General features: G+C 73.2%; 54 protein-coding genes (2 of these 54 cut by a window edge). 21 read left to right on the forward strand and 33 right to left on the reverse strand.

The window, feature by feature from the left end; genetic code table 11:
- Nucleotides 1–3,439 carry the 5' portion of a multifunctional oxoglutarate decarboxylase/oxoglutarate dehydrogenase thiamine pyrophosphate-binding subunit/dihydrolipoyllysine-residue succinyltransferase subunit gene (locus M3677_RS02410; protein WP_251159707.1) on the reverse strand. The gene continues 308 nt to the left of window position 1, outside the view, so the window shows 3,439 of its 3,747 coding nt (coding positions 1–3,439); it begins with the start codon at nt 3,437–3,439; its stop codon lies beyond the left edge, outside the window.
- A 289-nt stretch (nt 3,440–3,728) separates the two neighbouring features.
- Here M3677_RS02410 and M3677_RS02415 point away from each other — a divergent pair, with 289 nt between their 5' ends.
- Nucleotides 3,729–5,168 (forward strand): GuaB1 family IMP dehydrogenase-related protein, encoded by a 1,440-nt coding sequence (locus M3677_RS02415; RefSeq protein WP_251159708.1) that lies wholly within the window; start codon nt 3,729–3,731, stop codon nt 5,166–5,168.
- A 241-nt stretch (nt 5,169–5,409) separates the two neighbouring features.
- On the opposite strand, the gene M3677_RS02420 is transcribed toward M3677_RS02415, so the two are convergent.
- The 4 genes from M3677_RS02420 to M3677_RS02435 form a co-directional block, all read right to left on the reverse strand.
- Nucleotides 5,410–6,480 (reverse strand): hemolysin family protein, encoded by a 1,071-nt coding sequence (locus tag M3677_RS02420; RefSeq protein ID WP_066658342.1) that lies wholly within the window; start codon nt 6,478–6,480, stop codon nt 5,410–5,412.
- A gap of 23 nt (nt 6,481–6,503) precedes the next feature.
- On the reverse strand, nt 6,504–7,892 hold the full coding sequence (locus M3677_RS02425; protein ID WP_066654758.1) for a hemolysin family protein: 1,389 nt from the start codon (nt 7,890–7,892) through the stop codon (nt 6,504–6,506).
- Between the two features lie 237 nt (nt 7,893–8,129).
- The gene (locus tag M3677_RS02430; RefSeq protein WP_066654756.1) at nt 8,130–9,212 is read right to left on the reverse strand and encodes an NADH:flavin oxidoreductase/NADH oxidase; all 1,083 of its coding nucleotides are present in this window, start codon (nt 9,210–9,212) and stop codon (nt 8,130–8,132) included.
- A complete protein-coding gene (locus tag M3677_RS02435) occupies nt 9,209–9,847 on the reverse strand; it encodes an HAD family phosphatase (RefSeq protein WP_066654754.1) in 639 nt (212 codons plus the stop codon). The genes M3677_RS02430 and M3677_RS02435 overlap by 4 nt, the downstream gene beginning before the upstream one ends.
- A 24-nt stretch (nt 9,848–9,871) precedes the next feature.
- On the opposite strand from M3677_RS02435, the gene M3677_RS02440 reads away from it, so the two are divergent.
- Nucleotides 9,872–10,732: an ADP/ATP-dependent (S)-NAD(P)H-hydrate dehydratase gene (locus M3677_RS02440; protein WP_251155092.1), complete on the forward strand. Its 861-nt coding sequence runs from the start codon at nt 9,872–9,874 to the stop codon at nt 10,730–10,732.
- Nucleotides 10,733–10,951: 219 nt separating this feature from the next.
- On the opposite strand, the gene M3677_RS02445 is transcribed toward M3677_RS02440, so the two are convergent.
- Entirely contained in the window at nt 10,952–11,668 is a 717-nt protein-coding gene (locus M3677_RS02445; RefSeq protein ID WP_251159709.1) for a YceI family protein, read from the reverse strand.
- A gap of 61 nt (nt 11,669–11,729) precedes the next feature.
- On the opposite strand from M3677_RS02445, the gene M3677_RS02450 reads away from it, so the two are divergent.
- Both M3677_RS02450 and M3677_RS02455 read left to right on the forward strand, forming a co-directional pair.
- Nucleotides 11,730–13,010, forward strand: a complete 1,281-nt coding sequence (locus tag M3677_RS02450; protein WP_251159710.1) for a DUF2029 domain-containing protein — start codon at nt 11,730–11,732, stop codon at nt 13,008–13,010.
- On the forward strand, nt 13,007–13,315 hold the full coding sequence (locus tag M3677_RS02455; protein WP_251159711.1) for a thiamine-binding protein: 309 nt from the start codon (nt 13,007–13,009) through the stop codon (nt 13,313–13,315). Before M3677_RS02450 ends, M3677_RS02455 begins: the two co-directional genes overlap by 4 nt.
- 45 nt (nt 13,316–13,360) lie before the next feature.
- Here M3677_RS02455 and M3677_RS02460 read toward each other — a convergent pair whose 3' ends face one another.
- The gene (locus M3677_RS02460) at nt 13,361–13,801 is read right to left on the reverse strand and encodes a hypothetical protein (protein WP_251159712.1); all 441 of its coding nucleotides are present in this window, start codon (nt 13,799–13,801) and stop codon (nt 13,361–13,363) included.
- A 2-nt stretch (nt 13,802–13,803) separates the two neighbouring features.
- Nucleotides 13,804–13,983, reverse strand: coding sequence for a hypothetical protein (locus M3677_RS02465; protein WP_066654730.1), 180 nt, complete (start codon nt 13,981–13,983; stop codon nt 13,804–13,806).
- Nucleotides 13,984–14,081: 98 nt separating this feature from the next.
- Here M3677_RS02465 and M3677_RS02470 point away from each other — a divergent pair, with 98 nt between their 5' ends.
- Both M3677_RS02470 and M3677_RS02475 read left to right on the forward strand, forming a co-directional pair.
- Entirely contained in the window at nt 14,082–14,297 is a 216-nt protein-coding gene (locus tag M3677_RS02470) for a hypothetical protein (protein ID WP_251159713.1), read from the forward strand.
- Nucleotides 14,298–14,654: 357 nt separating this feature from the next.
- Nucleotides 14,655–15,920, forward strand: a complete 1,266-nt coding sequence (locus tag M3677_RS02475) for an MFS transporter (protein ID WP_251159714.1) — start codon at nt 14,655–14,657, stop codon at nt 15,918–15,920.
- 80 nt (nt 15,921–16,000) lie between these two features.
- On the opposite strand, the gene M3677_RS02480 is transcribed toward M3677_RS02475, so the two are convergent.
- From M3677_RS02480 to M3677_RS02500, 5 genes are all read right to left on the reverse strand, one after another.
- Nucleotides 16,001–16,672 (reverse strand): response regulator transcription factor, encoded by a 672-nt coding sequence (locus tag M3677_RS02480; RefSeq protein ID WP_066654724.1) that lies wholly within the window; start codon nt 16,670–16,672, stop codon nt 16,001–16,003.
- Between the two features lie 96 nt (nt 16,673–16,768).
- Nucleotides 16,769–18,091, reverse strand: a complete 1,323-nt coding sequence (locus M3677_RS02485) for a hypothetical protein (protein WP_066654722.1) — start codon at nt 18,089–18,091, stop codon at nt 16,769–16,771.
- Nucleotides 18,088–19,245, reverse strand: coding sequence for a sensor histidine kinase (locus tag M3677_RS02490; RefSeq protein ID WP_251159715.1), 1,158 nt, complete (start codon nt 19,243–19,245; stop codon nt 18,088–18,090). Before M3677_RS02490 ends, M3677_RS02485 begins: the two co-directional genes overlap by 4 nt.
- A gap of 175 nt (nt 19,246–19,420) precedes the next feature.
- Nucleotides 19,421–20,620 (reverse strand): homoserine O-acetyltransferase, encoded by a 1,200-nt coding sequence (locus M3677_RS02495; protein WP_251159716.1) that lies wholly within the window; start codon nt 20,618–20,620, stop codon nt 19,421–19,423.
- Between the two features lie 93 nt (nt 20,621–20,713).
- Nucleotides 20,714–22,045 carry a bifunctional o-acetylhomoserine/o-acetylserine sulfhydrylase gene (locus M3677_RS02500; RefSeq protein ID WP_251159717.1) on the reverse strand — a complete coding sequence of 444 codons (1,332 nt, stop codon included), beginning with the start codon at nt 22,043–22,045 and terminating at the stop codon, nt 20,714–20,716.
- A gap of 269 nt (nt 22,046–22,314) precedes the next feature.
- On the opposite strand from M3677_RS02500, the gene M3677_RS18295 reads away from it, so the two are divergent.
- Nucleotides 22,315–22,605, forward strand: coding sequence for a DivIVA domain-containing protein (locus M3677_RS18295; RefSeq protein WP_308201958.1), 291 nt, complete (start codon nt 22,315–22,317; stop codon nt 22,603–22,605).
- A gap of 4 nt (nt 22,606–22,609) precedes the next feature.
- Here M3677_RS18295 and M3677_RS02510 read toward each other — a convergent pair whose 3' ends face one another.
- Entirely contained in the window at nt 22,610–23,707 is a 1,098-nt protein-coding gene (locus M3677_RS02510; RefSeq protein WP_251159718.1) for an acyltransferase family protein, read from the reverse strand.
- Nucleotides 23,708–23,778: 71 nt separating this feature from the next.
- Here M3677_RS02510 and M3677_RS02515 point away from each other — a divergent pair, with 71 nt between their 5' ends.
- The 5 genes from M3677_RS02515 to M3677_RS02535 all read left to right on the forward strand — a co-directional run bounded on the left by M3677_RS02515 (nt 23,779) and on the right by M3677_RS02535 (nt 27,303).
- On the forward strand, nt 23,779–24,588 hold the full coding sequence (locus tag M3677_RS02515) for an SDR family oxidoreductase (protein WP_251159719.1): 810 nt from the start codon (nt 23,779–23,781) through the stop codon (nt 24,586–24,588).
- Between the two features lie 117 nt (nt 24,589–24,705).
- Nucleotides 24,706–25,239 carry a phosphoribosyltransferase gene (locus tag M3677_RS02520; protein ID WP_235426338.1) on the forward strand — a complete coding sequence of 178 codons (534 nt, stop codon included), beginning with the start codon at nt 24,706–24,708 and terminating at the stop codon, nt 25,237–25,239.
- Nucleotides 25,236–25,955: a Type 1 glutamine amidotransferase-like domain-containing protein gene (locus M3677_RS02525; protein WP_251159720.1), complete on the forward strand. Its 720-nt coding sequence runs from the start codon at nt 25,236–25,238 to the stop codon at nt 25,953–25,955. Before M3677_RS02520 ends, M3677_RS02525 begins: the two co-directional genes overlap by 4 nt.
- Before the next feature lie 5 nt (nt 25,956–25,960).
- Entirely contained in the window at nt 25,961–26,641 is a 681-nt protein-coding gene (locus M3677_RS02530; RefSeq protein WP_251159721.1) for a uracil-DNA glycosylase, read from the forward strand.
- A gap of 53 nt (nt 26,642–26,694) precedes the next feature.
- Nucleotides 26,695–27,303 (forward strand): GNAT family N-acetyltransferase, encoded by a 609-nt coding sequence (locus tag M3677_RS02535; protein WP_251159722.1) that lies wholly within the window; start codon nt 26,695–26,697, stop codon nt 27,301–27,303.
- Between the two features lie 375 nt (nt 27,304–27,678).
- Here the strand turns inward: M3677_RS02535 and M3677_RS02540 are convergent, their stop codons facing one another.
- Nucleotides 27,679–28,437 carry a FadR/GntR family transcriptional regulator gene (locus M3677_RS02540; protein ID WP_251159723.1) on the reverse strand — a complete coding sequence of 253 codons (759 nt, stop codon included), beginning with the start codon at nt 28,435–28,437 and terminating at the stop codon, nt 27,679–27,681.
- A 255-nt stretch (nt 28,438–28,692) separates the two neighbouring features.
- On the opposite strand from M3677_RS02540, the gene M3677_RS02545 reads away from it, so the two are divergent.
- Nucleotides 28,693–30,258: a GntP family permease gene (locus tag M3677_RS02545; RefSeq protein ID WP_251159724.1), complete on the forward strand. Its 1,566-nt coding sequence runs from the start codon at nt 28,693–28,695 to the stop codon at nt 30,256–30,258.
- Nucleotides 30,258–30,806, forward strand: a complete 549-nt coding sequence (locus M3677_RS02550; RefSeq protein WP_066654701.1) for a gluconokinase — start codon at nt 30,258–30,260, stop codon at nt 30,804–30,806. Before M3677_RS02545 ends, M3677_RS02550 begins: the two co-directional genes overlap by 1 nt.
- A gap of 6 nt (nt 30,807–30,812) precedes the next feature.
- Here M3677_RS02550 and M3677_RS02555 read toward each other — a convergent pair whose 3' ends face one another.
- The 4 genes from M3677_RS02555 to M3677_RS02570 form a co-directional block, all read right to left on the reverse strand.
- Entirely contained in the window at nt 30,813–31,736 is a 924-nt protein-coding gene (locus M3677_RS02555) for a L,D-transpeptidase (RefSeq protein ID WP_251159725.1), read from the reverse strand.
- A gap of 94 nt (nt 31,737–31,830) precedes the next feature.
- A complete protein-coding gene (locus tag M3677_RS02560; RefSeq protein ID WP_251159726.1) occupies nt 31,831–33,495 on the reverse strand; it encodes an ABC-F family ATP-binding cassette domain-containing protein in 1,665 nt (554 codons plus the stop codon).
- A gap of 30 nt (nt 33,496–33,525) precedes the next feature.
- On the reverse strand, nt 33,526–34,137 hold the full coding sequence (locus M3677_RS18300; protein ID WP_066654698.1) for a TetR/AcrR family transcriptional regulator: 612 nt from the start codon (nt 34,135–34,137) through the stop codon (nt 33,526–33,528).
- A gap of 9 nt (nt 34,138–34,146) precedes the next feature.
- Nucleotides 34,147–34,899 (reverse strand): acetoacetate decarboxylase, encoded by a 753-nt coding sequence (locus M3677_RS02570; protein WP_251155077.1) that lies wholly within the window; start codon nt 34,897–34,899, stop codon nt 34,147–34,149.
- A gap of 76 nt (nt 34,900–34,975) precedes the next feature.
- On the opposite strand from M3677_RS02570, the gene M3677_RS02575 reads away from it, so the two are divergent.
- From M3677_RS02575 to M3677_RS02585, 3 genes are all read left to right on the forward strand, one after another.
- Nucleotides 34,976–35,839 (forward strand): 3-hydroxyacyl-CoA dehydrogenase family protein, encoded by an 864-nt coding sequence (locus tag M3677_RS02575; RefSeq protein ID WP_251159727.1) that lies wholly within the window; start codon nt 34,976–34,978, stop codon nt 35,837–35,839.
- A gap of 99 nt (nt 35,840–35,938) precedes the next feature.
- Entirely contained in the window at nt 35,939–36,535 is a 597-nt protein-coding gene (locus tag M3677_RS02580; protein ID WP_209682324.1) for an NAD(P)H-dependent oxidoreductase, read from the forward strand.
- A complete protein-coding gene (locus M3677_RS02585) occupies nt 36,532–37,233 on the forward strand; it encodes an HAD family hydrolase (RefSeq protein ID WP_209682327.1) in 702 nt (233 codons plus the stop codon). Before M3677_RS02580 ends, M3677_RS02585 begins: the two co-directional genes overlap by 4 nt.
- Before the next feature lie 7 nt (nt 37,234–37,240).
- On the opposite strand, the gene M3677_RS02590 is transcribed toward M3677_RS02585, so the two are convergent.
- From M3677_RS02590 to M3677_RS02600, 3 genes are read right to left on the reverse strand one after another with little or no spacing between them, the layout of a single operon-like run.
- Entirely contained in the window at nt 37,241–37,909 is a 669-nt protein-coding gene (locus tag M3677_RS02590) for a response regulator transcription factor (protein WP_251159728.1), read from the reverse strand.
- Nucleotides 37,906–39,297 (reverse strand): sensor histidine kinase, encoded by a 1,392-nt coding sequence (locus tag M3677_RS02595; protein WP_251159729.1) that lies wholly within the window; start codon nt 39,295–39,297, stop codon nt 37,906–37,908. The genes M3677_RS02590 and M3677_RS02595 overlap by 4 nt, the downstream gene beginning before the upstream one ends.
- Nucleotides 39,284–40,255 carry a CPBP family intramembrane glutamic endopeptidase gene (locus M3677_RS02600; RefSeq protein ID WP_251159730.1) on the reverse strand — a complete coding sequence of 324 codons (972 nt, stop codon included), beginning with the start codon at nt 40,253–40,255 and terminating at the stop codon, nt 39,284–39,286. The genes M3677_RS02595 and M3677_RS02600 overlap by 14 nt, the downstream gene beginning before the upstream one ends.
- A 121-nt stretch (nt 40,256–40,376) precedes the next feature.
- Between M3677_RS02600 and M3677_RS02605 the strand changes: the two genes are divergently transcribed.
- Both M3677_RS02605 and M3677_RS02610 read left to right on the forward strand, forming a co-directional pair.
- Complete coding sequence (locus tag M3677_RS02605; RefSeq protein ID WP_251159731.1) at nt 40,377–41,291, forward strand: NmrA family NAD(P)-binding protein; 915 nt, start codon at nt 40,377–40,379, stop codon at nt 41,289–41,291.
- A gap of 11 nt (nt 41,292–41,302) precedes the next feature.
- Nucleotides 41,303–42,742, forward strand: coding sequence for an amidase (locus M3677_RS02610; protein WP_251159732.1), 1,440 nt, complete (start codon nt 41,303–41,305; stop codon nt 42,740–42,742).
- A 324-nt stretch (nt 42,743–43,066) separates the two neighbouring features.
- On the opposite strand, the gene M3677_RS02615 is transcribed toward M3677_RS02610, so the two are convergent.
- The 6 genes from M3677_RS02615 to M3677_RS02640 all read right to left on the reverse strand — a co-directional run bounded on the left by M3677_RS02615 (nt 43,067) and on the right by M3677_RS02640 (nt 49,226).
- On the reverse strand, nt 43,067–43,849 hold the full coding sequence (locus M3677_RS02615; RefSeq protein ID WP_209682341.1) for an ABC transporter ATP-binding protein: 783 nt from the start codon (nt 43,847–43,849) through the stop codon (nt 43,067–43,069).
- The gene (locus M3677_RS02620; RefSeq protein ID WP_209682344.1) at nt 43,846–44,658 is read right to left on the reverse strand and encodes an ABC transporter ATP-binding protein; all 813 of its coding nucleotides are present in this window, start codon (nt 44,656–44,658) and stop codon (nt 43,846–43,848) included. Before M3677_RS02620 ends, M3677_RS02615 begins: the two co-directional genes overlap by 4 nt.
- A complete protein-coding gene (locus M3677_RS02625) occupies nt 44,655–45,635 on the reverse strand; it encodes an ABC transporter permease (protein ID WP_251159733.1) in 981 nt (326 codons plus the stop codon). Before M3677_RS02625 ends, M3677_RS02620 begins: the two co-directional genes overlap by 4 nt.
- Nucleotides 45,632–46,585 (reverse strand): ABC transporter permease, encoded by a 954-nt coding sequence (locus M3677_RS02630; RefSeq protein WP_066654670.1) that lies wholly within the window; start codon nt 46,583–46,585, stop codon nt 45,632–45,634. Before M3677_RS02630 ends, M3677_RS02625 begins: the two co-directional genes overlap by 4 nt.
- A gap of 115 nt (nt 46,586–46,700) precedes the next feature.
- Nucleotides 46,701–48,221, reverse strand: coding sequence for an ABC transporter substrate-binding protein (locus tag M3677_RS02635; RefSeq protein WP_209682347.1), 1,521 nt, complete (start codon nt 48,219–48,221; stop codon nt 46,701–46,703).
- A 60-nt stretch (nt 48,222–48,281) separates the two neighbouring features.
- Nucleotides 48,282–49,226, reverse strand: a complete 945-nt coding sequence (locus tag M3677_RS02640) for an alpha/beta fold hydrolase (protein ID WP_066654666.1) — start codon at nt 49,224–49,226, stop codon at nt 48,282–48,284.
- Nucleotides 49,227–49,286: 60 nt separating this feature from the next.
- On the opposite strand from M3677_RS02640, the gene M3677_RS02645 reads away from it, so the two are divergent.
- Together M3677_RS02645 and M3677_RS02650 are read left to right on the forward strand one after the other, a co-directional pair.
- On the forward strand, nt 49,287–50,216 hold the full coding sequence (locus tag M3677_RS02645) for a siderophore-interacting protein (protein WP_066654664.1): 930 nt from the start codon (nt 49,287–49,289) through the stop codon (nt 50,214–50,216).
- Between the two features lie 62 nt (nt 50,217–50,278).
- Nucleotides 50,279–51,052 carry an ABC transporter ATP-binding protein gene (locus tag M3677_RS02650; protein WP_066658332.1) on the forward strand — a complete coding sequence of 258 codons (774 nt, stop codon included), beginning with the start codon at nt 50,279–50,281 and terminating at the stop codon, nt 51,050–51,052.
- A gap of 204 nt (nt 51,053–51,256) precedes the next feature.
- On the opposite strand, the gene M3677_RS02655 is transcribed toward M3677_RS02650, so the two are convergent.
- The 5 genes from M3677_RS02655 to M3677_RS02675 all read right to left on the reverse strand — a co-directional run.
- The gene (locus tag M3677_RS02655; RefSeq protein ID WP_066654662.1) at nt 51,257–51,613 is read right to left on the reverse strand and encodes a Fe-S oxidoreductase; all 357 of its coding nucleotides are present in this window, start codon (nt 51,611–51,613) and stop codon (nt 51,257–51,259) included.
- Between the two features lie 2 nt (nt 51,614–51,615).
- On the reverse strand, nt 51,616–53,019 hold the full coding sequence (locus M3677_RS02660) for an NAD(P)/FAD-dependent oxidoreductase (protein WP_251159734.1): 1,404 nt from the start codon (nt 53,017–53,019) through the stop codon (nt 51,616–51,618).
- 68 nt (nt 53,020–53,087) lie between these two features.
- Nucleotides 53,088–53,918, reverse strand: a complete 831-nt coding sequence (locus M3677_RS02665) for an arginase family protein (protein ID WP_251159735.1) — start codon at nt 53,916–53,918, stop codon at nt 53,088–53,090.
- Nucleotides 53,919–53,963: 45 nt separating this feature from the next.
- On the reverse strand, nt 53,964–54,689 hold the full coding sequence (locus tag M3677_RS02670; protein WP_066654658.1) for a PspA/IM30 family protein: 726 nt from the start codon (nt 54,687–54,689) through the stop codon (nt 53,964–53,966).
- A 79-nt stretch (nt 54,690–54,768) separates the two neighbouring features.
- Nucleotides 54,769–56,369, reverse strand: partial view of a TPM domain-containing protein gene (locus tag M3677_RS02675; RefSeq protein WP_251159736.1) — the 3' portion only. Its footprint extends 343 nt past the window's final position; only the last 1,601 of its 1,944 coding nucleotides appear in the window; the start codon falls outside the window, past its right edge; the stop codon is at nt 54,769–54,771.

A 56,369-nucleotide genomic window follows, 5' to 3' on the forward strand; every position in this document is an offset into this window, starting at 1 on the left:
GGTCGTGGTGCACCTTGCCCGAGTGCAGCACGACGCGGCGCACCCCGGCCTTGTCGGTCACGCGGTCGTCGTCGAGCACCTCGTGGAAGGAGCCGTTCGTGAAGGCCTCGACCGGGCTCGTCGCCTGGCGGAGGCGGAGCATGGCCTTCGGCGTGAAGACGACGAGCGGCTTCTGCGGGCGCTCCCACGCCTGGCGACGGAGCAGGTGGAACCACGACGCCGGCGTCGAGGGACGCGCGACGATCATGTTGTCCTCGGCGCAGAGCTGCAGGTACCGCTCGATGCGCGCCGAGGAGTGGTCCGGCCCCTGACCCTCGTAGCCGTGGGGGAGCAGGAGCACCAGCCCGGAGCGCTGTCCCCACTTCTGCTCGGCGGACGAGATGAACTCGTCGATGACGGTCTGCGCGCCGTTCGCGAAGTCGCCGAACTGCGCCTCCCACAGCACGAGGGCCTCGGGACGTTCGACCGAGTAGCCGTACTCGAACGCCATCGCCGCGTACTCGCTGAGCAGCGAGTCGTAGATGTACAGGCGGGCCTGGTCCTCGGCGACGTTGGCGAGCGGCAGCCACTCCTGCCCGTTCACCCGGTCGTGGAAGACCGCCTGGCGCTGCACGAAGGTGCCGCGTCGGGCGTCCTGGCCGGCCAGCCGGACGGGCTTGCCCTCGACCAGCACCGAGCCGATCGCCATGAGCTCCGCCATCGCCCAGTCGATGCCGCCGGAGCGGGTCATCTCGGTGCGCTTGGTGAGGAGCTGCTGCAGCTTCGGGTGGATCGAGAAGCCGGCGGGCGGGTTGCTGTGCGCGTCGCCGATGGCCCGGACGAGTTCCTCGGAGATCGCCGTCTCGTGCACCTCGACCTCGGCGTCGTCACGCTGGGCCGTCGGACGCTCGAGACCGTCCACGGCGCCGTCGTCGTCCGTCGTGATGACGGGCATCGTGCCGGTCTGCGCCTCGTGGGTCTCGGCGAAGGCGCGCTCGAGGCGGTCCTGGAAGTCGCGGTGCGCCTCGTCGTACTCCTCCTGCGTGATGTCGCCGCGACCGACGAGGGCCTCGGTGTACAGGGTGCGGACGGAGCGCTTCGCCTCGATGAGGTTGTACATGAGCGGCTGGGTCATCGAGGGGTCGTCGCCCTCGTTGTGGCCGCGGCGGCGGTAGCAGACCAGGTCGATCACGACGTCGCGGTGGAACTCCTCGCGGTACGCGAAGGCGAGCTCGGCGACGCGGGCCACGGCCTCGGGGTCGTCCCCGTTGACGTGGAAGATCGGCGCCTGGATCGTCTTCGCCACGTCGGTGGAGTACACCGAGCTGCGCGCGGACTCCGGAGGCGTGGTGAACCCGACCTGGTTGTTGATGACGAGGTGCACCGTGCCACCCGTGCGGTAGCCGCGGAGCTGCGACATCTGCAGGGTCTCGACGACGACGCCCTGGCCGGCCATGGCCGCGTCGCCGTGCACGAGCACCGGCAGCACGCCGAAGGTGCCGGGCGGGGTGCGGTCCTGCTTGGCGCGCACGATGCCCTCGAGCACGCCGTCGACGGCCTCGAGGTGTGACGGGTTCGCGGCGATCGTGACGGGGATGCTCGAGCCGTCCGACGCGCGGAAGACGCCCTCGGTGCCGACGTGGTACTTCACGTCGCCGGAGCCCTGACCGGACACGGAACCCGGGAGCGACGACCCCTCGAACTCGCGGAAGATCTGCCCGTAGGTCTTGCCGGCGATGTTCGTCAGCACGTTGAGGCGGCCGCGGTGGGCCATGCCGATGGCGACCTCGTCGAGGCCGGCGCCCGCCGCGTGCTGGATGAGGGTGTCGAGGAACGCGATGGTCGACTCGCCGCCCTCGAGCGAGAAGCGCTTCTGGCCGACGTACTTCGTCTGCAGGAAGGTCTCGAACGCCTCGGCCTCGTTGAGCTTGCCGAGGACACGGAGCTGCTCGTCCTTCGACGGCTTCGAGTACGGCACCTCGATGTGGCCCTGCACCCAGCGGCGCTGTTCCGGGTCCTGGACGTGCATGTACTCGACACCGACGGTGCGGCAGTAGGCGTCGCGCAGGATGCCGAGCACGTCGCGCAGGGGTGCCGTCGTGGTGCCGGCGAGGCCGCCCGTGACGAACTCGCGGTCGAGGTCCCAGAACGTCAGCCCGTGGTTCTCGAGCTCGAGGTCGGGGTGGGTGCGCTGCCGGTACTCGAGCGGGTCGATGTCGGCCATCAGGTGCCCGCGCACGCGGAAGCTGTTGATGAGCTCCTGCACGCGCGACGTCTTGTTGACGCGGTGGGCCAGGTCGACGTTGATGTCGTTCGCCCACTGGATGGGCTTGTAGGGGATGCGCAGCGCCGAGAAGATGCCCTCGTAGAACCCGTGCTCGCCGATGAGTCGCTCGTGCACCTTCTTGAGGTACTCGCCCGAGCCGGCGCCCTGGATGACCCGGTGGTCGTAGGTGCTCGTCAGCGTGATCGTCTTGCCGACGCCGAGCTCGACCAGGGTCTTCGTCGCGGAGCCCTGGAACTGCGCCGGGTACTCGAGCGCACCGGCGCCGATGATCGAGCCCTGGCCCTTCGTCAGGCGCGGGACCGAGTGCACGGTGCCGATGCCGCCCGGGTTGGTGAGCGAGATCGTCGTGCCCTGGAAGTCGGCCGGCGTGAGCTTGTTGTCGCGGGCGCGCTTGACGAGGTCCTCGTACGCGGCGAGGAACTGGCCGAAGGTGAGGGTCTCGGCGCGCTTGATGCTCGGGACGAGGAGCGAGCGGGTGCCGTCCTTCTTCGGGACGTCGATCGCGATGCCGAGGTTCACGTGCGCGGGCTCCACCACGAAGGGCTTGCCGTCGCGCTCCTCGTAGAACACGTTCTGGCTCGGGAAGTCCTTGAGCGCCTGCACCATCGCCCACCCGATCAGGTGGGTGAAGGAGATCTTGCCGCCCCGGGCCCGGCGGAGGTGGTTGTTGACGACGATGCGGTTGTCGATCATCAGCTTCGCCGGGATCGTCCGGACGCTGGTCGCGGTCGGGACCGTGAGCGAGGCGTCCATGTTCGAGGCCAGCGTCTTCGCCATGCCCCGGAGCGGGGTCGCCACGTCCTCGTGGGTCTCCTCGTGGTCGTCGGCCTCGTCGTTGGCCTCGGCCGGGATCGGCTGCGGGGTGGGCTGGCGCGAGGTCGTCTTCGCCTGGATCGGACCGGCGGGCTTCGCCTCGCCCGGGGCGTCACCCGTGGCGGGCTGCTGCGTGGTCGACTGCGACGAGGACTGCGCGGGGGCGGGTGCGCTGGGCGTCGAGCCGGCGGCGGAGTCGCCCCCGGTCTGCGAGCGGTGGTAGCTCTCGAGCACGGGCCACCACGACTTGTCGACGGACTCCTTGTCGGCGACGAACTGCTCGTAGAGCTCGTCGACCAGCCACTCGTTCGCCCCGAATTCGCCCGCGGTCTCGTCCGTACCCGTCAGATGGCTCGACACAGCCGATCGCCCACTCTCCGTCGATAGATGCTCGTGTGTGTCGTGCGGGGCAACCCTGCTCCGCACTGGCCGCCAGCCTAGCCGTTCCGCGCCGACCGTTCGGTGACCGTCGGACGCGCGCCGCGCCTCCCGGCCGTGCTCGCGCGTGTCGGGACGGGGGCCGCCCGCCGGACCGGTGGACCCGACGACGGGTGTCGCGCAGCAGGGGTCCTGCTCCGGCGTCGACGGTGCGCCGGGGAGACCTCCCGCACGCGTGTCCGCGCGGCTGCGGAGCCGTACAGTGGCACCCATGAGGTTCTACGAGACGCGGCCGACGCACGACCTGACCTACTCCGACGTCTTCCTCGTGCCGAGTCGGTCCGGGGTGACGAGCCGCTTCGACGTGGACCTCGCCACGAACGACGGCACGGGCGCCACGATCCCGATCGTCAGCGCGAACATGAACTCGGTGACCGGCCCGCGGCTCGCCGCGACCCTCGCCCGCCGCGGTGGGCTCGGTGTGCTGCCGCAGGACATGCACCTGCAGGACCTCGACGCCGCGATCCGCTGGGTCAAGGAGCAGCCGGTCGACTTCGACACCGCCTACGACATGCGCGCCGACACCACCGTCGCCGAGGCGCTCGAGCAGCTGCTGCCGGTGGCAGGTCGCGGGGTCGTGGTCCGCGACGGGGCGGGGGAGTACCTCGGCTGCGTGCCCGCCGCCCGGCTCGGCACCGCGGGTGCGGACGCGACGATCGGCGACCTGCTGCACGGACCCTCGACGGCCATCGACGCCGACGACGCCGGTACCCCGCGGCACGTGTACGACGTGCTCTCTGCCGCCGAGGTCGACTTCGCGCCCGTGGTCCGGCACGGCAGGGTCGTCGGCACCACGAGCCAGACCAGCGCGATCCGCTCCGACATCTACACGCCCGCCGTCGACGGGGACGGTCGCCTGCGGGTCGCCGCCGCGGTCGGCATCAACGGCGACGTCGCCGCGAAGGCGAAGGCCCTCGCCGCCGCCGGGGTCGACGTGCTCGTGCTCGACACCGCGCACGGCCACCAGGAGGGCATGCTCCGCGCGCTCCGCACGGTCTCGGCGCTGGGTCTCGGCCTGCCGATCGTCGCCGGCAACGTCGTCACCGCCGACGCCGTCGCGCACCTCGTCGACGCCGGTGCGACGATCATCAAGGTCGGTGTCGGACCGGGCGCGATGTGCACCACGCGCATGATGACGGCCGTCGGCCGCCCGCAGTTCTCCGCCGTGCTCGAGACCGCCGCGGCCGCCCGGTCGCTCGGCGCACACGTCTGGGCCGACGGCGGCGTCCGCTACCCGCGCGACGTGGCACTCGCGCTGGCCGCCGGAGCCTCCGCCGTCATGATCGGTTCGTGGTTCGCCGGCACGCTCGAGGCGCCGGGCGTGCTCCGTCGCGACGCCGCGGGCAAGGCCTACAAGGAGAGCTGGGGCATGGCGTCGGCGAAGGCCGTGCGGGAGCGCTTCGAGCGCCTCGACCCGTACGAGCGGGCCCGCAAGGCGCTCTTCGCCGAGGGCATCTCGTCGTCGACGATCTACCTCGACCCGGAGCGGCCGAGCGTCGAGGACCTGCTCGACATGATCACCACCGGCATCCGCAGCTCGGCGACGTACGCGGGGGCGTCCTCGCTGACCGAGTTCGCCGAGCGGGCGCTCGTCGGCATCCAGTCGGCGGCCGGCTACGAGGAGGGCAAGCCGCTCCCCGTGAGCTGGTAGCGGCGCGGGGCGCGGCCGTCGGCGGGCCGCCGTCGGCGCGCGAGACTCGGCTCCACGGACAGTTGCGCGGTCCCACCGCCCCGAACGTGTCCGCCTGGCCGAGTCTCGACCAGGACCGACAGACGGACGGGAGGCGCGGTGCCAGCTGGCACCGTCCTCCCTCGCAGGCTCGGTCGGCGCGCCCCGCGCAACGCTTCGCGTCGCCGCTGAGCTGGGCGCGCCCGTCCGTCGTCCGGTGCGGTCAGCGCCGCCGGGTCGCGTCCTCGACGGTGCCCACCAGTTCCTCGAGGATGTCCTCGAGGAACAGCACACCGATCGTGCGCCCCTCGGCGTCGAACGCCCGCGCCACGTGACGGCCCGCCGCACGCATGGTCGCGAGGGCGTCCTCGAGGTCCATGTCCGTGTACAGGGAGATGAGCTGCCGGATCCGCTTCGGGGGCACCGGCACGTCGAACTCGTCCGGACGCAGGTCGATGACGTCCTTGACGTGCACGTAGCCCGTCGGGTCGCCGTCGTCGCCGACGAGCACGTACCGCGAGAAGCCACGCTGGGCGACCGCGCGCTCGACGTCCTCGGGCGTGGCGTCCTCGGGGAGGGTGACCAGGTCGGACATCGGCACCGCGACGTCCTTGACCTTCTTCTCCGTGAACTCGAACGCCATCGCGAGCTTGCCGTCGTCCGTCAGGGTGCCCTCGCGGCGGGACTGCTCGACGATCGTCTGGACCTCCTCCACGGTGAACGCGCTGACGGCCTCGTCCTTCGGCTCGACCTTGAACAGACGGAGCACGGCGTTCGCGGTCTCGTTCAGGCCGACGATCACCCAGTGCAGGGCGTGGCCGATGTACCAGAGCGTCGGGACGAGCAGCAGTGCGGCCCGGTCGGGCATCGAGAACGAGATGTTCTTCGGCACCATCTCGCCGAACACGACGTGCAGGAAGGACACGAGCAGCAGCGTGAAGACGAACGCCACGGTGCCGATCACCTCGACGCTCCAGCCGGTCAGTCCGAGCGGGACCTCGAGCAGGTGGTGGATGGCCGGCTCGGACACGTTGAGGATGAGGAGCGAGCAGACCGTGATGCCGAGCTGCGTGGTGGCGAGCATGCGCGTGGCGTGCTCCATCGCGGCGAGCGTCGTCTGGGCGGCCTTCGACCCGGCCTCGGCGCGCGGCTCGATCTGCGAGCGGCGGGCGGAGATCACGGCGAACTCGGCGGCGACGAAGTACGCGTTGCCGAGCAGCAGGACGACGAGCCAGAAGATGCCCCACCAGTCGGAGCCGCTCGACGCGGACTCACCGGCGGCGAGGACGACCATGCCGTCGTGGACGGACGCGGCGCTCATCGGGAGCCCTCCTTCGTGGCGGGGATGATGATCCCGGTGGCCGGGCGCTGCGCGGTCGCGGTGCTGCCGGTGGTCGGGACGGGATCGGGGTGCGTCGGGGTCCAGCGGACGCGGTCGACACGGCGACCGTCCAACCGCTCGACGCGGAAGACGCCGTCGTCGAGCGCGACCTCGTCACCGACGGCGGGCAGGCGTCCGAGGGAGGACATGATGAACCCGCCCACGGTCTCGTACGGACCGTCCTCGGGGACCGTCACGCCGGCGCGGTCCTCGAGCTCGTCGGGACGCAGGAGTCCGGGGAAGGTCAACCAGTTCCGGGAGCGCACGACGTCGATGCGTGCGCGGTCGTGCTCGTCGGACACCTCGCCGACGATCTCCTCGACGAGGTCCTCGAGCGTGACGACACCGGCGGTGCCGCCGTACTCGTCGACGACGATCACCATCTGGTAGCCGCGGCTCCGGACCTCGGCGAGCAGGGTGTCGCCGGGCATGGTCTCGGGGACGCGCTCGGCCTCGGTCATCAGGGCGCCGACCGGCACCTCGGGGCGCTTCTCGCGCGGGACCGCGACGGCCTGCTTCACGTGCACGATGCCGACGACGTCGTCCGCGTCCTCCTCGATCACGGGGAAGCGGCTGAAGCCGGTGCGGCGCGCGAGCGCGATGACGTCGTCCGCCGACTCCGAGACCCGGATGGTCGACAGTCGCGGGCGCGGGGTCATCACGTCGCTCGCGTCGAGCTCGGAGAACGCGATGGTGCGCTGGAGCAGCGTCGCGGTGTCCTGCTCGAGCGAGCCCTCCGACGCCGAGCGGCGGAGGAGCGAGCTGAGCTCCTCGGCGCTGCGGGCTCCGGACAGTTCCTCCTGGGGCTCGATGCCCATCGACCGGAGGACGGCGTTCGCGGTGCCGTTGAGCAGGGCGACCGCGGGCTTGAACACGGTGGTGAAGGCGACCTGCAGCGGCACGACGAGCCGCGCGGTCTGGAGCGGCAGCGCGAGCGCGAAGTTCTTCGGCACGAGCTCGCCGAGGATCATCGACAGCAGCGTCGCGATGACGAGCGCCACGATCGAGCCGACGGTCTCGACGAGTGCCTCGGGCAGCTGCATCGCGAGGAACGGCGCCTCGAGCAGCGTCGCGATCGAGGGTTCGAGCAGGTAGCCGGTCAGCAGGGTCGTCAGCGTGATGCCGAGCTGCGCGCTCGACAGGTGCGTCGACGTGACCTTCAGCGCTGCGATCACCGGTGCCAGGCCGGACTCGCCGCGGTCGCGCCGGGCCTCGACCTCGGCGCGGTCGAGGTTCACGAGCGCGAACTCCGAGGCGACGAAGACACCGGTACCGAGGGTCAGCAGGATGCCGCCGACCAGCATGACGATGTCGAGGGGACTCATTCTCCACCTCCCGACGCACGGGAAGCGGGGCTGCTCACCGAGTGAGCGCCGGATGAGTGGGAAGGCGAAACGGAATTCGGAGGATCGTCCACAGTGAGAGTCATGGTAGCGGGTGCGCAGCGTCGGAGCCGAGAGGACGTACAGGGAGCGCGCCGTGCCTCCCGGCCCGCACGCCGCGCGCCCCCGGCCGGTGTCGGTGACCGGTCGTGAGGCGCGCGGTGCGCTGGGTGCGCCGGCCTACGCCGTGACGCGCGCGCGGTGGTACTGCTGCGGCTCGTAGTCGATCGCCACGCCGAGCTCGGCGGCGGCGCGCAGGGCGAAGGACGGGTCGCGGAGGAACTCGCGGCCGACCATGACGACGTCGGCCTGGCCGGTGGCGACGACCTGCTCGGCCTGGAAGGCGGTGGAGATCATGCCGACGGCGATGGTGCCGATGCCGGCCTCGCGCTTGACCGTCTCCGCGAAGGGCACCTGGTAGCCGGGCCCGACCGGGATCGGGGCCTTCGCGACGTTGCCGCCGGTGGAGACGTCGGCCAGGTCGGCGCCGTGCTCGGCAGCCCAGCTGGCGACCTGCACGGTGTCCTCCACCGTGAGTCCGCCGTCGACCCAGTCGGTGGCCGAGAAGCGGACGACCACGGGGAAGCCCTCGCCGACCTCGGCGCGGACGGCGTCGATCGTCTCGAGCAGGGCGCGGGCGCGGTTCTCGAGCGAGCCGCCGTAGGCGTCGGTGCGGTGGTTGCTCAGCGGCGAGAGGAACTGGTGGAGGAGGTACCCGTGCGCCGCGTGCAGCTCGACCAGGTCGAAGCCGGCCTCGACCGCGCGGCGGGCGGCCGCGGCGAACGCGAGCGCCACGACGCGGATGTCCTCGGTCTCGAGCTCGCGCGGCACCGCGTAGCCGTCGAAGGCCACGGCCGACGGAGCGACCGTCGCCCAGCCGCCCTCGGCCTCCGGCACGCTGCCCGAGGCCTCGGACCAGGGGCGGTGGGTCGATGCCTTGCGCCCGGCGTGTGCGAGCTGGATGCCGGCGGCGGCGCCCTGCGCGTGCAGGAAGTCGACGATCGGCCGGAAGGCGTCGCGCTGCTCGTCGTTCCACAGGCCGACGTCCTGCGGGCTGATCCGACCCTCGGGCACGACGCCGGCGGCCTCGACGACGACGGCGCCCGCGCCGCCCTTGGCGAACCCGCCGAGGTGCACGAGGTGCCACGGGGTCGGGACGCCGTCCTGCTGCTCGACCGAGTACTGGCACATCGGGGAGACCCAGAGTCGGTTGCGGACGGTCAGGTCGCGGATGGTGATCGGTTCGAACAGGGCGTGCGTCACGCGGGTGCTCCTTCGTCGGTCCGTGCCGCCAGGTCCTGCAGGAAGGTCCGCAGTCCGGCCGGCGACGTGAAGTGGTGGCCGACCGCCCCGATCGCGTCTGCACCGGCGGCGTTCTCGGCCCTGTTGTCGACGAACACCATCTGCTCGGGCGTGATTCCCAGGCGCTCGCACGTCGTGCGGTAGACGGATGCGTCCGGCTTGAGGACGTGCTCCTCGGCACTGACCACGACCGTCTCGAACACCGAGCCCATCGGCGACCAGCGGTACGGGTCGCCGAAGTCGCGCCCGGCGTTGGACAGCAGGGCGAGCCGGGTCCCGGCGGCGTGCAGCTCCTCGACGATCGCCAGCGCCTCGGGGTCCACCTCGAACCAGCCCGTGAAGTCGACCGCCCAGAAGCGGTGGATCTCGGTGAGGCTCCACCGCCGGCCGGTCCGCGCCGCGATCGCGCGCCAGTACTCGAGCACCGTGAGGTCGCCCCGGTCGAGGTCGTGTCGCAGCTCCTGGTACACCGGCAGCAGCTCGTCCGCGGGTACGCCGGTCATCGCGACGAGGGCGTCCCACGCGCCGTGCGGTGTCCGGCTGATCACCTCGCCGTAGTCGAAGACCACCACGCGACCGGGCAGGAACAGGCTCATGCGCTCCACCGTAACGTGGCGGTCGTGAACGACTTCGCCCCCTTCGCCCCGACCGACGCCGCTGCCTGGACCACCGCTCCGCACGGCGAGTCGACCAAGTACCGCCGGGGTGTGCTCGGCGTCGCGACCGGCTCCGACCGGTACCCGGGGGCGGCGGTGATGGGCGTCGACGCAGCGGTGCACACCGGCGTCGGGATGGTCCGCTACGTCGGACCGGACCGTGCCACCGACCACGTGCTCGCCCGCCGTCCGGAGGTCGTCTCGGGTGTCGGTCGCGTGCAGGCGTGGCTCGTCGGCTCCGGGATCTCCGCGGACTCGCTCGACGAGCTCGACCCGTCCACCGCTGACGCGTTCCGGCACGCCTCGGACGACGGCGTGCCGGTGGTCGTCGACGCCGGGGCGATCCCGCTGGTCGACCTCGGACCGCTGGCGGTGCTGACGCCGCACGCGGGGGAGCTCGCCCCGGTGCTCGAGACCTCACGCGAGGCCGTCGAGCGTGATCCGGCGACGGCTGCGGTGCGCGCGGCGGAACGGACCGGCAGCGTCGTCCTCCTCAAGGGCTCGGACACGCACGTGGCGACACCGGACGGGTCGGTCCGGCTCGTGGCGTCGTCGGCCACGCCGTGGCTCGCGGCGGCCGGCGCGGGGGACGTGCTCGGCGGGGTGCTCGGGGCGCTCGTCGCCGCACGGCAGGGCGCTGCGGAGGCGTCCGGTGCGTCGCTGTCCCCGTCGGACCTCGCGCACCTGGCCGCGACCGCCGCGGTCGTGCACGGGATCGCCGCCCGTCGTGCGTCCCGGGGTGGTCCGTTCACGATGACGGCGCTGATCGAGCAGCTGAGCGGCGTGGTCCGGGACCTGGTCGTCGACGGCGACGCGCGGGGGTAGCGCGCGCGGCCGGGCAGGCGCGGGCGCGGGCGCGGGCGCCGGGCTGGGCGGGCCGGCGTGCGACATCGCGCCCGTCGATCGACGCGTGCGGTGTCGGCGACGTGACCCACTGCCGGACGGGAGGCGCGGGGCGGGCTGGCGGCGTGCCTCCCGGCCGGTGGTGGGGCGCGTCGGGACGTGGGGTCGCGTGACCGGGCCGGGTCGCGTCCGACCGGCGCGTCAGGACGCGGGCGTGGCGTGCACGAGGAACTCGACGGCGCCCGCGTCGTCGACCTTCACGAAGCCGAGGTCGGGGGCCTGCACGCCGAAGTCCGAGAAGGTGATCGGGACCGTGCCGGACACCGCGACACCGTCGCCGTCGAGCCCGATCTGCAGGTCGGCGCGGACCGGCTTCGTCACGCCGTGCAGCGTGAGTTCCCCGTCGGCCCGGACCTCGGTCGTGCCCGAGCCGCTCGGGACGGCGTCGGTGATCGGTCCGGTGAGCGTGAAGGTCGCCTGCGGGAAGGCCGAGACGTCGAGGGCGGAGTCGCGGAAGTACGAGTCGCGCTGCGCGGAGTCCGTGGTGATGTCGGCGACCTGCACCGTGACGGTCGCCTCGGTGATCGTCGTGCCGTCGACCCGCGCCGAACCGGTGACGCTGTCCGTGCGCCCGGTCACGGTGACGTCGGAGCCGTTGAGGACCTCGTGCACGCGGTACCCGGCCTCGGAGTCGCCGCCCACGGTCCAGTCGCCGGACAGGTCGGCCGTGTCGAGCGTCGACGGGGCGCGGCTCGCGGCGACCGAGGGCGCCGCCGACGCCTTCGCGTTCTCGCTCGACGTGTACACGTTCGTGCCGACGGCGACGCCGACGACGGCGAGCACCGCGACGAGCAGGACGATCCCCGCCCAGACGAGGGGCTTGCGGCTGGTCGGGCGCTGGCGCGGGTCGGTGCTCACCCGCGAACGGTGACACGTCCTCCTCAGGAGAGCCTGTGGAGCGGTTCGCTACGCTCGCACGGTGCAGCAGCGGTTCCGGTGGGTCGAGGGCGTCTCGCTCGCCGTGGTGGTCGTCCTGGTGCACGCTGTGCTCTGGTGGCTCGCCACGACCGCGCCGAACCTGCCGCTGGGTGACGTCACCATCACCTACCGACGGTGGATCGAGGTCGGACGGATCGACCACTCGTGGGTCGGGGTCGACTCCGACTGGGTGTACCCGGTCTTCGCGCTCGTGCCGATGGCCGCTGCGGCCCTCGGCGGCACCGCGGCGATCGCGACCGGCTGGCTCGCGCTCATGGTGCTGCTCGACGCCGTCGCCTGTGCCTTCCTCTGGCGATTCCGTGCGTTCGGCGTGCGGGTCGTCTGGTGGTGGCTCGTGTTCCTGCTCGCGCTCGGACCCATCGCACTCGGCCGGATCGACACCGTGGCCACCGCGATCGCCCTCGTCGGCGTCGCCTTCGTCGTGACCCGTCCGGTGGTCGCGTCGGCGCTCTTCACCGCAGCGGCCTGGACGAAGGTGTGGCCGGCTGCGTTGGTGGGCGTGCTGGTGCTGCTGCGTCGGGGACACCGGAGCGCCGTCGTGACCGGGGCACTCGTCGTGACCGGGCTGATCGTGCTCGTCGACGTGCTCTACGGCGGAGCGCCGTACCTGCTGTCCTTCGTGACCGAGCAGAGCGACCGGGCGATGCAGATCGAGGCGCCGCTCGCGACACCCTTCATGTGGGCGGCAGCGCTCGGGGTCCCCGGAGCGGCCGTCTACTACGACCGCGAGATCCTGACGTTCGAGGTGTCCGGAGGGGGCACCCACGCAGCGGCCGCGCTGTCGACGCCGCTGATGGCCGTGCTCGTCATCGGCGGCGTGGTCCTCGCGCTGCTCGCGGTCCGGCGGGGCGCCCGTCGCACCGAGGTGGCACCGGTCCTCGCGCTGCTGTTCGTCGCGGTGCTGATCGCGGTGAACAAGGTCGGGTCGCCGCAGTACGTCGGGTGGTACGCCGTGCCCGTCGTCTGGGGGCTCGTCGCCGGGTACCCGAGCGCGCGGCGCTTCCTGCCGGTCGCGATCGGGGTGCTGCCCCTGGCGCTGCTGACGCAGGTGATCTACCCGGGGTTCTACGACGAGCTCCTCGCGGTGCACACCTGGATGGTGTTCGTGCTCACCGTGCGGAACGTCCTCGAGGTCGCCGTGCTGGTGTGGGCGGTGGTCGCGCTGGTGCGGCTCGCGCGGCGCTCGCCGGAGCGTTCGTCGGTGCGGGTGTCCGAGCCGCCGGTGCGCGGGGGAGTCGACCGGGGCAGGATGGACGCATGATCGTCGCGTTCTCCGTTGCTCCGTCCGGTGGTCCCTCGGCATCGTCGGACGGGTCCGTGCACGACGCGGTCGCCGCAGCGGTGCGCGTCGTCCGCGAGTCCGGTCTGCCGAACCGCACCTCGTCGATGTTCACCGAGGTCGAGGGGGAGTGGGACGAGGTCATGGACGTCGTCAAGCGCGCCACCGAGGCCGTCGGTGCGTACGGCAACCGGGTGTCCCTCGTGCTCAAGGCCGACGTCCGCCCCGGGCACACGGGGGAGATCGACGGGAAGCTCGAGCGGCTCGAGGCGGCGCTCGGCGACTGAGCCGGTCCCGGGCCGCCCGCACCACCGTGGATCGGCCCCGCGCGGTCACCGCGCAGGTGTGCGGACGAACACGAAGTCGGGACGGGGGACGTCGAGCGATCCGGTGAAGAAGGCGAGTCCGGCATCGGTCGGGTACCCCTGGCGGACGAAGCGGTCCGCGAACCGGAACCGGATCCCCGGTGCGCTGCCGTCCGCGAGTGTCCACTGCCCGGAGAAGTCCGACGAGGAACGGCCCTCGGAGCAACCGGGAGGGCTCGTGTCGGCGTTCCTGGTCCGGCACGCCAGGGCGTCCGGGATCCCGCGAGCGGTGTAGGTGCCGTCCGCCGACACGACGAACCGGGCGGGCTCGGAGCCGTCCTGCCCGACGAGCTGCCACGTCCCGGTGTAGTCGGGAGGTCCGGATGCCATCGACCCGGCGCAGCTCGTCAGCACCAGGCACAGCGCGGTGACCAGGGCTGCCAGGCCCGTCCGGAGTCCTGTCGCCACGGTCAGAAGTACATGCGGCCGGTGTTGCTGTCGCGCTCGGCCTGGCGGAGCGCCTCGGCGATCTCGGGGTCACTGCCGTCGTACTGCCGCGAGCGTGCGCCGAGGTCCGTCAGGTGGTGCATCCACAGCCACAGCCCCACCGCGACGAGCAGGACGACACCGGTCACGATCCACCACCCCATGGCCCGATGCTACGCCAGCTGGGAGGTGCAGGACACGCCGATCGCCTCCCCGCGGTGTCGGTGGTCGGGTGTCTCATGGTCTCCACCGAGCCGCACCGGTGGCTCGGGACGACCCGGACGACGACGAGGAGCGCGTGATGATGCACGACGGCTGGTGCCCCGACTGCGACCTGCAGACGGTCGTCATCGACAGTGACGAGCAGACCGGCGACGCCTGGGCGAGCTGCACCGAGTGCGGGTCCGGGTGGGTGCACCGCGACGAGCTGCCCGAGCTGGCGTCGGCCGGGGCGCGCGAGGAGCGCCGCGCGGCCTGAGGTCCGTCGAGCAGCGACGGTGCCTGTCGCGCTCGCTCCTCCGGCGGGAGCCGGTCTCGCTCCACAGTCGCGCGTCCGGCTGATGTCGAATCGATTCGGCCCGTCGTCTTCCGTCGGCTGTTTGGAGCGGTCTACACTGCTGGGACCGGGCCGCTGCACGTGTGCTCGGACCGTTCGACGCCGAACACGGACCGACCCCGTCGCCGTCTGACCGCCGTACCGCCGTCGTGCGCGTGCCGGCGGGAACGGGACCGTGTGCATGCCGTGCGGCGTGGCGATCCGGCCGATGTCCCGGCGAGCGAGCCGGGATCCGGCTCCGTCCTCCCGCCCCCGTTCCCCCCGATCCAGACAGGTCGCATGACGCTCACCACGCCGACGCAGCGCGCGTTCGCCCTCATCGCCCTCGCCCTCGGTGGCTTCGCCATCGGGTCGACCGAGTTCGTCGCGATGGGCCTGCTACCGAACATCGCCGAAGCCCTGCTCCCCGCGCAGTACGCGGCCGACCCCGCCGCCGGGGTCGCGCACGCCGGCTGGCTCGTCAGCGCCTACGCGCTGGGGGTCGTGGTGGGTGCGCCGACGATCGCGGCGATCTCCGCCACGTTCCCGCGCAAGGGCCTGATCCTCGTGCTCCTCGTCGGCTTCGTGGTCGCCACGGTCGCGAGTGCGGTCCTGCCGAACTTCGGGCTCGTGCTCGTCGCACGCTTCGTCGCCGGTCTGCCGCACGGTGCGTACTTCGGCATCGCGTCGATCGTCGCGGGCGAGATCATGGGGCCGGGCAAGCGCGGCAAGGGCATCGCGATGGTGATGCTCGGCCTGTCGATCGCCAACGTCGTCGGCGTGCCCGCCATCACCTGGATCGGGCAGAACACCGGCTGGCGCATCGCGTACGGCGTCGTCTCGCTGCTCTTCGCCTTGACGTTCCTCGCCGTCGCGGCCTTCGTCCCGCGGAGCGCCGCCGACGAGCACGCGACCGTCGGACGGGAGCTCCGGGCCTTCCGATCGCCGCAGCTCTGGATCGTGATGGGGCTCGGTGCGGTGGGCTTCGGCGGGTTCTTCGCCGTCTACTCGTACATCTCGCCGCTCGTGCAGAACGTCACCGGACTGCCCGAGTCCGCGGTGCCGCTCGTGCTCGTCGTGGTCGGCCTCGGCATGGTCGTCGGCGGGGTCCTCGGTGGGCACCTGGCGGACCACAGCGTCAAGCGGACGATCTACATCGGGATGCTCGCGCTCATCGGCGCCCTGCTCGTGACCGTCTTCACCGCCCAGTGGGTCTGGGGGGTGTTCCTCGGCGCGTTCCTGCTCGGAGCGACCTCGTCGGCGATCCCGCCGGCGGTGCAGTCTCGCCTGATGGACGTCGCCGGCGACGCTCGGACCATCGCGGCGGCGCTGAACCACTCGGCGTTCAACATCGGCAACTCGCTCGGCGCGGCGCTCGGTGGAGCGGTCATCGCAGCCGGGTTCGGGTTCCTGGCCCCCGCGTGGCTCGGTATCGTCCTCGCGCTGCTCGGTCTGCTCGTGACGATGGTCAGCTACGGCGTCGAACGGCGGACGGATCGCCGCTCCGCCCTGCGGTCGTCGTCGCCGTCGACCGGGCCGATCACCGCGCCGGTGCCGACGGTCTGACCGGAGTCGACGCACCCACACGACGGACGGGAGGCCCGTGGCGGTGTCGCCACGGGCCTCCCGTCCGTCGTGTGGAGCGACTACAGCCCGACCGGGCTGCCGTCCTGCACGATGATGCCGTCGGTGATCGCACGCTTCCGCAGCGCGACCTTCGTGCCGACGTCGAAGCCCGCGACGCGGTACTTCTCGCGGATGCGCTTGAGGTAGCTCTTCGCGGTCTCCTCGGAGATGCCGAGCTGGTAGGCGACGCTCTTGACGGGCTCGCCACCGCCGTACAGCGCCATCACGCGGCGCTCCTGCGCGCTGAGCTTCGGCACGCCGCCGACGTCGCCGCTGTTGATCGCCAGGTCGAGCTCGGCGGAGACGTACTGCTCGCCGCGCTGCGCGGCACGGATCGCCTCGACGATCATGTCGGCGTCCTCGCTCTTCACGAGGTAGCCGAGAGCGCCGGAGCCGAGGGCCTCGCGGACGACGTTCGGCTCCGAGTACGTGCTCATCACGACGGTCTTCACGCCGGCGGTCTTGAGCGTCGAGATCTTCAGCGAGACCGGGATCGAGTCCTTGAGGTCGAGGTCGAGCAGCACCACGTCGACCGGGAACGCCGGGCTCGTCAGGAGCTCCGGCCAGGTCGTGACGGCGGCGACGAGCGTGATGTCGTCGGCGGCGCTGCGGATCCACTCCGTGAGCGCGCCGAGCAGCATCCGGTGGTCGTCGACCAGTGCGAGTCGGATCGGTTGCTCTGGAGTCGCCATCAGGCGTCCTTTCTCGAAGGCGGTGCACGCCGATCCTAGGTGTCGGGACCGTCCGGGCTGGGGATGTCGGCCGGGTGTCCGGCAGTTCGCGCCCGTCTACATCGACGGGTGTCGATCGACGACGCAGTGCGAGACGACGCGGAGCACGCCGTCGCGGAACGACTCGGTGTACGGGCCGATGCGCTGCAGGGCGCTCCATGCGGTCGGGCCGAGGCGTCGGCGCGGGGTCCCGCGCGACTCGAACACGATCGGGACGTCCATGCGCTCGTCGGACACCGGGTGCCCGTCGGAGCCGATCGGACCGAGCGTGACCGAGACGACGGGGGCACCCGGCTGTGCGGGGCGACCGTCGCCGACCATCTGCCACAGGGCCTGCAGCAGGCCGTCCCGCTGGGCGGGGCCGAGGTGCCCGGCGAGGGACTGCGGATCGGCCACGCTGACGGCGCGCCCGAGGTGGTCGGACTCCGTGATCGCGTGGTACAGCCACGTCTCGCGGCGTCCCTCGATGAGGTGCAGGCGCAGCTCCGTCGCCAGCGACGCGGCGACGGAGGCCGAGGCGTCCGAGAGCGGCAGCGGGTCCGAGCCGTTCGCGACGGCGTCGAGGAGCTTCTCGGCGGCCAGGTCGAGCCGGGCGAGCTCGTCCGACGCGAGCATCCCGACGGCGAACTGCGGCGCCTGGACGTTGCTCTGCACGAGCACCCGGTCCAGCTCGCGCTGCACGAGCTGGCGGAAGCGGTGCACCACGAACAGTGCGATCGACGGCGGGACCACCACGAGCGCCAGCAGCGAGACGATGCCCGGCAGGGTCGCCGGGGTGATCGGCGTCGACACGGCCGCCATCACGGCGAACCCGAGACCGAGCACCGCGATGGCGGCGGCGACCTCGCGCGCGGGCCGGAGCGTCGCCACCGGGAGCAGGGCGAAGCCGGCGGCGACCGAGGCGCTGGCGGTGTGCGCGATGTCGTGCTCGGGGAGGATCCCGACGAAGTCGAGTGTCACGACGCACGCCAGGACGGCGCAGATCAGCGCGAACGCGGTGCCGGTGAGCCGCTCGCCGTAGGTCATCAGGCTGAGGCCGACGCCGATCGCCGCGACCAGGTACAGCGCCCAGGCGCCGGCGGGCAGCCACGGGTTCGCGTAGTCCGGCAGCCGGACCAGGAAGAAGACGATGCCGGCGACGGCCTCGATCGCGGTGAGGACCGCGGCGCCGAGGCCGAGGTAGCCGGCTCCGAGCGACGCACCGGGCTTGGCGGCCTGCCGGAGCGAACGGGCACCCGTCGAGGTCGAGGGGAGCCCGCGGGCCTGCCGTCGCTCGCTGCCCCGGTAGCGCTCGCGCGCTTCGCGACGGGTGCGCGGTGCCGGCTGCACGGTCTCGCCCGGGAGCCCGCGGTTGATGGTGTCCTCGGGGACGCGGGTCATCGGGGAGCCTCCAGGACGACGGTGGTGCCCGATCCCGGGGCGGAGAAGAGCTTGGCGTCGCCACCGACCTCGCGGAGGCGGTTGACGACGCTCTCCTTGTAGCCGAGGCGCTCCGCGCTCACCGCGTCGAGGTCGAAGCCGACACCGGCGTCGGTCACCATCGCGCGGACGGTCTCCTGGTCGTGGACGATCGTGACGTGCGCCTCGCCGACGCCGGCGTGGCGCCGGACGTTCTCGAGGCACTCGCCGAGGGCCAGCAGGAACGCGTCGAGCACGTTCGACGGCAGCAGGACCTGACCGGTGCCGTGCCAGCTGACCTCGAGCCCCATCCGGCCGAAGCGCTGCTTGACGGACTCGAGGGTCTGGCCGAGCGGCGACTCCTCGACGCGGGTGAGCGAGTAGTCGCCGGACTGCTGGGGCTGCGGGGTCGCGCCGAGTCGCAGGTGCCGGAGGAGCCTGGCGTCCTCGGCGGCCTGCTCGCGCATCGCCTGCTCGGACACGCCGACCCCGGAGTGGGCCAGGAGCGTGAGGGTGGCGAGCACGGTGTCGTGCAGCAGTCGGGCGCCCTGGCGTCGCTGCGCCTCGGTCTCGCTCGCCTGCCGTTCCGCGCGGTGCGCCGTGCCGATGCTCTGGATGCGCCGGGCGACGCGGGGGATGCTGCGCGCGATCCACACCGAGACCACGGCGACGAGCACCCAGCCGAGCACCACACCGGCGGTCGGGCCGGAGAGCGGACCGCCCGATGCCCAGACGACGGCGCCCACGGCCGCGACTCCGGTGACGATCGTCATCGCGAGCCCGACCGGCGCGCCGCGCTGCGCCATCAGCGGGGCGGACAACGACCCGGCCGCCAGCGGCACGACGGCGCTGGCGACGACGGACCGCACGTCGGGGTCGGCACCGAGCAGCAGGAGCGCGAGGGCCCCGAGGCCCGAGGCGAGTGCGAGGGCGGTCCACCACACCGACCCGTTCGTGCCGAAGACGAGCAGCGCCGCGATGAGCACCGCGATGCAGGCGAGTGCGCCGAGCAGGGGGACCAGGGGGACCGCGAGCGAGCTGACGATGCCGACGACGGAGACCAGGGCGCAGGTGATGCCGACGACACGGGTCGTCGACCGCAGCAAGCGGTCGCGTTCCTGTGCGATGAAGTCCATCGGTGTCCTGGTGGTGACGTCGGTTCGGTCGGGTCCGGTGGTTCGCCGGACCCCGCGGGCGGGGTACCCGTCGCCATCATTCCACGCGGCCCACCCGTTGTGGGGTGTTCGGCACGCGGACGTGGACAGATCGGTCCGCGGGTGCGCCGGGCGCGCCGCGCCCGTACCGGGCCGTTCAGTCGAGCAGCCGTCGCAGGTGCGCCCCGACCGCCTCGTGCTCGATGAGGAAGCCGTCGTGTCCGAACTCGCTGTCGAGCACCGCGGCCCGGTCCCCGTCCAGCGTGTCGGGGATCCCCGCCGCGATCCGGTGCTGGTCCTCGAGCGGGAACAGACGGTCGCTCGACACCCCGACGACCAGCGTCCTGGCGGTCACCGCCGCGAGCGCCGCCGTCACCCCGCCGCGCCCGGCCCCGACGTCGTGCGAGTCCATCGCGTGCGTGAGCGCGACGTACGACGAGGCGTCGAACCGCCGGGTGAACCGGTTGCCGTGGAAGTCGAGGTAGCTCTCGACCGAGAACCGGCCGTCGTCGCCGAGCGGGGAGACGTCGCTCTGCCACGACCGCGCGAACCGCCCGTTGAGCTCGTCCGGCGCGCGGTAGGTCATCAGTGCCATCCGCCGCGCGAGCGACAGCCCGCGGTGCGGTCCCTCGCCGACCGCCGCCTCGTAGTAGTCGCCGCCGGCGTACGCGGGGTCGGTCTGGATCGCGGCACGCTGCAGCGAGTTCGCGGCGATCTGGTCGGCCGTGGTCTGGGCGGTCGACGCCAGGACCGCGAGCCGGGCGACCCGGGAGGGGTGCGCCACCGCGAACTCGAGCGCGTGCATGCCGCCCATCGAGCCGCCGACGACGGCGGCGAAGACGTCGATGCCGAGCGCGTCGGCGAGCTGGACCTGGACCGCGACCTGGTCGCGCACGGTCACGAACGGGAAGCGCGACCCCCACTCGACGCCGTCCGGCGCGACCGAGGACGGGCCGGTCGTCCCCTGGCACCCGCCCAGCATGTTCGGGGCGACGACGAACCACCGGTCGGTGTCGATGGCCAGGCCCGGTCCGACGACGTCGCCCCACCAGCCCGCCGTGCGGTGCCCGGGTCCGGCCGGACCGGTGACGTGCGAGTCGCCGGTCATGGCGTGCAGGAGCAGCACCGCGTTGCTGCGCGCGGCGTCCAGCTCGCCCCACGTCTCGTAGGCCACCCGCACCGACGGGATCCGTCCGCCGCGCACCCACTGCTCGCCGAGCGCGGCGAACCGCCGGGAGCCGGGGTGGTCGCCGGGACGCCAGGCGCCGGTCACGGGCGGCTTGCCGAGCGTCCCGAGCTCGGTCCCGGGCACGAGGGTGGACGGGACCGAGTCCTCGGGGATCGTCTGCCAGTCCATCGTGTCCAGTCTGCCGGGAGGCACGCCCCACCTCCGCCGTGTTACGTCACGATCGGCGCGTGCTCCGCGACCGGGACGGGACGGGCCGGGCCGCTACGCCCGCTGGCCCTCCTGCGAGACGGCCCGCGCCGCCGCGAGCCCCGCCTCGAGGTCCGCACGGAGGTCCTCGACGTTCTCGATGCCGACCGAGAGCCGCACCAGGCCCGGGGTGACCCCGGTGGTGAGCTGCTGCTCGGGCGTGAGCTGCGAGTGCGTCGTCGACGCCGGGTGGATGACGAGGGAGCGCACGTCGCCGATGTTCGCCAGGTGCGAGAACAGCCGCAGCTCGTCGACGAACGCCTTGCCGGCCGGCACCCCGCCCTTGAGCTCGAACGACAGCACGGCACCGACACCGCGCGGCGCGTACCGGTTCGCCGCCGCGTACCAGGGCGACGTCGGCAGCCCGGCGTACGACACGGAGGCCACCTCCGGGTGCCGGTCGAGCCACTCCGCGATCTCCTGGGCGTTCGCCACGTGCCGCTCCATGCGCAGCGACAGCGTCTCGATGCCCTGGAGCAGCGCGAACGCCGTGTCCGCCGAGTTCGACGCGCCGAGGTCGCGGAGCAGCTGCACCCGGGCCTTCACGACGTAGGCGAGCTCGTTGCCGACCGCCTGCGCGAACACCGCGCCGTGGTACGAGGGATCGGGGGAGTTGAACTCCGGGAAGCGGTCGGCGTGCTCCGACCAGGCGAACCGTCCGCCGTCGACGATCACGCCGCCGATGACGGTGCCGTGGCCGCCGAGGAACTTGGTCGCCGAGTGCACCACGATGTCGGCACCGTACTCGAACGGCCGGATGAGGAACGGCGTCGCGATCGTGTTGTCGACGATGAGCGGCAGGCCGGACTCGTGCGCGACGCTGCTGACGCCCGCGATGTCGAGCACGTTGATCCGCGGGTTGCCGATCGTCTCGGCGAAGAAGAGCTTCGTGTTGGGGCGGACGGCGCGACGCCACTCCTCGAGGTCGTCCTGGTCCTCGACGAACGTCGTCTCGATGCCGAGCTTCGCGAGCGTGTACTTGAACAGGTTGTACGTGCCGCCGTAGATCGACGACGACGAGACGATGTGGTCACCGGCCCCCGCGATGTTCAGCACGGCGTACGTCTCGGCCGCCTGACCGCTCGACACCAGCAGCGCGCCCGTACCGCCCTCGAGCGCGGCGATGCGCTGCTCGACGACGTCGTTCGTCGGGTTCATGATCCGCGAGTAGATGTTGCCCGGTTGCGCCAGCGCGAACAGGTCGCGGGCGTGGTCCGAGTTCTCGAACACGTACGACGTCGTCCTGTAGATCGGCGTGGCCCGTGCGCCGGTGGTCGGGTCCGGCTGCGCGCCGGCGTGGACCTGCGTCGTCTCGAACCGCCAGGCGGCTGCGTCGTTCGTGCTCATCGGGGCTCCTGTCGGGTTCGGTCCGTCATGGCGTCGCCGCGGACGACCGGGAGGCCCGGGGCGTCGTCGCGACGTCCGTCACGCTACGCAGGTGGCGGGGCGGGCACCAGCGGGGCCGCCTCGCGACGTAACGCGCGTGCGTGGCGCGCGTCCGTGGAGTCGACGCGACCAGCCGAGGGGTGGGAGCGGCGCGGTGCGGTGCGCCGTGCCTCCCGGCCGGACGCGTCGGTCCTCGACTGGCAGGATCGGAGGGGACGAGAGGGGGCGTCGTGCGCGCTCAGGACGTGGCGGACAAGAAGTTCCAGCCGACGGTGTTCCGGAACGGGTACTCGCAGGACGACGTGGACGACCTGCTGGACCGGGTGCAGGCGACGTTCGCCGCCGCCGAGCAGGGCGGCCGTCCGGCGACGGGACGGCTGGCCGGCGCACGGACGGTGATCCCGGAGGACGTCGCGTCGTCGCGCTTCCGTCGGACCCGGATGAAGTCCGGGTACGACTGCGACGAGGTCGACGACTTCCTCGTCGAGGTCGTGGTCGCGCTCCGGGCACTCGCCCGCTGAGCGGTCAGCGCTCGACGGGCTCCCGGCGGAACAGCCAGTCGACGTTCGGCTCGAGCAGCCAGCGCATGCCGCGCCGCACGAACGGTTGCGCGAGGAACAGGCTCACCGCGCACGCCACGGCGACCATGAGCAGCACGTACGGCCACGCCGAGTGCTCCCCGGCCAGGACGCCGGACTCGCGGATCGGGTAGAGCACGAACGTGTGCAGCAGGTAGACGTACATGGTCGCTGCGCCGAACCGGGTGAGCCAGACCGTCCTGCGGGGCACGAGCAGCAGGAACGACGCCGTCAGCACGGTGGCGAGCAGCACCAGGCCGAGGCGGACACCGCCGGCCCACCAGGCGTCCTCGCCGAGCCCGGAGTACGAGTCGTCGTAGAAGAACCAGTGGTGCAGGTCGAAGCCCTTGAACTGCGGGATGAACAGCACGCACGCGGCCGCCCACACCGCGAAGACGACGACCGCGGCCGCGCGGAGACGGACCACGACCCGGCGGGGGGCCTCGTACCAGCGGTCGAACACCCCCCACTGCTTGACCTGCCACCCGAGCAGGAAGAACGGCAGCAGGCTGATCGCGCGTCCCAGGGAGAACGTCGAGTCGACGTTGTCGAGGTACCCGACGCCGACGCTGAGCACCACGGCCCAGACGAGCGGCCACCGCAGGATCGCCAGGTAGGGCAGGATCAGCCGGAAGATCCCCAGCGCGAGCAGGAACCACAGCGTCCAGGTCGGCTTCGTCGGGTTGAACTCCTTGCCGCCCTCGACGATCGCCTGCACCACCGTCCAGATCGTCTGCATGACGATGTACGGCACCACGATGTCCGTGAAGGTCCGCCGCATCCGCTTTGCGGTCGGGGTCGCCGCCGACGAGAAGTACCCGCTGATGACGCCGAACGCGGGCATGTGGAACGCGTAGATGAAGGTGTAGAGCGCGAGGGCGTGCTCGCTGCCGGCCGTCTGCCGCTGGATCGCGTGACCGATCACGACGAGCGTGACGGCGACGAACCGAGCCGTGTCCCACATCGGGATGCGTCGCGGCGACCGGCCCGGCTCGAGCGGCGTCGCCGGAGCCGAGGGCGCGGGGGGAGCGGCGTCCGTCGTCATGGCCGGTCACGTTACCGGATCGTGACCTCGACGGGTCGGTACGGTGGTGCCGACACCCACTGGAGGAAGCCATGGCAGCACGTCCCGACACCGGTCGACCCGACACCACCGAGCGGCTCGCCGTCGTCACGGGGGCGAGCTCCGGCATCGGTGCCGCCACCGTTCGGCTGTTCCGCGAGCGCGGCTGGCAGGTGCTCGCCGTCGCCCGTCGCCAGGACCGGCTCGAGGCGCTCGCCGCGGAGACCGGGGCGTCGTTCCTGGTCACGGACGTCACCGACGCCGACGCCGTCGCGGCGCTCGCCGCCCGGGTGGACGAGGCCGGCGGCGCGGACGTGCTCGTGAACAACGCCGGCGGAGCACTCGGTTCGGCGAGCGTCGAGGAGTCCGACGTGGAGGACTGGCGCGCCATGTTCGAGGTGAACGTCATCGGCACGAAGCGGGTCACCGCCGCCCTGCTGCCGCAGCTCCGGCGCCGTGCGGCCACGGCCGGGGTCGCGGACATCGTGACCGTGACGAGCGCCGCGGGACACGTGGCCTACGAGAACGGCGGCGGGTACAACGCCGCCAAGTTCGCCGAGCACGCCCTGGTCGGCGCCCTGCGGCTCGAGCTGAACGGCGAGCCGCTGCGCGTGGTCGAGATCGCGCCCGGGCTCGTCAAGACCGACGAGTTCGCCCTGACGCGCTTCCGGGGCGACCGCGAGAAGGCCGAGGCGGTGTACACCGACGTGCCGGGGCCGCTCGTCGCCGAGGACGTCGCCGAGGCCGTCGTGCACGCGGTCGAGCTGCCGGCGCACGTCAACCTCGACCTGGTGACGGTCCGACCGGTCGCGCAGTCGGCACAGCACAAGCTCGCCCGCGGGCCGCTGACGCCCCGGAGCTGACACCGGGCGCGCGGGCCGGTTCGATCACGCGCGCTGGCGGGCCGTGTGCCGGTCCCGGCGCGCGCGGTGTCCGGGCGCGGGTCGCGGCGGGTGGCTCCCTGCCGGTACCGTGGGCGGATGCCGATCAGCAGCGAACCCGGGCAAGCCGCGCAGGCTCCCTCGACCGTGACCGTGACGAGCGGGCCCGAGGTGCTCGGTTGGCTGGAGTTCGGTGACGCGGCGCGGCTGCTCGCCAAGGACGTCCTGTCGTCCGGCTTCGAGCCCGAGGTCGTCGTGGCGGTCGCGCGCGGCGGGCTCATCATCGCGGGCGCTGTGGCGTACGCGCTCGGCACCAAGGAGTGCGGCTCGATCAACGTCGAGTTCTACACGGACGTCGAGCAGCGTCTCGACGAGCCGGTCATCCTCTCGCCCGCCCTCGACGCGCCGAGCCTGGCGGGCAAGCGCGTCCTGGTGGTCGACGACGTCTCCGACTCCGGCCGCACCCTGCGCCTGGTGGTCGACATCATCCGGAACGCCGGCGCCGACGTGCGGAGCGCCTGCCTGTACTCGAAGCCCGGCACCGTGCTCGAGCCCGACCACGTGTGGCGTCGTGTCGACGGGTGGATCACCTTCCCGTGGAGCGCCCTCGCCCCGGTGACGGCCGAGTCGTGAGCATCCACCTCGTCGGCGGGGGTCCCCTCGTCGCGGCCGACGTCGCCGCCCCGTTCCTGGCCGAGGCCGCCGCGCGTTCCGCCGCGGTCGGCCGGAGCGTGCCCCGGATCGCCCTGCTCTCCGTGGCCGGCCCGTCCGGTGCCGCCCCGTCGTCGACCGCCGACATCGCCGAGGTCCTCGGTGGCGCCCGACAGGCCGAGGTCCTGGTGACCGAGGTCGGCGCGGGCGAGGTCTTCGCCACGACGGTCCTGAGCGACGTGGACGCGCTCGTGATCGGCGGCGGGGTCACCCCGGCGTACCTCGACGCGATCCAGCCCCTCGTCGACCAGATCCGGCTCCTCGTCTCCGACGGGCTGCCGTACCTCGGCTACTCCGCCGGCGCGATGGTCGCCGCAGACCGGGCGCTCGTGGGCGGGTGGCGCATCGGCGGCGTCGAGGTCTGCCCGCAGGGGTCGTCCGAGGGCCTCGACGAGGTCGAGCTCCGCGAGGGGCTCGGGCTGGTCGACCTGACGATCGACGTGCACGCCGTGCAGGCCGGCACGCTGGCCCGGCTCGTCGCGGCGGCCGAGGCGGAGTTCGTCACGGCCGGGCTCGCGATCGACGAGGACACCGCGCTGGTCGTCGGCGAGGGTGCGCTCGAGGTCCGCGGGACGGGCAGCGTCTGGCGTGTGGTCGCCGGCGACGAGTCCGTCTCCGTCGCGACCATGGGCGCCTGACCCCCGTGCGCCCGCACCCGCTGCGCGACCTCGTCGACCCCGGGTGGGCCGAGGCCCTCGCGTCGGTCGAGGCCGACGTGCACCGGATGGGCGACTGGCTCCGCGACGAGGTCGCCGCGGGTCGGCACTACCTGCCGGCCGGTGACGTCGTGCTGCGTGCCTTCACGCAGCCGTTCGACGACGTGAAGGTGCTCGTCGTCGGCCAGGACCCGTACCCGACACCCGGTCACCCGATCGGACTGTCCTTCGCCGTCGACCCGCACGTGCGACCGGTCCCGCGCAGCCTGGCGAACATCTACCGCGAGCTGCACGACGACCTCGGGGTGACGCCTCCGCCGCACGGCGACCTGCGGGCGTGGTCGGAGCAGGGCGTGCTCCTGCTCAACCGGGTGCTGACCGTCGAGGCCGGTGCCGCCGGCAGCCACCGCGGCAAGGGCTGGGAGGCCGTCACCGACCAGGCCGTCCGTGCGCTCGTCGCGCGGGGGAAGCCCCTCGTCGCCGTCCTGTGGGGCGCCCAGGCCGCGTCGGTCCGCCCGTTGCTCGGCGACACCCCGGTCGTGGCGTCGGCGCACCCGTCCCCGCTCAGCGCCTCCCGCGGGTTCTTCGGCAGCCGGCCGTTCTCGCAGGTCGACGCGCTCCTCCGCGAGCAGGGTGCCGACCCGGTCGACTGGACGCTCCCCGCCTGACACCCCTCGTGGTGCGATGGCCCCGGGCGCATCGCAGCCCGTAGGCTCGGACCGTGCTCGAGGAGGAATACCAGCGCCGTCGTGTCCTGCCGCGACACCTGCGTGCGCCCGTGCCCGCCGAGGCGACGTTCTCGTACACGATCCGGGCCGCTGAACCGCGGGACCTGCCGGACGTGCGCGAGATCCACACGCACTACGTCCGGAACTCGTCGGTGACCTTCGACCCGGCGGCGTTCACCTTCGCCCGCTGGAAGCAGCGCTACGACGAGGTGCGCCGGCGCGGGCTGCCGTTCCTCGTCGCCGAGAACCCCTCGGGGCAGATCCTCGGCTACGCCCTGGTCGACCCCTGGAACCCCCGCGACCGGTCGAACCACGTGGTCGAGGACTCGATCTACCTCGGTGCCGCGTCGGGCGGGAAGGGTCTCGGACGGGCGCTCATGGAGGCGCTGCTCGCGGAGTGCCGTGCCGCCGGCGTCCGCGAGGTCATCGCCGTGATCGCCGACCGGCAGGCCGAGGCCTCGATCCGGCTGCACGAGCGACTCGGCTTCGAGGAGGTCGGCCGCATGGGCAAGGTCGGCTACAAGTACGACCGCTGGCTCGGCACCGTCACGATGCGGCTGCGCCTGCGCGGCCCACGGTTGTTCGCGCGCGCCGGGCGCTGACGCGAGCGCTCCGAGGCTGCGCCCTCGTGGCGGTGTCCGACGTGCGCGAGACGCCGGCGTCGCGCGGAGCGCCCTCGACGTGCGCGAGACGCCGCCCGGAGCGCGGCGTCTCGCCACCCGGGCGGCGTCTCGAGCATCCTGCGGCCTCCTGCACGGGTGCGGGCCCTTCGGTGTCGGGCGGCGCCGGGCGGGAGGCGCGTGGCGGGGTGGCCCCGAGCCTCCCGGCTGCCCGATCCTTCCCATGACGTGTGCGATGGCTGGTCGTTCCGGGCGTCCCTGGTGCTCTGGGAACGTCGGGTACGCCCGGTTCTGCCAGGTACGCCCGGTTCCGCCAGGTAAGCCCGGTACGCCCGGTTCCGCCCGGTACGCCGGGCGTCAGGCGCTCGGCGCCTCGGCGATGAACTCGTCACGGGTCACGCGCAGCAGCGCCGTGGCCGCCTCGCCGGCAGCGGCGGCGTCCCCGGCGACCACGGCGAGCGCCACCGCCTCGTGCCGGACCGCGGCGTCGCGGGTCCAGCGGGAGATGGTGTCCCGCGACTCCGACGTCCGCGTCCGCAGGAGTGCCTCGACGGTGCCGGCGAAGTGCGTGAACACGGCGTTGCCCGACCCGGTCAGGAGTGCGCGGTGGAAGCGGACGTCGGCCTCGAGGTAGGCGCGACTGTCCTCCCGGCCCCAGGCGTCGAGCATGTCCCGCGCCGCGAGCAGGACAGCCTGACCGGGCGAGCCGGTGTCGCCGGTCAGCCCGGTGTCGGCGGACGAGCCGGAGTCGTCGGACGCTCCGGCGTTCCCTGCGACGAGGGCCGCTGCGACGGGTTCGACCCCGAGACGGAGCTCGAGCAGCTCCCGCTGCTGCACGAAGTACGCGGGCGAGGCGCCGCGCCACCGGATGACGGTCGGCGCCAGGAGCTCCCACGACGACACGGGGAGCACCTGCGTGCCGACCCGCTGCCGGGGCTCGACCAGGCCGAGGGACTGCAGGACGCGCAGGGCCTCGCGCACGACGGAGCGGGAGACGCCGGACTCGGATGCGACGAGCTCCGGTCGGACGACGGTGCCGGCGGGCAGCACCCCGTCGACGATGCGCTGGCCGAGGGTCTCGAGCACGTGGGCATGGAGGCCGCGGGCGGTGGTCATCGTTCCTCCGGTCGTGCTCTGCGGGACGGACGGCGCGTGACGGTCCCGTCCCTGTGACGCGGACTCCATCGAAGCGGCAGAATGCGCCGGACGGCGGGTGCCGCGCGGCAGATCGTTGTACAGTCTGATTTATCAGATTATTGGGGTGCCCGATCGGACACCCGGGGGCGGCCGCGCCGAGCGGCCGTCCGGAGCGTACGACACGCACACGAAGGCGACGGAGCCGCGAGGCAGCGGCTCCAGGAAGGGGCACAGATGCCTCACGCACCCACCGGAGGAACCGCGGCGGCCGACGCGGTGCACGGCCTCACGGTCCTGGCCGCCGAGGGCGGCGGCACGCAGACCGTCGACCCGTCCGGCCCGATCGGTCAGCTCATCGTCGCGGCGCTGCTCGGCATCGTCGTCATCATCGTGCTGATCACCTGGCTCAAGGTGCACCCGTTCGTCGCGCTGACGATCGGCGCGCTCGGGGTCGGGATCGGTGCGGGTCTGGCGCCCGACAAGACGGTCACGAGCTTCGGCACCGGCTTCGGGTCGACGATGACGAGCGTCGGCATCCTGGTCGGCCTCGGGTCGATGTTCGGTCGGATGCTCGTCGACTCCGGGGCCGCCGACCGCGTGGTCGACACCCTCGTCCGTCGCTCGTCGAAGGCCGCGCTGCCGTGGACGATGGCGCTCATCGGCGCGCTGATCGGCCTCCCGATGTTCTTCGAGGTCGGCCTGGTGCTCCTCATCCCGATCATCGTGCTGGTCGCGAAGCGCAGCGGTGTCCCGATCATGAAGATCGCGGTGCCCGCCCTGGTCGGCCTCTCCACCATGCACGCCTTCGTGCCGCCGCACCCCGGCCCGCTCGTCGCGGTCTCGACGGTCGGCGCGAACCTCGGCACGACGCTCGCGTTCGGCATCGTCCTGGCGATCCCGGTGATCGTGCTGGCCGGTCCCGTCTTCGCGCGCTTCGCGGCCCGCTGGGTCGACATCCCCGCACCGGACATGTTCGGCTCGGGCGGTTCCGGCACGTCCGGCAGCGGTGGCTCGGGGCCGTCGGACCCCGCGCACGCCGGCCGGGAGGCACGTCGCGGCCCCGCCACGAAGGACACCGCGTCCCTGCCGAACGGCAAGAGCGACTTCACCCGCGTCATCAGCGAACCGCGCAGCCCGTCGTTCGCCGTCGCGCTCGTCGGCATCCTGCTGCCGGTCGTGCTCATGCTCGCCCAGGCGGTCCGCGAGGCGGTCGCCCCCGACGCCGCGGGCGGCTGGGTGTCGCTGCTCGACTTCCTCGGTACCCCGATGATCGCCATCGGGATCGCCACCGTCTTCGCCATGGTCTTCTTCGCGATCGGCGGCGGCATGGACCGGAGCGCCGTTGCGAAGTCCCTCGAGGACGCGCTGCCCCCGGTCGCCGGCGTGCTGCTCATCGTCGGCGCGGGCGGTGGCTTCAAGCAGGTGCTCATCGACACCGGCATCGGCGGGGTGATCGCCGACGCGGTGCAGGAGTCCGGCATCTCGGTCCTGCTCGTCGCGTGGGTGGTGTCCGCCCTCGTCCGCGTCGCCACCGGTTCCGCCACCGTCGCGACCGTCACCGCCGCCGGCATCATGGCACCGATCGCAGCCGACCTGTCCACGCCGGAGACCTCGCTGCTCGTGCTGGCGATCGGCGCCGGGTCGGTGTTCCTCTCGCACGTCAACGACGCGGGCTTCTGGCTCGTCAAGGGCTACCTCGGCACCACGGTCGGGCAGACGTTCAAGACGTGGACGGTGCTCGAGTGCCTCATCTCGGTCATCGGTCTGGTCGGCGTGCTCATCGCGGGGGTGTTCTTCTGATGGCGGCGACCGACGACGCTCCGGTCGGCACCGACGGCACCGAGCCGCGCGTCCTCGTGGTGATGGGGGTCTCCGGCTCCGGCAAGTCGACGCTCGCCGCGACGGTCGCAGCGCGGCTCGGGTGGGAGTTCGCGGAGGGCGACGACATGCACCCGCCCGCCAACGTCGCGAAGATGGAGGAGGGCACCCCGCTCACGGACGAGGACCGCTGGCCGTGGCTCGGGACGATCGCGGAGTGGATCCGGTCGCACCTGGCCGACGACGCCCCCGGGGTCGTCACCTGCTCGGCGCTGAAGCGCTCCTACCGCGACGTGCTCCGGGCGCCCGGCGTGGTGTTCGTGCACGTCGCCGGCGACCCCGCCCTCGTCGAGCAGCGGATGTCCGCACGTGCCGGGCACTTCATGCCGACGTCGTTGCTCGCCTCGCAGCTCGCGACGCTCGAGCCGCCGCAGCCGGACGAGGCGCACCTGACCGTGTCGGCCGAGCGCTCGCCCGACGAGGAGAGCGCCGACGTCGTGGAGCGCCTGGGGCTCGCCACCGGCCGGTGACCGACGTCAGGTGAACCAGATCGCAGTCCCGACGGGCAGCTCGGCCAGCGTCTTCGTCATCGCCGCGGAGATCCGGACGCACCCGTGCGAGCTGCCGTTCGGGTCCGGGTAGTAGTGCAGGGCGGTGAGGGCCGCGTTGCCGCCGTACTGCGGGATGCGTGACGAGTGCGCCCCGGTCAGGATGATCGGGTTGCCCTGCGTGTAGGTCACGCGCGCATCGACGTAGGCGGCTTCGACGTACGTCGCGGTCGCGGTGGGTGTGGGGTCGTCCGGGGTCCCCAGGCGGGCGGGCTCCGACGCCGACACCGAGTCGTCCTGGTGCACGACGGACACCGTCGACGCGGCGACGTCCACGCGGACCATCCGGTCGACCGACGCGATCGAGAAGTCCGACGCACGCGCCCACGCGAAGGTGGCGCTCGGCGCGGTCGGGTCGCCGCCGTCGCCGGGCGTGCGGTTCCGGGCGGGGGTCGACACGAGGACCATGCCGCCGTCCTCCCCGTCCGACCGGCCCCAGACGGCGGTCGCTGCGGGCGTCTCGATCGTGGAGACCGTCGAGGCGAGTGTGGCGACCGGGCGCGCATCCGCCGAGGGGGCGGCGTAGAGCGCGACGAGGCGCTGCTTCGGGGTGGCGATCTGCCACTGGTTGTCCGGTCGGACGGTGCTGCCGTCGAGGAGTTCCGGGACGACCGCGTCGTGGAACGCCAGGGGGAGTGCCGCGAGCTCGGCGTCGGACGCGGCAGCCGGGATCGCGGGCAGCGTCGGCCTCGGTGTCGGCGTCGGGGTGGCCGTCCGGGTCGGCACCGACGTCGCCCGTGCGGCGGTCGTGGCCGCCGGTCCCGGCCGCTGCACGGCCGCGCCGATCCCCACCGCGGCCAGCGTCGCTGCCGCCACCGCGGCGATCGTGATGCCCCAGGTCCTGCGTCGCATGTGTCCCCTCCCGCACCCAGTTCACCAGATCGCGGCCGTGAGCGTGTCTCAGGAGACGCTCGACGGGTCCACCACGGGCCTCCCCGCCGTCCCGTCACACCTCGGTGACGCGACCCGCCTCGACCCGCCAGCGCCGGTCCAGTCGGACGGTGTCGAGCATCCGCCGGTCGTGCGTGACGAGCAGCAGGGTGCCGTCGTAGGACTCCAGGGCCTGCTCGAGCTGTTCGATCGCAGCCAGGTCGAGGTGGTTCGTCGGCTCGTCGAGCACGAGGACGTTGACGCCGCGGGCCTGCAGCAGCGCGAGGCCGGCACGAGTCCGCTCACCGGGTGAGAGCGCAGCGGACGGGCGACCGACGTGCTCCGCCTTCAGCCCGAACTTGGCGAGCAGGGTCCGGACGTCGGCGGTGGTCATCTCGGGGACGAGCTCCTCGAACGCCGCGGCGAGGGGCTGCTCGCCCGTGAACGCCGCGCGGGCCTGGTCGACCTCGCCGATCGCGACGCTGGAGCCCAGCGACGCCGACCCGCTCGTCGGCGCCGTCCGGCCGAGCAGGGCGCGGAGCAGGGTCGACTTGCCGGCGCCGTTCGGGCCGGTGATGCCGATCCGGTCGCCACCGGAGACCTGCAGCGACACCGGCCCGAGGGCGAAGTCGCCCTGCTCGTAGACGGCGTCGGACAGCGTGGCGACGACGGCCGAGGACCGCGGGGCACTGCCGATGGTGAAGGCGAGCTGCCACTCCTTGCGGGGCTCCTCGACCTCGTCGAGCCGGGCGATGCGCGACTCCATCTGCCGGACCTTCTGCGCCTGCTTCTCGCTCGACTCGCTCGCCGCCCGGCGGCGGATCTTGTCGTTGTCGGGGTTCTTCTTCATCGCGTTCCGCACGCCCTGGCTCGACCACTCGCGCTGCGTCCGTGCGCGTGAGACCAGGTCGGCCTTCGTCGCGGCGTACTCGTCGTACGCGTCGCGCTTGTGCTGCCGGGCGATCTCGCGTTCCTCGAGGTACGCCTCGTAGCCGCCGCCGAACAGCCGGTGCGACGACTGCGCCAGGTCGAGCTCGAGCACGGCGGTCACCGATCGGGCGAGGAACTCGCGGTCGTGGCTGACCATGACGGCACCGCCGCGCAGCCCCCGGACGAACTGCTCGAGTCGGTCGAGCCCGTCCAGGTCGAGGTCGTTCGTCGGCTCGTCGAGCAGCACGACGTCGAAGCGGGAGAGCAGCAGGGCGGCCAGGCCGACCCGGGCGGTCTGTCCGCCGGACAGCGCGGTCATCAGCGAGTCCGGGCCGACGCCGGAGCCGTCCGGGGTCGCCTCCAGCCCGAGCTCGGCGAGCACGACGGGCAGCCGCTCCTCGAGGTCGGCGGCACCGGACGCCAGCCAGCGTTCCAGCGCGGTGGAGTACCGGTCGGCCGCCGCGTCGCCGCCGTCCGGGTCGCCCAGGGCCTCGGCAGCACGGTCCATGTCGGCCGTGGCGTCGGCGCAGCCCGTGCGCCGGGCGACGTACGCCGCGACCGACTCTCCGGTGATGCGCTCGTGCTCCTGGGGGAGCCAGCCGACGAAGGCGTCCGGCGGGTTCGTCGACACCGTCCCGGCGAGGGGCTCGTCGACGCCGGCGAGGAGGCGGAGGAGCGTGGACTTGCCCGCCCCGTTCACACCGACCAGGCCGATCACGTCACCCGGGGCGACGGTGAGGTCGAGGCCCTCGAAGAGCGTACGGGCGGCGTACCCGCCGGCGAGGTCCTTGGCGACGAGCGTGGCGGTCATCCGGCAATCGTCCCACGGCCGGGACGGCGCTCAGGCCGGGCGCGTGAGCCCGAGGATGCACCCCTCGACCGCCGCGACCCGCACCGCGTCCGTCCCGTCGAACAGCACGCTCTGGCTGACCGCCCCGACGTGGGCCGCGACCACCGCGCGCGTGTAGAGCGCCGGGTCGACGGTGGGGATCCGGCCGGCCCGCTCCAGCGCTGCGACGAGGAGTGGCTGGAGCGTCGCGTGGAACCGGTCGGTGTGCGCGCGGAGCAGGGCGTTCACCTCGGGGTCGTGCCGGGCGCGCGTGGTGAGCACCGAGCGAATTGCGTACCAGCGGTCCTCGGGCGGCAGGCCGTGCACGACACCCTGCACGACCCCGTCGACCGTCGGGTGCCCGTCGAGTGCGGCGCCGAGCTCGTGTTCGAGCACGGCGAAGACGGCTTCGGCCTGCTGCTCGTAGACCGCGAAGAACAGCTCGTCGACCGTCCGGAAGTTCGAGTAGAACGCCCCGCGCGTGAACCCGGCGCGGGCGACGACCGCCTCGACGCTGACCGAGGTCGACCCGGTCTCCTGGAAGATCGCCTCCGCGGCCGCGATGAGCGTCGCCCGGGTGCTGCTCCGCCGGCGGACGGCGCGCGGCGCGGCTGGTTCGGTCACGGCTCCAGGCTAGGCCGAGTGCCGGTCGGCCAGGTAGTCGTGCACGGTGCGCACCGGGGCGAGGGTCAGGTCCGTCAGGATGTGCGAGGCGCGGACGACCTCGAGCACCGGCAGGTCCGCCATCGGTGCGAGGGCGTGTGCGAACAGCTGGAGTCGGGCGGGTCCGGTCCAGGCCTGCTCGACGGTCACGTCGGTGATCTCGGTGCGGACGAGGTCGGCCACCAGGTGGCGCTGGGTCCGAAGGTCCGGGACCAGCTTCACCATGAAGGTCGGCACGGTGATCTCCGCCAGGGCGGCGTCGTGGGCGAGCGGCTCCCACTCGTACGCCATGGTCGCGGTGGCCACGCGCTCGGTCCCGCGGTCGAGGGTGCCGACGAGCGCGCCCTGGTCGACGCGGAGCGCCGGCGTGCCGAGGACCTTCGGGTAGGCGCTCAGCTCACGGCCGGCGAGGGTCGCGGCCGCATTGTCGAGGTACATCGCGTGCAGGTACTCGCCGCGTTCGCCCTCGTGCTCGACCTGGATCGCCTGCCCGGACTCGACGTACGGGCCGTACCCGTCGACCTCGCCCATCTTCATGACCTCGAACCGGACGAGCGGTTCGGTGACCTCGAGCGGCTCCGGGACCACGGCGCGCAGCGCGTCGGGGTCGGTGCGGTAGACGACGTTGAAGTACTCGCGGCCGGTGAACCGGGTCGGCCGGAGTGGGTAGACCGGCGCGGCGAGCGGGGTGGTCAGGTGCTGGAGGACGTCGTCGGCGCGCATGCGCATCTCCTTCGGAACTTGGATACGATCTGTATCGAATACGAACTGTACCGAACTCGACCGAGAGCAGGAACCCGTGCCCTACCAGCCGCCCCGCGACACCGCCGACCGCCCCGTGACCGTGATCGGCGGTGGCACCCTCGGACGCCGGATCGCCCTGATGTTCGCCAGCGGCGGTGCCGAGGTCCGGATCCACGACCTGTCCGAGGAGGTCCGTGCCGCCGCCGTCGCGTACGTCGAGGAGACCCTGCCCGGGATCGTGGCCGCGCGCGACGGCGCGACCGCGGGGACGGTCCGTGGCGAGGCGGACCTCGAGGCCGCGGTGGTCGACGCCTGGCTCGTCGTCGAGGCCGTGCCCGAGCGCCTGGACCTGAAGACCCCGCTGTTCGGACGGCTCGACGCACTGGTCGCCGCGGACACGATCCTCGCGACGAACTCGTCCTCGTACGCCAGCCGCCTGGTGATCGACGAGGTCGCGCACCCCGAGCGCGTCCTCAACGTGCACTTCTACATGCCGCCGCAGCAGAACGCCGTCGACCTGATGAGCGACGGCCAGACCGACCCCGCCGTGATCGACCTGCTGCTCGAGGCGCTGCCCCGCTACGGCGTCCACCCGTTCCTGGCCCGCCGCGAGTCGACCGGCTTCATCTTCAACCGCATCTGGGCGGCCATCAAGCGCGAGGCGCTCGCGGTCGTCGCCGACGGCGTCTCCACGCCCGAGGACGTCGACGCCATGTGGCAGGTGAACAGCGGCGCACCGGCCGGGCCCTTCCGGATGATGGACCAGGTCGGCCTCGACGTGGTCCTCGACATCGAGGAGCACTACGCGGCTGAGGACCCGCACCTGCCGGAGGGTCCGCGTCGCCTGCTGCGCGAGCACGTCGACGCCGGCCGTCTCGGCGTGAAGACCGGACAGGGCTTCTACCGCTACGACGACTGACGTCGTCCCCACCCGCCGGACGGGAGGCGCGGTGCCGGCCCGCACCGCGCCTCCCGTCCGGTGGGGCGTCCGTGCACCCGCTGCTGGCAGGATCGAGCCGTGTCGACGCTCATCGTGACCGCCCACCCGGACCCCGACTCGCTGACGCTCGCCGTCGCCCACCGCCTCGAGGCGGCGCTCGACGCCGCCGGCGCGGGCCCCGTCACGGTCGCCGACCTCGCCGCCGAGGGCTTCGACCCCCGGTTCACCGCCGCCGACCGGCACACCTACCGGACGGGGACCGACCCGGCGCCCGACGTCGCGGCCGAACAGGCGCGCCTCGACGGGATCGACCACCTCGTGCTCGTGTTCCCGGTGTGGTGGTGGTCGGTGCCCGCGCTGCTCAAGGGCTGGCTCGACCGGGTGTTCGTGAACGGGTGGGCCTTCGGCGTCGGCGAGGACGGGCGCATCGACCGTCGGCTCGGCCGACTGACGGTGCACCTGCTGCCGATCGCCGGGGACGACGCCGGGGTCTACGAGCGGCACGGGTACGAGCAGGCACTGCGGACGCAGCTCGAGCACGGCGTCGTGGACTTCTGCGGCGCGGCCCGCGGGGCGACGGCGTTCGTCCACGAGTCCGAGCACGAGGACACCACCGTGCGCGAGCGGGCCGTCGCGGCCGCGGTCGGACGGGTCGTCGACGCGGTGCGGGGATGACCCTCGACGTCCGTGCCGTGGTGTTCGACCTCGACGGCACCCTGTTCGACCACGCGGGAGCAGCGGCGCGAGCCGTCGACGACCTCCTCGGCGCGCTCGGTGTCGCGGCGACCGACCGCCTGCGGGCCGCGTGGGCCGAGGCGGAGGAACGGCACTTCGAGCGGTGGCGACGCGGGGAGGTCGACTTCGCCGAGCAGCGTCGAGCCCGGCTCGTCGAGGTCCTGCCCCTCGCCGGGCTCCGGCCACCGCACGACCCGCACGAGCTCGACCTCCTGTTCGGCCGCTACCTCGCCGCGTACCGGGGCGCCTGGCGTCCGTTCCCCGGGAGTGCTCCGCTCCTGCGCGCGGTCCGCGACGCCGACCGGCCCGTCGGTGTCCTGACGAACGGGACCGAGGAGCAGCAGCGCGACAAGCTCGCCGCCACGGGGCTGTCGGACCTCGTCGACGTCGTGTGCACGTCGGAGCGGATCGGGGTGGCCAAGCCGGACCGACGCGCGTTCGAGCGGGTCGCCGACGAGCTCGGCGTGCCGGCCGCCGCGTGCCTGTTCGTCGGCGACGACCCGCAGCGTGACGTCGCCGGGGCACGTGCCGCGGGGATGCGCGCGGTCCTGGTCGACCCGGCCCGCGACGGCGGTGCCGCGGTCCGGTCCTCCGTGCTGTCGGCCCTGCACGGGGCGTCGGGCACCGGACGGCGGTGACCGCCCCCTAGCCCTCGGGGACGGCCACGACGTGGTTCTGGTACGCCCAGACCACCGCCTGCAGGCGCGAGCGCACCCCGAGCTTCGGCAGCATCCGCGCCAGGTGCGACTTCACCGTGGAGACCTCGACGACGAGTGCCTCGGCGATCTCCTCGTTCGACATCCCCTGTGCGAGGAGCAGCAGCACGTCCCGCTCCCGCGCGGTCAGCAGCTCCGAGGCCCGGTCGCCCGTCACCGGCTGCAGGCTCCGCCGCGACACGAACTCCCGCAGCACCCGCCGCGTCAGGCTCTGGTCGATCGTGCCGTTCCCGGCGGCGACCTGCCGCACCGCACCGACGATGACGTCCGGCTCCGCGTCCTTGAGCAGGAACCCGGACGCCCCCGCCTCGAGCGCCCCGAACACCAGGTCGTCGAGGTCGAAGGTCGTCAGCACCAGCACCGGCACCGCCGGGTCCGCGTCAGGAGCGCAGAGCTCCCGCGCCACCTCGATGCCGTTCCGGACCGGCATCCGGATGTCGAGCACCGCCACGTCCGGCCGCGTGCTCCGTGCGAGCGTGAGGGCCTCGCCGCCGTCCGCCGCCACCCCGACCACCTCGACGTCCGGTTCGGCCGCCAGGAGCGCCGACACCCCCGCCCGGACGAGCGGCTGGTCGTCCGCCACCAGGACCCGGATCACCGGGTCACCTCGGGCGTCTCGCGTCCGAGTCGCAGCGTCACGACCCAGCCGCCGTCCGGTGTGGTCCCGGTCTGGAGGCGCGCCCCCACCAGGTCCGCCCGCTCACGCATCCCGCGCAGTCCGTTGCCGCCTGCTCCCGGACCCTCCGGGGTCGGCTCGCCCGGTCCAGCGGGTGCGTCCGCGCTCGGCGCGGACACCGCGGGTGCGGCGTTCTCGACGGTCAGCTCCAGGTGGTCGACTGCACGGTCGTCGAGCGTGACCGTGACGACGGCGCCGGGTGCGTGCAGGGCGGCGTTCGCCAGTGCCTCCTGCGCGGTGCGGTAGGCCGCGAGCTGCGCCAGGGGCCCGACGCCCTCGGCGACCTCGTGCGCACCGCGGAGGACCTCGAGCCGCACGTCCGACCGGTACCGGGCACGCTCGACCAGGTCCACGATGCCAGCGACGGTCTCGACGGCACGTTCCGCGGGGGCGTCGTCCCGCAGCAGGCCGACCAGGCGACGGAGGTCCTCGAGCACCGCGGTGCTCTGCTCCCGCACCTGACGGACGCCCTCGTGCGCCGCGGTCGGGTCGGTGTCGATCTGCCGGTCGATGACGGCCGACATGAGGGCGATCCCGGACAGGTGGTGGGCCGCGATGTCGTGCAGCTCCCGCGCCATGGCCGCGCGTTCGCGGGACACGGCTGCGTCGACCCGGGCGTCCTGCTCGCGGACCGCGGCGGAGGCCTCCGCGGTCCGGGCGGCGACCTCGGCGTCCCTCGCGGCCCGGACCTCGCGCCGGGACCGCACCACGAGCGCCACGACGAGCGGGAGCCCGACGGCCCCGATGGCCTGCGTGACGCCCTGGGGGAGCGCGTCACCGAGCGCGTCGGCGAGGGAACGGCCGGACAGCGCTCCGTTCAGCTCGATCCAGTTGCCCGCGGTGCCGGCGGACACGAGTGCCGCCGCCCCGACGACCGACGGCCAGAGCCTGGTGAGTGGCACCCGGAGGGCAGCGAGCACCACCGCCACGACGACGGGGAGCGCGGTGAGCCCGAACAGGTCCCCGCCGGAGGTGACGGCGACCACGAGGACGGGGACGGCGGCGACCGCGAGGAGGACCGCCCGGGGGAGTCGACGAGCAGCCAACAGGACCGCGGACTGGACCAGGAGCCCGAGTGCGACCGCGGTCCAGTCGGCGCTGCCGACCTCGGGAGCCGAGAGCGGGTGTCCGATCGTGTCCGGGTCGACGGTGTCGAGGTACGGCAGCCCGAGCAGCAGCGCGAGCGAGACGACCGCGGTGGCGACCGCGACCAGGACGTCGGCGCGGCGCAGGCGGCGGCCGCCGTCGACCTCCCGCGCGGTGCGGGGGTCGGCGGCGACGCGAGCCGCACTCGCTTCAGCGGGTGCCATCGTTCGATCCTACGAGGCAGGCGGAGGTCGACGCGGGGAGGTGGTCCGAGCCTCCCGGCCGGCGGTCGTACCCGAGCCGGCCCCGGGTGGCGACCAGCAGGACGGCGGCGGCCACCGTCGAGACGATCGTGAGCCCGTGCATCATCGTGCCCGCGGTCATCCCCGGGTACATGTCCGCCCACAGGGTGGAGATGGTGTTGTTCACGCCGACGTGCAGCAGCAGTGCGATCGGCAGGCTCTCGCCGGTGCGGTTGAACACCCACGACATCACGACGTTGAACGTGATCGTGAAGAGCGCGAAGACGACCGGCTCCGACCAGTGCGCGTCCGGCCACCCGCCCCAGTCCGACAGGTACAGCGGCATGTGCCACAGCGCCCACAGCGGACCGAGCACCGCGGCGGCGCCGAGCGGTCCGAAGCGGTCCTGCAGTCGGGGGAGGGCGAAGTCGCGCCAGCCGGGCTCCTCCGACAGGCCGGTGGTGAACAGCTGCACCACGAGACCCGGCACGAGGGCGAGCAGGGCGAGGGCGGTCGGTGCCTGGACGTTCCCGCCGGAGAACGGCAGACCCGTCAGGACGATGAGCGCCGGGACGCCGACCAGTGCCAGTGCGTACCAGTACCAGGAGACCCGCCACCGCCAGAGCCGACCGACCCAGCGCCGCAGCCCCGGACGGCCGTCGGCGAGGGCGGTCACCACGAACGCACCGCCGAGCGGGCCGAGGAGCGCGCCGGGCAGGATCCCGGTGAACTGGGCCGTGCCGAGGAACTCCGGGAAGTGCAGGTCCCACACGCCCAGGCCGTGCGGGCTCAGGATGTAGGGCACCCACGCGAGCCAGCTGAGGCCGAGCGCCAGGGTGGCGAAGGAGGCGAGCGGGTGCCGGGACACCACACCCCGGACCCCCGTCGCACGGGGTGCAGCGGTGCCGGCTCCGGGCCGGACTTCGGTCGTGTTCGTCATGACACCGACGCTAGGGAGGACCGTTCGTCGGGACGACCGGCGGAGGGATGCACCACCGGGAGTTCCACCGAAGGATGCAGGTGACGGACGGAGCCGGACGCCCGTGCGTAGCGTCGGGTGCATGACCAGCACCACCGTCCTCGTCGCCGGCGCCACCGGGGACCTCGGCTCCCGCATCGTCGACGCGCTCCTCGCGGCCGACCCCGACGTCCGGATCCGAGCACTGAGCCGCTCCGCCACCGGGCCCGCGGCCGACCGACTCACCGCACGGTCCGACCGTGTCTCCGTCGTCAGCGCCGCCTACGACGACCACGACGGACTCGTGACGGCGCTCGCCAGGGTCGACGTCGTCGTCTCGGCGGTGAGCGGCACCCGCTCCGTGGTCGTCGACGCACAGACCGCGCTGCTCGCCGCGGCGGTCGACGCCGGCGTCCCGCGGTTCGTCCCGTCGGACTACTCGGCCGACTACCGCGCGATCACCCCCGGGACGAACCGGAACTTCGAGCTGCGCCGCGAGTTCGCCGCGACACTGGACGCCGCACCGATCCGGGCGACCTCCGTGCTGAACGGCGCGTTCACCGACATGCTCACCGGACAGGCCCCGATGATCCTGTTCGACCGTCGCACGGTCCTGTACTGGTCGTCCCCGGACCAGGTGCTCGACTTCACCACGAAGGACGACACCGCCTGGGTCACCGCGCGCGTCGCCCTCGACCCCGACGCACCGCGGGTCGTCGAGGTCGCCGGCGACCGGGTCACCGCCCGGCGCGTCGCCGACACCCTCTCGCGGCTCACCGGCACCCGGTTCCGCACGCAGTGGGCCGGGACCTCCGGGACGCTCTCCGCGATGGCACGCGTCGGACGACGGCTCTCGCGGGCCGACGACGCGGAGCCGTTCCCCGCCTGGCAGGGGATGCAGTACTTCGTCAGCATGTTCAGCGGCGAGGCCGAGCTCCACCACGTCGCGAACGACCGCTACGGGCCGCACGACTGGACGACGGTGCGGGACGTGCTCGCCGTGCACCTGCAGGCCTAGGCTCGGGGACCGTGTTCGAACTCCACCACCTCTCGGCGCAGGAACTCTGGGACTGGATCCGTCGGGGGGACGCGACCGCGCTCGAGGTGACCGAGCACTACCTCGCCCGCATCGAGCGGCTCGACCCGTCCCTCGGGGCGTTCGTCGCCGTCACCGCCGACACCGCACGCGAGCACGCGGCGCGACTGGGGACGCTCCTCCCGACCTCCCGGCCGCTCTGGGGCCTGCCCACCGCCGACAAGGACCTGTACGACCGCGCCGGTGTGCCCACCCGGCACGGCTCCGCCGCGCTGCCGGTGACACCCGCGACCGCCGACCACCCCCTGGTGGCGGCGCTCGCCGCAGCGGGGACGGTGAGCCTCGGCAAGACGACCTCGCCGGAGTTCGGCATGTCGTCGTCGTCGAAGACCCGCATCGGTACCACCCGGAACCCGTACGACACCACGCGGGCGCCCGGAGGATCGTCGAGCGGCACCGCCGTGGCCGTCGCCGCCGGACTCGTGCCCGCGGCCGTGGGGACGGACGGCGGGGGATCGGTGCGCATCCCCGCCGCAGCGACCGGTCTCGTCGGACTGAAGCCGAGCCGCGGCCGGGTCCCGTCGATGCCCGGTCGGTCCGGCCTCGGCGGGCTGAGCGTCGCCGGGCCGATCACGCGGAACGTCGCCGACGCCGGGATGCTCCTCGACGCCCTGGTCGCACCGACCGGGCTGCCCGAGCCCTCGCCGTACGCGCTGGTCACGCCCGACGTCGGGGACGGGCCCTTCACCGCCGCTGCGGTGCGCGGCGAGGGGCGGTTCGTGGTCGGCGTGCTCGACGGTTCGCCGTGGGACGACACCGTCGACGTCGTGGTCGACCCTGCCGCCCGGGCAGCGGTCGACACCGCCGTGCGGGTGCTCGGCGAGGTCGGGCACGGGGTCGAGGACGTCGCCATGCCCCGGCTGCCGTACGCCGACGCGTTCCGGGTGGCGTGGGAGTCCGGCGCTGGGGGGCTGCCCCGCGTGCCCGGCATCGACCTGTCCGCGCTCACCCCGCTGGTGTCGTGGCTGGTGGAGCGCGGACGTGCGCTGACCGCGACGCAGGTGCTCGACGCGATGACGACGCTCGACGCCTTCTCGGCCGGGCTCATCCGGACGTTCGCGCCGTACGACGCCGTGCTCACCCCGACGCTGGCGCTGACCCCGCGGCCGCTCGGCTGGTACGGGGACGACCCCGAGGAGGACTTCCGGCGGCAGTGCGCCTACTCGCCCTGGACCTCGATGGCGAACGTGTCCGGGCTGCCCGCGATCACGCTGCCGGTCGGGGTGACGGACGACGACCACCCGGACGGGGCGGGCCTGCCGATGGGTGTGCAGCTCATCGGACGCCCGGGCGGGGAGCGCGTGCTGCTCGCGATCGGGGCGCAGCTCGAGCGACGGCTGCGGTGGCAGCGGCGGCACCCGGCGACGTGGTGACGCCGGGCTGACGCAGGCCGGGCACCGGCGTCGGCGCGTCGCGACTGCGACGATGCGCACGTCGATCGACGCGTGCGATGTCGCGGCTCGGGAGGATGGCGCGACATCGTGGTCGTCGTACGACAGCGCATCTGTCGTCCTGACCGGAGCCCGGTCGCGGCTGTCGGGCCGAGCGACACCGTGGTCGTCGTACGACAGCGGAAGTGTCGCATCGCCCACTCCGCCCGCGCGACGCCCGCCGACCGACCCCCACCGACGCCGACCGCCGACGATGACCGCCGACGACGCCGACGACGCCGACCGCCGACGCCGACCGCCGCGCCCCTACGGCAGCGTCGGCGCCGCGGCCACCAGTGCCCGCGTCACCGGGTGCCGCGGGTCGTCGAGCAGCGACACCGGCCCCTGCTCCACGATCCGCCCCTCGGAGAGCACCGCCACGGTGTCGCACAGCCGCTGCACCACGCCGATGTCGTGCGACACGAGCACGAGCGTCAGCCCGAGGTCGTCGGCGAGCGAGCGGAACAGGTCGATCACCCGCGCGCGGACGACCACGTCGAGGGCGCTCATCGGCTCGTCCCCGAACAGGATCCGCGGGGAGTGCACCACCGCACGGGCGATCGCGATGCGCTGCCGCTGCCCGCCGGAGAACTCGTGCGGGTACCGGTCGGCGGCGTCGGCGGGCAGGTCGACGCGCTCCAGGACCGAGGCCACGAGCGCGCGGTGGTCACCCGGTAGCTGCAGCGCACGGAGCGGCTCGGCGACGATCGCGCCGACGCGCATCCGCGGGTCGAGGGACGCGTACGGGTCCTGGAACACCACCCCGGTCTCGCGACGGAACCAGCGCATCGCGGCCGCGGAGGCCGACGCGACCACGGGACGACCGCCGGCCGTCACGGAGCCCGCGGTGGGTGCCTCCAGGCCGGCGAGCAGCCGCACCAGCGTCGACTTGCCGGAACCGGACTCACCGACGATGCCGAGCCGCGCCCCGGAGGCGACCGTCAGGTCGACCCCGTCGACGGCGGTCCGCACCGGCCCGGGTTCGAAGGGGCCACGGCGTGGCAGGCGGTACGTGCGGTGGAGGCCGCTGGCGTGCAGCGCGTCGGTCATGCGGGGCCTCCGGTGCGGCGGGCGGTGGCGCGGGCGGCGTCGACGAGGGCCGCCGTCGCCGGGTGCTGCGGGGCGTCGAGCAGCGACCGCACCGATGCCTGCTCGACCACGCGGCCGTGATCGAGGACGACGGCGGTGTCGGCGATGCGGGCGAGCACCGCGAGGTCGTGCGTCACGAAGAGCATGCCGGTCCCGCGCTCGGTCGAGAGCCGTTCGAAGAGCTCGAGGATCCGGGCCTCGGTGGTGACGTCGAGCGCGGTTGTCGGCTCGTCGGCGACGAGGTAGGCGGGGGAGCCGGCCATCGCCATCGCGATGCAGATGCGCTGCCGCTGCCCACCGGACAGCTGGTGCGGGTACTGGCGGAGCAGCGCGGCGGGGTCGGGCAGTCCGACGGCGTCGGCGAGTGCGACCGCGGCGGTGGCGGCCGCACGGCGGTCCAGCCCACGGTGCAGTCGCAGCGGTTCCGCCACCTGCGCACCGACCCGGCGGAGCGGGTCCAGGGCGGTCGCGGGCTCCTGGAACACCATGCCGATGCCGGATCCGCGGTGGCGCGCACGGTCCCGATCGCGCATCCCCACGAGCTCGGTGCCGTCGAGGCGGATGCTCCCGGTCACCTCGGCCCCCGTCGGTTCGAGGCCCATCAGGGCGAGCGAGGTCATCGACTTGCCGGATCCGGACGCGCCGATCACGCCGACGCGTCGGCCGGGAGGCACGGTGAACGTCACGTCGTCGAGCACCGTCCGCCCCGCGATGCGGACCGTCAGTCCGGTCACCTCGAGACCGTCGCGTCCGGTCCGGTGGTCGCTCACGCCGTCACCCCCGGGGTCGTCGTGGTGCCGTCCGGTGCGCGTCGGTCTGCGCCCGGGGCGTCGGTGGCCGGGTCGTCGTCGGTCGGCTCGCCGGGGGCCGGGTCGTCGTCGGTCGGGGTGCCCGTTGCAGCCGGCGTGCCGGTGGCCGCTCGGTCGCCGGTGGTCAGGCGCGGGTCGGTCGCGTCGCGCACCGCGTCGCCGAGCAGCGAGAGTGCGGCGACGACGAGGGCGATCGCGGCGCCCGGCCAGGTCGCGCTCCACGGGTGCACGCCGATGTACGTCTGCAGGTCGGCGAGCAGGTTGCCCCACGACGCCGTGTCCGACCCCGCGCCGTAGCCGAGGTAGGAGAGGCCGGCCTCGGCGAGGACCGCCGTCGCCATCGCGAGCGAGAGCTGCACGGTGAACAGCGGCGCCGCGTTCGGCACCAGGTGGCGGGTGAGCACGCCGAGGGGCCCGACGCCGGAGGCCCGTGCGGCGACGACGTAGTCGCTCCGGGCGATGCGGCGGATCTCACCACGCGCGACGCGGGCGATCGTCACGCCGAACGACAGCCCGACGCTCACCACCACGACGCCGAGCGACCCGCCGAACACCGCCGTCAGGAGCATGGCGGTGAGCAGCGTGGGGAACGCGACGAGGATGTCGAGGAGGACGGCGGTGCCCTCGCGGACCCACCTCGTGGTCAGCGAGCCGATCGCCGTCAGGACGATGCCGACCAGGCTCGCGACGACGCCGGAGCCGACCGCGACGAGCACGGTCGTCCGGGTACCGGCGAGCAGGTAGCTCGCGATGTCCCGCCCTGCGGCGTCGGTGCCGAACCAGTGCGCGGGGCTCGGTGCCGCCCACTGCTGGAAGGGGTCGGCGCGGAACGGGTCCTGGGGCGTCCACACGAGGGACACCGCGGCGAGCACGACGAGGAGCGTCAGCACGACGACGGCGAAGCACCCGGTGGGTCGGGCGAGCAGACGGCGGATCACTCGCCCACCTCCCGCTGCCGGGGGTCGAGCGCACGGTGCACGACGTCGACCGCGAAGCCGACGACCAGCACCAGGCTCGTGAGCACGAGGAGTTCCGACTGCACCTTCGTGACGTCGCGTCGCCCGACGTCGGTCACGAGCATCCGTCCGACCCCCGGGAGCGAGAAGAGCTGCTCGACGACGACGGCCCCCACCAGCAGGCCGGCGATCTGCACGCCGAGGACGGCCAGCACGGTGAGCGCCACCGACGGCAGGCCGTGCCGCAGGAGCGCCCGCGTCCGCGTCAGGCCGATCGCCGCCGCGGTCCGGACGTGGTCGGCGTCGAGCACGGTGAGCGTGGCGGAGCGGGTGAAGCGCAGGATCACGGCACCCTCGACGGCGCCGATGGTGAGCGCGGGGAGCACGAGCGACGAGAACGCGCGACCGGGTTCGTCCCACCCGTCGAGCGGGAAGCCCTGCGTCGGCAGCCAGTGCAGCGTGACGGCGAACAGCGCGATGAGGAGCATGCCGGCCCAGACCACGGGGACCGCCGCGACCGCCTGTGCGACGAAGCCGATCACCGCACCGCCGGCCCGACGGCGCAGCACCGCGGCGAGCACCCCGAGCGGGACGCCGAGCACGAGGGCGGCCACGAGCGACATCCCCGCGAGCGGCAGCGTGACGGCGAGCTTCTGCGCGATCTCCGGCCCGACGGCGCCGTTCGTCACGAGCGACCGGCCGAGGTCACCGCGGAGCACACCGCCGATCCAGTCGAGGTACTGCACGACGACCGGCCGGTCGAGGCCGAGCTGCTGCCGGAGCTGCTCGACCTGGGCCGGCGTCGACTGGGTGCCGGCGACGATCTGCGCGACGTCGCCGGGCAGCACGCGCAGCGTGGCGAACACGATGATGCTCGCCACGAGCAGGCCGACGACGAGCAGCAGCAGTCGCCCGACGAGGAACCGGGTCACGCGTCCGATGCTACGGGGGCGGCGGCGCGAGCCCGGAGCGCAGCGCCGGACGGGCGCCCGGCGACCGGCCGGACCGTGTCGCCGGACCTGCGCCCGGCGACCGGCAGGGCAGTGGTCACCGGACGGCCAGTCCGGCCAGGTCGAGTCGCGAGTTGCCGCCGTCGACCGGGAACCCGGTCACGCCCTTGCGCACGGCCGTGATCTCCGTCGCGGTGTACAGCCACTCGCCGGCGGCGTCCTCGCTGACGATGCGCGCAGCCTTGCGGAGCGCCTGTTCCTTCTCGGTCTGCGAGGTCGCGGCGATCGACTCCGCGTAGAGCCGCTGCACCTCGCGGTTGTCGTACCCGAAGTAGTAGTCCGGGTTCGCCCAGTTGCCGAAGTCGCGGGCCTCGACGTGGTCGACCACCGAGAGCTGGAAGTCCTTCTTCGTGAAGACCTGGTCGAGCCACGTCGCGAAGTCGACCCGCTCCACCTTCAGGGTGATGCCCACGTCGGCGAGCTGCGACTTCAGCACGTCACCGATCGTCGCCGGGTAGACGTTGGCGTAGGTGAGGGTCAGGTCCAGGTCGGTCTTCCCCGCCTCGGCCAGCAGCTTCTTCGCGTTGTCGGGGTCGTACGCGTCGATGTCGGTCAGGTCCTCGTACCCGGGGTCGAGCTCGGGGATCGGTCCGCCCTGCTCGACGCCCGTGCCGCCGATGGCCTTGATGAGCGCCTTCGGGTCGATCGCCTGCCGGATCGCCCGGCGCACCCGCTCGTCGGTGAAGGGCGCCTGGGCGTCGTTGAAGGCGAGCGTGTACTTGTCGGTCGTCTTCCCGCGGTGCAGCTCGATGTCCGGGTTGCCCTGCAGCTGGCCCTGCAGGGTGCCGTCGACGGGGTTCAGCACGTCGAGGTCGCCGTTGGCCATCGCGTTGACGGCGGTCGACGGGTCGGTGATGTACCGGAACACGATCTTCGCGACCTTCGGCTCGGTGCCCCAGTAGTCGTCGTTCCGGCTGAAGGTGAGCGAGTCGCCCTGCTTCCACGCCGACACCTCGTACGGTCCGGTGCCGTTGGCGCTGTCGGAGAGGTCGTTCGTCGCGGCCTGCTCGAGCACGAGCCCGGCGCGGCCGGTCAGGTTGAAGAGCAGATCGGAGTCCGGCGCCTCGAGCTGCAGCTCGACGACCCCGTCCGACGGGGAGCTGATCGACGAGACGCCCGCCAGCTTGGCGGAGTCCACGTAGGACGCGTTGTCCTTCGCCTGCTGCAGCGACCAGACGACGTCGGCGGCCGTGACGGGCTTGCCGTCCTGGAAGGTCGTGCCGTCGCGGAGGGTGAACGTGTACGTCTTCCCGTCCGACGAGACCTCGTGCTTCGACGCCAGCACGTCGCGGATCTCCCCGTCCGCCGTCCGGCCCACCAGGCCCTGGTACACGTTGTCGATGAGCACCTGGTCGAGCGCGGCACCGGACTGCGTGCGGATGTCGAGGCTCGTGGGCTCGAGCACGAGGCCGACGCGCACGGTGGCGTCGTCGCCACCGCTGCTGCTGTCGGAGCCCGAGCAGGCGGTGAGCGTCAGGGCCGAGGCGACGGCGACCGCGGTGGCGGCCAGGGCGACGCGTGCTGCACGGCCACCGCGGCGGGGGAGGAGCGGACTCATGGGTTGTGGGTTCCTTCCGGGCGCGTGGGGCGACGGTCGTCGCGGCGCGCTCGCACGAGGTTACCGGCGTTCGGGGCCGGATGACGGTTGTTGGACCTCGTGCAACAACCGGTGCCGTGCTCCCCATGCCCGGATCGCCGACGCCAGTTCGAGGGGGGCCTGGTTCTGCACCGCGTGCCGTGCCGTCACCGTCACGACCTCGGCGTCCGGGAGCCGCTCGGTGAAGCCGGCGTGCAGCTTCGGCGAGACGTACCCGCGGTCACCCCGGACGAGCAGCACCGGCACGGCGAGGGCCTCGAGGTCGGGCCACGCGTCGGCGAACCGCCCCACCGACGCCGTCCGGCCCGAGGGCAGGTGGGGGAAGTGGTGCCGGCGGACGAGCCGGCCGTCCTCGCCGAGCCGGGTGGTGTGCCGGGCCTCGCGGAGGAGCACCGCGCGGTCGTCCCCGACGCGGGCCTCGACGGCGCGGTCGACGACCTCGTCGAGCGATGCGAACGGCGTCTCGTCCTCCAGCGCCCGGGCGATGCGGTCGACGGCGCGCTGCGCGAAGTCCGGGGACATGTCCACGAGCACCAGGCCGGTGACACGCTCGGGTGAGGTCGCGGCCAGGCGGGCGGCGAGGATGGCACCGAGCGAGTGGCCGACGACCACGCCCGGCGGGACCCCGAGGGCGTCGAGCGCGGCCAGCACCTGCGGAGCCGTCGCGCTCGCGCCGTAGTCGGCGTCGTCCCGCCAGGACGACCGGCCGTGCCCGGGCAGGTCGAGGGCGACCGCCGGTTGCCCGACCGCGATCGCGGTCTGGTCGAAGCTGTGCGCGTCGATGCCGAGCCCGTGCAGGTAGGTGATCCGTGCCTCCCGGCCGTCCGCCGTGTCCCAGCGGATCGCCGCGGTCTCGCGTCCGTCGTCGGTCCGGACCACCTGCCGGGAGGCGCGGAGCGGCTCCGTCACGCCGCTCGCAGCCGCCAGCGCGGCCAGGTCCGAGAATTCGTCGTCGGGTTCGTGCACGGGTCCGATCCTCGCACCCCGTCGGGTACCCCGTTGCACCCTGGAAGCCTTAGGTAAGGCATGCCATACTCGTACCTCGTGGCAGCCCGGTACCGAGTCTTCTCCGTCCGCGTCGCGGCCGTGTCGGCGCTCACCCCGTCGTTCGTCCGGGTGACGCTCACCGGTGACGCGCTCGCGGACTTCTCCGCGGTCGGGCTCGACCAGCGGATCAAGGTCGTCCTGCCGATCCCCGGACACGGGTTCACCGACCTGCCCGACGGTGACGACTGGTACGGCGCGTGGCGCGCACTGCCCGACGCCGAGCGGAACCCGCTGCGCACCTACACCGTTCGGTCCTTCCGTCCGGACGCCCGCGAGCTCGACATCGACTTCGTGGCGCACGGGGACACCGGACCGGCCTCGCGGTGGGTGTCGGCGTGCCGTGTCGGGGACGAGCTCCGCATCGTCGGTCCGGCCGTGCCGTCCTCGCCCGCCGAGCTGCCGAGCGGCGCCGCCGAGTTCGCGCCGGGAAGCGCGACCCGGATCCTGCTCGCCGGGGACGAGACCGCCGCTCCCGCGATCTGCGCCATCCTCGAGGCACTCGACGTGGCGACCGTCGGACACGTCTTCATCGAGGTCCCGACCGACGCCGACCGGCTGCCGGTCACCGCACCCGCCGGTGTCGAGGTGCGGTGGATCGCCCGCAACGGTGCCTCGCACGGGGTCCGGATGACGGACCAGGTGCACGCCTGGGCCGCCGAGGTCACGACCGGGGCCGCCTCGGTGGCGGAGCCGGTGCGCGGCGCCGTGGACCTGGCCGACGTGGACGTCGACGAGCAGGTGCTCTGGGACGTGCCGGCCGCGCTCGACGAACGACCGGTGTACGCCTGGATCGCGGGCGAGGCCGGTTGCGTGAAGGAGCTCCGCCGACACCTCGTGCGCGGCGTCGGACTCGACCGTCGGCAGGTCGCGTTCATGGGGTACTGGCGGCACGGCAAGGCCGAGCACTGAACACGGCAGCGTCCGCCCCGGCGCCGTCCGGGCGAGCCGGTGGTCCCGTCCCGACGACGGCCCTGGGGGCGCGCGGGCTGACCCTGGCGTACGACGACCGGACCGTGGTGTCGTCGCTCGACGTCGACGTGCCCGACGGGGAACTCACCGTGATCGTCGGTCCGAACGCCTGCGGCAAGTCGACCCTGTTGAAGGCGTTCGCCCGCACCCTCCGGCCGAGCGCCGGCACGGTGTTCCTCGACGGCACCCCGATCGACTCGCTCCGCCCGAAGGCCGTCGCCCGTCGGGTCGGCATGCTGCCCCAGACGCCCGTCGCACCCGAGGGCATCACCGTCCGGGACCTCGTGTCCCGCGGCCGCTTCCCGCACCAGGACCTGCTGCACCCGTCGTCCGGCTCCGACCGCACCGCCGTGCAGGCCGCGCTGGAGCAGACCGACACCGTGTCGCTCGCCGACCGGAGCGTCGGTGAGCTCTCGGGTGGGCAGCGGCAGCGCGTGTGGATCGCGATGGTGCTGGCGCAGGAGACCGACATCGTCCTGCTCGACGAGCCGACGACGTTCCTCGACATCGCGCACCAGTACGACGTGCTCGAGCTCGCCTCGGCACTGCACGCGGCGGGCCGCACCGTCGTGGCGGTGCTCCACGACCTGAACCAGGCCGCCCGGTACGCGACGCACCTCGTGGCGATGCGCGACGGGGCGATCGTGGCACAGGGCACGCCGGCCGCGGTGCTGACCTCGGAACTGGTGGAGGACGTCTTCGGACTGCCCTGCGTGGTCGTGCCCGACCCGGAGACCGGGACACCCCTGGTGGTGCCGCGCCGGCGCGTCGCCTGACCGCCGACGGCTCGGCGCGGGTGCTGCCTGGCCCGAGCGGGCGGGACGCGCCGCTCGGCTTCGTCGAGCGGGCGCGATCCGTCGGTCCGGGGTGGCTAGTGTGACGGATCCGGCCCGCTCGGTGGCTCGGAACGGGCCGCCTGCCGGACGGGAGGCACGGGGCGGACCCGCCGTGCGCCTCCCGTCCGGTGGTGGGTCACCGGGTCAGCGGTAGCCGCCGTCCTCGAGACCGGCCTCCACCTCGAAGCGGTTACGTGCGGCGTCGCGCCCCGCGAGGGCGTAGAGCAGCGGCATGAGCATGCCGTAGCGACGCCACTGCGTCACGTGCACCCGCTCGTGCCGCAGCACGCGCGGGCCGTCGTTGTCCCGCGTCAGGTACACCGACCCGACGCACGTGCCGCCGCGCCGGAACGCCCAGCGCGGCAGCCCCGTGCACACGATCAACCCGTCCTCGACCCGGATCCGCCCGGTCGAGAAGGGCACCCCGACGGCCAGTCCGACCGCGGTGGCGAACACCCAACCGGCGCGCGAGACGGGGGAGTCGAGGAGCGGGTTGCGCACCCCTACTCCGGTCGGCCGTAGGTCTCGAGCAGGCGGAGCCAGACCTCGTTCATCGTCGGGTACGCCGGGACCGCGTGCCAGAGCCGGTCGACGGGGACCTCGCCGACGACCGCGACCGTCGCCGCGTGGAGCATCTCGGCGACGTCCTGTCCGACGAAGGTCACGCCGACGACGACGCCGCGGGACTCGTCGACGACCATCTTCGCCCGGCCGGTGTAGCCGTCGGCCTGCAGCGCCGAGCCGGCGATCGCACCGAGGTCGTACTCGACCGCGCGGACGTCGATGCCCTGCTCGCGTGCCGCGGCCTCGGTCAGGCCGATGCTCGCCACCTCGGGGTCGGTGAACGTGACCTGCGGGACGGCTGCGTGGTCGGCGGTCGCGACGTGGGCGCCCCAGGGCTCGGCGTGCACCGGGCGGCCCTGCGCCCGTGCGGCGATGGCCTCGCCGGCGGCGCGTGCCTGGTACTTGCCCTGGTGGGTGAGGAGTGCGCGGTGGTTGACGTCGCCGACGGCGTAGAGCCAGTCGGTGCCCTGCACGAGCATCGTGTCGTCGACCTGCAGCCAGTCGCCCGGGGTGAGCCCCACGGAGTCGAGGCCGAGGTCGGCGGTGTGCGCCTTCCGACCCGTCGCCGCGAGGACCTCGCTCGTCACGACCGTGGTGCCGTCGTCGAGCGTCGTGGTGACCAGGCCGTGCTCGTCGCGGTCGACCCGTGTCGGGCTGACACCGGTGCGGACGTCGATGCCGAGCTCCCGCATCGCGTCGGCGACGAGCTCACCGGCGAACGGCTCCATGCCGCCGAGCAGCCCGTGCCGGGCGACCAGGGTGACCTTCGACCCGAGGGAGGCCCACGCGGTCGCGAGCTCGGAGCCGGCGACGCCGCCGCCGATGACGAGCAGGCTCTCCGGGACCTGTTGGGCGCTGGTGCCCTCGCGGGTACCCCACGGCTGCGCGTCCGCGAGACCGGAGACGTCCGGCAGCTGGTGCAGCGAACCGGTCACGACGGCGACGGCCGCGCGTGCGGTGTGCGTCTCGCCGCCGACCTCGATGGTCTTCTCGCCGGTGATGCGGGCGTGGCCGCGGATCAGGGCGATGTCGGCGGACTCGAGCCAGGCCACCTGGCTGTCGTCCTGGTAGTCGGAGGTGAAGGAGTTGCGGCGCGCGAGCACCTTCGCGGCGTCCACGTGCCCGGTGACCGCCTGCGCGGCACCGTCGACGCGCTTCGCAGCCGCGACCGCGTGGCCGCTGCGGAGGAGCGCCTTCGACGGCATGCACGCCCAGTAGGAGCACTCACCGCCGACCAGTTCGGCCTCGACCACGGCGACCGACAGGCCGCGCTTGTGGGCGTAGTCCGCCACGTTCTCGCCGACTGCGCCGGCGCCGATCACGATGAGGTCGTAGTCCGTCATGCTCCCGAACCTACGCGGAGCGGCGGGGCGTCGGCCGTGCACGGCGCGGCGCGGATCCGGAGGACCGGTCAGCCGCGGTCGGTGGTGCGGGACGCGGTCGTCAGGGCACCGACCGCACGCAGGATCACGCCCAGGTCGTCGACCGCTCGGTCGGGATCCACCGGTGCGAAGCCGGTCAGCGCGGCCCCGACGAGTCGCCGTCCCCGCGTCGCGGCCTGGATGCGCTCGACCAGACCGGAGGCGTCGAGCCCGAAGGGCACCGGCTCGAGCAGTCCGTCCACCTCGGCCGGGTCGAGCACGTCGAGGTCGACGTGGACGAAGACGCGCTCGGCACCGGTGGACCCGACCGCGGCCGCGATCGCGTCCGGCGTCGCCGCGTCCACGTCGAGGTGGGTGATCCCGACCCGGTCGAGGGCGGCGATCTCGGCGTCCTCGACTCCGCGGATCCCGGCGAGCACGACCCTGGCCGGGTCCAGGACCGGCAGGTCGGGGAAGAGGTCCTCCGGGCGGTCGACGAGCAGGCGCAGGACGGCGGTCTCGGCTGCGACGGGTTGTGCGCGGTTCAGCGACCGGTAGCCGCTCGATCCGGCGATGCGCACGAACGCGGTGTCCGGACGCACGAGCACGGAGGCGCCGAGCACGCTCGACCCGTCACCACCGACCACCAGGACGGGTTCGCTCGCGACGCCGGTCTCCTCGGCGACGCGGTCGGCCACGGCACGGACCGACGTGTAGCGGGCGACGGCGGTCTCGAGCCGGTCGCCCGCGCCGGCCGGCACGTCGACGACGGTCGTGGCGGCGCGGGGGAGATCGGCTGCGATGGCCTGTGCTCCGTCGCCGAGGCGCATCGCGCGCGACGACGCCGAACCCTGCCACTGACCGACGACGAGGAACTGCATCGTTTCAGTCTGGCAGCAGGGTCCGGCGCCGTCCGCAGTTCCGCGTCAGATACCCGCGGACCCGCCGTTCTTCAGCGCGGCGAGACGTGCCTCGACCTCGGCGTCGCGACCCACGTCCTCCAGGCTCTCGAACTGCGCGTCCAGGCTCGACGACTGCAGTTCCTGCTGCCCGAGGACCTTCGCCTCCTCGCGGCGGACCTTCTCCTCGAAGCGGTTGAGGTCGCTCGTCGGATCGGTGATGTCGATGTTGCCGATGGCGTCGTTGACCTTGGACTGCGCCTCGGCGGTCTTCTGACGGGCGACGAGCGAGTCGCGCTTGGCCTTGAGCTGTTCGAGCTTCTGCTCCATGCCGGCCAGCCCGGACTTGAGCTTCTCGACCTGCTCGTTCTGCGTGGCGAGCGGGCCCTCGTTGTCCTTGACCTCCTGCTCGGCCGCGATCTGCTTGCCGATCGCGATCTTCGCGAGGTTGTCGAACTTGTCGGCGTCCGCGGTCTTGCCCTCGGCGCGGTACTTGTCGGCGGCGGCCGAGGCGTTGGCGGCCTTCTGACCCCACTCGGTCGCCGCGCGCTTGTCCTCCTCGTGGTCCTGCTCGAGCAGGCGGAGGTTGCCGATCGTCTGCGCGATCGCCGTCTTCGCGTCGGCGATGTTGTTCGTGTAGTCGCGGACGAGCTGGTCCAGCATCTTCTGCGGGTCCTCGGCGTCGTCGATGAGCTGGTTCACGTTCGCCCGGATGAGCGAGGAGATCCGGCCGAGAATCGTCTGCTTTGCCATTGTGTTCCCTTTCGTGGAAGGTCTCTCGTGGTGCTGCTGGTCCTGGTGGTCGTGTGTCCCGAGGGGGTGGTGTCGGCTGTCAGAAGCGGCCGCCGCCGGAGAAGCCCCCGCCGCCGCCTCCGCCGCCCCCGCCGCCGCCTCCGCCGAAGCCCCCGCCGCCGCTGAAGCCCCCGCCGCCGCCGAAGCCCCCACCGCCGAAGGAGCCGCCCCCGTAGCTGCCGCCGCGTCCGCCGAGGAGGCCGCCGAGCACGATCCCGGTCACGAGGCCCCCGAGCTGTGCGCCGTTGCCGCCGCCGCCCTGCCCGGGCCATCCGCCCATGTCGTCGTTCGCCGCGTCCATCGCCGCGGCGGCGTACTGCTCGGCGGCGCGTGCAGCCCCGAGGGCGCGGGCGGGGTCGCTCGTGGCGAGGTCGATCGCGTCGTCGAGCGCGCGCTCGGCCTCGGACAGGCGCGTCCGGGCCGTCGTGCCGACGGCTCCCCGGCGGAGTGAGATGAAGTCGCGCGCCTGGCTGATCCGCGCCCGGGCGTCGCGCAGGGCGTCGTCGAGGGCGCGGCGTGCGCGCTGCTGCTGTTCCTGTGCACCGCGCGCGGCGGCCAGTGCGGCGTCGATCTCGGTGTTCGCCTTCGTCAGCGCGTCGACGGCGGCGATCGGGTCGCGCGGGTCGGAGCCCTGGCGGAGGACGGTGTCGGCACGGGTCACCGCGGCCGCGAGGGCCGGGTCGCCGGACCGCATCGAACGGGCTGCGGCGACGTCTCCCTCGATGTCCGCGCGCATCGCCTGGACCCGGGCGGTCGCCTCGGCGAAGGTGCGCTCGGCGCCGGTCGCACTCGCGGTCAGCTGCTGCACCTGTGCGAGCGCGTGCTGGGCGTCGCGCACGGCGATGACCGCCTCGCCCTTGTCCCCGGACGCTATGGCCGCGGTCGCCGCCTGCGACCGCTCCGTCGCGTAGCCGAGGACCTGCTCGGCCTGGTCGACGTTGTCGGAGACCGTCGCCAGGGTCCGGCCGCCGTACGAGCCGCGCACCCGGTCGAGCGCGCGGCGGGCGGCGTCGAGCTCGACCGGGGCTGCCGCGACCGCGGAGGCGAGGGCGGTCGCGGCGTCCTCGACCCCGTCCTCGAGGGACCGCAGGTGGTCGAAGGCCTCGGTCTGCTCGTCGATGGACGCGTGGGCCTGCTCGCAGATGGCGACGATCTGGTTCGCCCACTGCGCGCGCTGCTGCGGGGAGTCCGGTACCTCGTCGTCGAGCTGCTGCTGGTAGGAGAACGCCTGCCGCACGTTCCGCTTCGCGGTCGCGACGGCCTCGGCGAAGGGCTTCGCCGCGTCCTCGCCGAACTGTGCCGTGGCGAAGCCGACCTCCTGCTCGGCCGTCCGGAGCTCGTCGTCGATGGTGACCAGCGCCGCGCCCGCCTTGCGCTCGAGCCCGGCGAGGGACGCCTCCTGCGCTCGTGCGGCCTCGGCGGTGCGTCGCTTGTTGCGGGTGCGGATCACCAGGACGGCGACGACCGCACCGACGACGACCACGAGCAGCAGGACCCACAGCCAGGTGAGGTCCGGCGGGGCCTGCGAGGAGACGAGTCCGTCCGCGAGGGCGACGGCGGCGCCCGCCCAGTCGCCGTCCCGCAGCTGCGGGACGGCGTCCTGCTGGTAGGCGGACTCGACGTCGCTGCTCGACAGTGCGG

It is taken from the genome of Curtobacterium sp. P97 (assembly GCF_023712445.1).
Lineage (GTDB): Bacteria > Actinomycetota > Actinomycetes > Actinomycetales > Microbacteriaceae > Curtobacterium.

Excerpts from the sequence above, each read along its gene's own strand:
- M3677_RS02585 (WP_209682327.1), top strand. The coding sequence starts at position 36,532 with ATGACCCTCGACGTCCGTGCCGTGGTGTTCGACCTCGACGGCACCCTG.
- M3677_RS02665 (WP_251159735.1), bottom strand. The coding sequence starts at position 53,918 with ATGCAGTTCCTCGTCGTCGGTCAGTGGCAGGGTTCGGCGTCGTCGCGC.
- M3677_RS02520 (WP_235426338.1), top strand. The coding sequence starts at position 24,706 with ATGCCGATCAGCAGCGAACCCGGGCAAGCCGCGCAGGCTCCCTCGACC.
- M3677_RS02480 (WP_066654724.1), bottom strand. The coding sequence starts at position 16,672 with ATGGCGACTCCAGAGCAACCGATCCGACTCGCACTGGTCGACGACCAC.
- M3677_RS02555 (WP_251159725.1), bottom strand. The coding sequence starts at position 31,736 with ATGCGACGCAGGACCTGGGGCATCACGATCGCCGCGGTGGCGGCAGCG.
- M3677_RS02540 (WP_251159723.1), bottom strand. The coding sequence starts at position 28,437 with ATGACCACCGCCCGCGGCCTCCATGCCCACGTGCTCGAGACCCTCGGC.
- M3677_RS02605 (WP_251159731.1), top strand. The coding sequence starts at position 40,377 with ATGACCAGCACCACCGTCCTCGTCGCCGGCGCCACCGGGGACCTCGGC.
- M3677_RS02435 (WP_066654754.1), bottom strand. The coding sequence starts at position 9,847 with ATGAGCCTGTTCCTGCCCGGTCGCGTGGTGGTCTTCGACTACGGCGAG.
- M3677_RS02490 (WP_251159715.1), bottom strand. The coding sequence starts at position 19,245 with ATGGACTTCATCGCACAGGAACGCGACCGCTTGCTGCGGTCGACGACC.
- M3677_RS02485 (WP_066654722.1), bottom strand. The coding sequence starts at position 18,091 with ATGACCCGCGTCCCCGAGGACACCATCAACCGCGGGCTCCCGGGCGAG.
- M3677_RS02545 (WP_251159724.1), top strand. The coding sequence starts at position 28,693 with ATGCCTCACGCACCCACCGGAGGAACCGCGGCGGCCGACGCGGTGCAC.
- M3677_RS02455 (WP_251159711.1), top strand. The coding sequence starts at position 13,007 with ATGATCGTCGCGTTCTCCGTTGCTCCGTCCGGTGGTCCCTCGGCATCG.
- M3677_RS02615 (WP_209682341.1), bottom strand. The coding sequence starts at position 43,849 with ATGACCGACGCGCTGCACGCCAGCGGCCTCCACCGCACGTACCGCCTG.
- M3677_RS02560 (WP_251159726.1), bottom strand. The coding sequence starts at position 33,495 with ATGACCGCCACGCTCGTCGCCAAGGACCTCGCCGGCGGGTACGCCGCC.
- M3677_RS02570 (WP_251155077.1), bottom strand. The coding sequence starts at position 34,899 with ATGCGCGCCGACGACGTCCTCCAGCACCTGACCACCCCGCTCGCCGCG.
- M3677_RS02660 (WP_251159734.1), bottom strand. The coding sequence starts at position 53,019 with ATGACGGACTACGACCTCATCGTGATCGGCGCCGGCGCAGTCGGCGAG.
- M3677_RS02415 (WP_251159708.1), top strand. The coding sequence starts at position 3,729 with ATGAGGTTCTACGAGACGCGGCCGACGCACGACCTGACCTACTCCGAC.
- M3677_RS02515 (WP_251159719.1), top strand. The coding sequence starts at position 23,779 with ATGGCAGCACGTCCCGACACCGGTCGACCCGACACCACCGAGCGGCTC.
- M3677_RS02500 (WP_251159717.1), bottom strand. The coding sequence starts at position 22,045 with ATGAGCACGAACGACGCAGCCGCCTGGCGGTTCGAGACGACGCAGGTC.
- M3677_RS02425 (WP_066654758.1), bottom strand. The coding sequence starts at position 7,892 with ATGAGTCCCCTCGACATCGTCATGCTGGTCGGCGGCATCCTGCTGACC.
- M3677_RS02495 (WP_251159716.1), bottom strand. The coding sequence starts at position 20,620 with ATGGACTGGCAGACGATCCCCGAGGACTCGGTCCCGTCCACCCTCGTG.
- M3677_RS02550 (WP_066654701.1), top strand. The coding sequence starts at position 30,258 with ATGGCGGCGACCGACGACGCTCCGGTCGGCACCGACGGCACCGAGCCG.
- M3677_RS02595 (WP_251159729.1), bottom strand. The coding sequence starts at position 39,297 with ATGGCACCCGCTGAAGCGAGTGCGGCTCGCGTCGCCGCCGACCCCCGC.
- M3677_RS02670 (WP_066654658.1), bottom strand. The coding sequence starts at position 54,689 with ATGGCAAAGCAGACGATTCTCGGCCGGATCTCCTCGCTCATCCGGGCG.
- M3677_RS02465 (WP_066654730.1), bottom strand. The coding sequence starts at position 13,983 with ATGGGGTGGTGGATCGTGACCGGTGTCGTCCTGCTCGTCGCGGTGGGG.
- M3677_RS02420 (WP_066658342.1), bottom strand. The coding sequence starts at position 6,480 with ATGGTCGTCCTCGCCGCCGGTGAGTCCGCGTCGAGCGGCTCCGACTGG.
- M3677_RS02600 (WP_251159730.1), bottom strand. The coding sequence starts at position 40,255 with ATGACGAACACGACCGAAGTCCGGCCCGGAGCCGGCACCGCTGCACCC.
- M3677_RS02510 (WP_251159718.1), bottom strand. The coding sequence starts at position 23,707 with ATGACGACGGACGCCGCTCCCCCCGCGCCCTCGGCTCCGGCGACGCCG.
- M3677_RS02475 (WP_251159714.1), top strand. The coding sequence starts at position 14,655 with ATGACGCTCACCACGCCGACGCAGCGCGCGTTCGCCCTCATCGCCCTC.
- M3677_RS02635 (WP_209682347.1), bottom strand. The coding sequence starts at position 48,221 with ATGAGTCCGCTCCTCCCCCGCCGCGGTGGCCGTGCAGCACGCGTCGCC.
- M3677_RS02645 (WP_066654664.1), top strand. The coding sequence starts at position 49,287 with ATGCCATACTCGTACCTCGTGGCAGCCCGGTACCGAGTCTTCTCCGTC.